This is a genomic window from Marinovum sp. PR37 (assembly GCF_028807375.1).
Taxonomy (GTDB): domain Bacteria; phylum Pseudomonadota; class Alphaproteobacteria; order Rhodobacterales; family Rhodobacteraceae; genus Marinovum; species Marinovum algicola.
On sequence record NZ_JARAML010000016.1, the window covers coordinates 1 to 55,879 of the forward strand.

The 55,879-nt window shown below is 66.4% G+C and carries 56 protein-coding genes (1 of these 56 cut by a window edge); 39 read left to right on the forward strand and 17 right to left on the reverse strand.

All coding sequences use genetic code 11. The features are described from left to right. The 29 genes from PVW49_RS13935 to PVW49_RS14075 all read left to right on the forward strand — a co-directional run. Positions 1-593: YeiH family protein (locus tag PVW49_RS13935; RefSeq protein WP_274590814.1), on the forward strand; the 593-nt coding region annotated here is incomplete at its 5' end. An 11-nt stretch (positions 594-604) separates the two neighbouring features. Continuing rightward, positions 605-1,630, forward strand: a complete 1,026-nt coding sequence (pta, locus tag PVW49_RS13940) for a phosphate acetyltransferase (RefSeq protein ID WP_274590815.1) — start codon at positions 605-607, stop codon at positions 1,628-1,630. After that, positions 1,627-1,983, forward strand: coding sequence for a cupin domain-containing protein (locus tag PVW49_RS13945; protein WP_274590816.1), 357 nt, complete (start codon positions 1,627-1,629; stop codon positions 1,981-1,983). Before pta ends, PVW49_RS13945 begins: the two co-directional genes overlap by 4 nt. Positions 1,984-2,111: 128 nt before the next feature. Continuing rightward, the gene (locus PVW49_RS13950; protein WP_274590817.1) at positions 2,112-3,194 is read left to right on the forward strand and encodes a GntR family transcriptional regulator; all 1,083 of its coding nucleotides are present in this window, start codon (positions 2,112-2,114) and stop codon (positions 3,192-3,194) included. A 70-nt stretch (positions 3,195-3,264) separates the two neighbouring features. After that, positions 3,265-4,557: a Gfo/Idh/MocA family protein gene (locus tag PVW49_RS13955; protein ID WP_074837756.1), complete on the forward strand. Its 1,293-nt coding sequence runs from the start codon at positions 3,265-3,267 to the stop codon at positions 4,555-4,557. After that, complete coding sequence (locus PVW49_RS13960; RefSeq protein ID WP_274590818.1) at positions 4,554-6,101, forward strand: hypothetical protein; 1,548 nt, start codon at positions 4,554-4,556, stop codon at positions 6,099-6,101. The genes PVW49_RS13955 and PVW49_RS13960 overlap by 4 nt, the downstream gene beginning before the upstream one ends. Positions 6,102-6,121: 20 nt before the next feature. Next, on the forward strand, positions 6,122-7,384 hold the full coding sequence (locus PVW49_RS13965) for an ABC transporter substrate-binding protein (RefSeq protein ID WP_274590819.1): 1,263 nt from the start codon (positions 6,122-6,124) through the stop codon (positions 7,382-7,384). Positions 7,385-7,459: 75 nt separating this feature from the next. Next, positions 7,460-8,401 carry a carbohydrate ABC transporter permease gene (locus PVW49_RS13970; protein WP_274590820.1) on the forward strand — a complete coding sequence of 314 codons (942 nt, stop codon included), beginning with the start codon at positions 7,460-7,462 and terminating at the stop codon, positions 8,399-8,401. Continuing rightward, positions 8,401-9,225, forward strand: coding sequence for a carbohydrate ABC transporter permease (locus PVW49_RS13975; RefSeq protein WP_148562975.1), 825 nt, complete (start codon positions 8,401-8,403; stop codon positions 9,223-9,225). The genes PVW49_RS13970 and PVW49_RS13975 overlap by 1 nt, the downstream gene beginning before the upstream one ends. Positions 9,226-9,229: 4 nt before the next feature. After that, a complete protein-coding gene (locus PVW49_RS13980) occupies positions 9,230-10,255 on the forward strand; it encodes an ABC transporter ATP-binding protein (RefSeq protein ID WP_274590821.1) in 1,026 nt (341 codons plus the stop codon). Further along, positions 10,255-10,458 (forward strand): hypothetical protein, encoded by a 204-nt coding sequence (locus PVW49_RS13985; RefSeq protein ID WP_274590822.1) that lies wholly within the window; start codon positions 10,255-10,257, stop codon positions 10,456-10,458. The genes PVW49_RS13980 and PVW49_RS13985 overlap by 1 nt, the downstream gene beginning before the upstream one ends. Next, positions 10,455-11,381: a carbohydrate kinase family protein gene (locus tag PVW49_RS13990; protein WP_274590823.1), complete on the forward strand. Its 927-nt coding sequence runs from the start codon at positions 10,455-10,457 to the stop codon at positions 11,379-11,381. Before PVW49_RS13985 ends, PVW49_RS13990 begins: the two co-directional genes overlap by 4 nt. After that, entirely contained in the window at positions 11,378-12,745 is a 1,368-nt protein-coding gene (locus PVW49_RS13995; RefSeq protein ID WP_274590824.1) for a sulfatase family protein, read from the forward strand. Before PVW49_RS13990 ends, PVW49_RS13995 begins: the two co-directional genes overlap by 4 nt. A 148-nt stretch (positions 12,746-12,893) precedes the next feature. Next, a complete protein-coding gene (locus PVW49_RS14000; protein WP_274590825.1) occupies positions 12,894-14,084 on the forward strand; it encodes an MFS transporter in 1,191 nt (396 codons plus the stop codon). Then, entirely contained in the window at positions 14,081-15,241 is a 1,161-nt protein-coding gene (locus PVW49_RS14005) for a thiolase family protein (RefSeq protein ID WP_274590826.1), read from the forward strand. Before PVW49_RS14000 ends, PVW49_RS14005 begins: the two co-directional genes overlap by 4 nt. Further along, on the forward strand, positions 15,238-15,633 hold the full coding sequence (locus PVW49_RS14010; protein WP_274590827.1) for a Zn-ribbon domain-containing OB-fold protein: 396 nt from the start codon (positions 15,238-15,240) through the stop codon (positions 15,631-15,633). The genes PVW49_RS14005 and PVW49_RS14010 overlap by 4 nt, the downstream gene beginning before the upstream one ends. After that, positions 15,602-17,278 carry an acyl-CoA synthetase gene (locus PVW49_RS14015; RefSeq protein WP_274590828.1) on the forward strand — a complete coding sequence of 559 codons (1,677 nt, stop codon included), beginning with the start codon at positions 15,602-15,604 and terminating at the stop codon, positions 17,276-17,278. The genes PVW49_RS14010 and PVW49_RS14015 overlap by 32 nt, the downstream gene beginning before the upstream one ends. A 42-nt stretch (positions 17,279-17,320) precedes the next feature. Then, complete coding sequence (locus PVW49_RS14020) at positions 17,321-18,166, forward strand: sugar phosphate isomerase/epimerase family protein (protein ID WP_274590829.1); 846 nt, start codon at positions 17,321-17,323, stop codon at positions 18,164-18,166. After that, a complete protein-coding gene (locus tag PVW49_RS14025; protein ID WP_074837769.1) occupies positions 18,156-18,701 on the forward strand; it encodes a DAK2 domain-containing protein in 546 nt (181 codons plus the stop codon). The genes PVW49_RS14020 and PVW49_RS14025 overlap by 11 nt, the downstream gene beginning before the upstream one ends. Then, a complete protein-coding gene (locus PVW49_RS14030) occupies positions 18,698-19,729 on the forward strand; it encodes a dihydroxyacetone kinase subunit DhaK (RefSeq protein WP_074837771.1) in 1,032 nt (343 codons plus the stop codon). The genes PVW49_RS14025 and PVW49_RS14030 overlap by 4 nt, the downstream gene beginning before the upstream one ends. Next, complete coding sequence (locus tag PVW49_RS14035) at positions 19,726-20,646, forward strand: tagatose 1,6-diphosphate aldolase (protein WP_274590830.1); 921 nt, start codon at positions 19,726-19,728, stop codon at positions 20,644-20,646. The genes PVW49_RS14030 and PVW49_RS14035 overlap by 4 nt, the downstream gene beginning before the upstream one ends. Then, on the forward strand, positions 20,643-22,112 hold the full coding sequence (locus PVW49_RS14040; RefSeq protein ID WP_274590831.1) for an aldehyde dehydrogenase family protein: 1,470 nt from the start codon (positions 20,643-20,645) through the stop codon (positions 22,110-22,112). Before PVW49_RS14035 ends, PVW49_RS14040 begins: the two co-directional genes overlap by 4 nt. A 50-nt stretch (positions 22,113-22,162) precedes the next feature. Next, positions 22,163-22,900 carry a GntR family transcriptional regulator gene (locus tag PVW49_RS14045; protein WP_048535781.1) on the forward strand — a complete coding sequence of 246 codons (738 nt, stop codon included), beginning with the start codon at positions 22,163-22,165 and terminating at the stop codon, positions 22,898-22,900. Positions 22,901-22,915: 15 nt separating this feature from the next. Continuing rightward, positions 22,916-24,337, forward strand: a complete 1,422-nt coding sequence (locus PVW49_RS14050; protein ID WP_274590832.1) for an L-fucose/L-arabinose isomerase family protein — start codon at positions 22,916-22,918, stop codon at positions 24,335-24,337. A gap of 70 nt (positions 24,338-24,407) precedes the next feature. Further along, positions 24,408-25,451, forward strand: coding sequence for an ABC transporter ATP-binding protein (locus tag PVW49_RS14055; RefSeq protein ID WP_274590833.1), 1,044 nt, complete (start codon positions 24,408-24,410; stop codon positions 25,449-25,451). A gap of 38 nt (positions 25,452-25,489) precedes the next feature. Next, entirely contained in the window at positions 25,490-26,839 is a 1,350-nt protein-coding gene (locus PVW49_RS14060) for an ABC transporter substrate-binding protein (RefSeq protein ID WP_274590834.1), read from the forward strand. 69 nt (positions 26,840-26,908) lie between these two features. Then, positions 26,909-27,844: an ABC transporter permease gene (locus PVW49_RS14065; RefSeq protein WP_274590835.1), complete on the forward strand. Its 936-nt coding sequence runs from the start codon at positions 26,909-26,911 to the stop codon at positions 27,842-27,844. A 1-nt stretch (position 27,845) separates the two neighbouring features. Continuing rightward, on the forward strand, positions 27,846-28,706 hold the full coding sequence (locus PVW49_RS14070; RefSeq protein WP_048535788.1) for an ABC transporter permease: 861 nt from the start codon (positions 27,846-27,848) through the stop codon (positions 28,704-28,706). A gap of 12 nt (positions 28,707-28,718) precedes the next feature. After that, positions 28,719-29,828 (forward strand): nucleoside hydrolase, encoded by a 1,110-nt coding sequence (locus tag PVW49_RS14075; RefSeq protein ID WP_274590836.1) that lies wholly within the window; start codon positions 28,719-28,721, stop codon positions 29,826-29,828. Between the two features lie 71 nt (positions 29,829-29,899). On the opposite strand, the gene PVW49_RS14080 is transcribed toward PVW49_RS14075, so the two are convergent. From PVW49_RS14080 to PVW49_RS14100, 5 genes are all read right to left on the reverse strand, one after another. Next, positions 29,900-30,940, reverse strand: coding sequence for an ABC transporter ATP-binding protein (locus PVW49_RS14080; protein ID WP_048535792.1), 1,041 nt, complete (start codon positions 30,938-30,940; stop codon positions 29,900-29,902). Then, positions 30,933-31,949, reverse strand: coding sequence for an ABC transporter ATP-binding protein (locus tag PVW49_RS14085; protein ID WP_048535793.1), 1,017 nt, complete (start codon positions 31,947-31,949; stop codon positions 30,933-30,935). The genes PVW49_RS14080 and PVW49_RS14085 overlap by 8 nt, the downstream gene beginning before the upstream one ends. 13 nt (positions 31,950-31,962) lie before the next feature. Then, positions 31,963-32,928 (reverse strand): ABC transporter permease, encoded by a 966-nt coding sequence (locus PVW49_RS14090; RefSeq protein WP_274590837.1) that lies wholly within the window; start codon positions 32,926-32,928, stop codon positions 31,963-31,965. Next, on the reverse strand, positions 32,925-33,896 hold the full coding sequence (locus tag PVW49_RS14095) for an ABC transporter permease (protein WP_274590838.1): 972 nt from the start codon (positions 33,894-33,896) through the stop codon (positions 32,925-32,927). Before PVW49_RS14095 ends, PVW49_RS14090 begins: the two co-directional genes overlap by 4 nt. Positions 33,897-33,959: 63 nt before the next feature. Next, positions 33,960-35,555 carry an ABC transporter substrate-binding protein gene (locus PVW49_RS14100; RefSeq protein WP_074837790.1) on the reverse strand — a complete coding sequence of 532 codons (1,596 nt, stop codon included), beginning with the start codon at positions 35,553-35,555 and terminating at the stop codon, positions 33,960-33,962. 187 nt (positions 35,556-35,742) lie between these two features. Here PVW49_RS14100 and PVW49_RS14105 point away from each other — a divergent pair, with 187 nt between their 5' ends. The 5 genes from PVW49_RS14105 (at position 35,743) to PVW49_RS14125 (ending at position 40,165) form a co-directional block, all read left to right on the forward strand. Beyond that, a complete protein-coding gene (locus tag PVW49_RS14105) occupies positions 35,743-36,345 on the forward strand; it encodes an AAA family ATPase (RefSeq protein ID WP_274590839.1) in 603 nt (200 codons plus the stop codon). Continuing rightward, a complete protein-coding gene (locus PVW49_RS14110) occupies positions 36,342-37,133 on the forward strand; it encodes an inositol monophosphatase family protein (protein WP_274590840.1) in 792 nt (263 codons plus the stop codon). The genes PVW49_RS14105 and PVW49_RS14110 overlap by 4 nt, the downstream gene beginning before the upstream one ends. 39 nt (positions 37,134-37,172) lie before the next feature. Continuing rightward, complete coding sequence (locus tag PVW49_RS14115; RefSeq protein ID WP_048535803.1) at positions 37,173-38,231, forward strand: LacI family DNA-binding transcriptional regulator; 1,059 nt, start codon at positions 37,173-37,175, stop codon at positions 38,229-38,231. A gap of 60 nt (positions 38,232-38,291) precedes the next feature. Beyond that, positions 38,292-39,035 carry a sulfite exporter TauE/SafE family protein gene (locus tag PVW49_RS14120; protein ID WP_274590841.1) on the forward strand — a complete coding sequence of 248 codons (744 nt, stop codon included), beginning with the start codon at positions 38,292-38,294 and terminating at the stop codon, positions 39,033-39,035. Positions 39,036-39,166: 131 nt separating this feature from the next. Continuing rightward, the gene (locus PVW49_RS14125; RefSeq protein WP_274590842.1) at positions 39,167-40,165 is read left to right on the forward strand and encodes a LacI family DNA-binding transcriptional regulator; all 999 of its coding nucleotides are present in this window, start codon (positions 39,167-39,169) and stop codon (positions 40,163-40,165) included. A gap of 3 nt (positions 40,166-40,168) precedes the next feature. Here the strand turns inward: PVW49_RS14125 and PVW49_RS14130 are convergent, their stop codons facing one another. From PVW49_RS14130 to PVW49_RS14140, 3 genes are read right to left on the reverse strand one after another with little or no spacing between them, the layout of a single operon-like run. Further along, positions 40,169-41,302 (reverse strand): Gfo/Idh/MocA family protein, encoded by a 1,134-nt coding sequence (locus PVW49_RS14130; RefSeq protein WP_274590843.1) that lies wholly within the window; start codon positions 41,300-41,302, stop codon positions 40,169-40,171. A 12-nt stretch (positions 41,303-41,314) separates the two neighbouring features. Further along, the gene (locus PVW49_RS14135) at positions 41,315-42,208 is read right to left on the reverse strand and encodes a TIM barrel protein (RefSeq protein ID WP_274590844.1); all 894 of its coding nucleotides are present in this window, start codon (positions 42,206-42,208) and stop codon (positions 41,315-41,317) included. 19 nt (positions 42,209-42,227) lie between these two features. After that, positions 42,228-43,331, reverse strand: a complete 1,104-nt coding sequence (locus tag PVW49_RS14140; RefSeq protein WP_274590845.1) for a Gfo/Idh/MocA family protein — start codon at positions 43,329-43,331, stop codon at positions 42,228-42,230. A 123-nt stretch (positions 43,332-43,454) separates the two neighbouring features. Between PVW49_RS14140 and iolD the strand changes: the two genes are divergently transcribed. From iolD to PVW49_RS14160, 4 genes are read left to right on the forward strand one after another with little or no spacing between them, the layout of a single operon-like run. Then, entirely contained in the window at positions 43,455-45,323 is a 1,869-nt protein-coding gene (gene iolD, locus PVW49_RS14145; RefSeq protein ID WP_074837803.1) for a 3D-(3,5/4)-trihydroxycyclohexane-1,2-dione acylhydrolase (decyclizing), read from the forward strand. Continuing rightward, a complete protein-coding gene (gene iolC, locus PVW49_RS14150) occupies positions 45,323-46,303 on the forward strand; it encodes a 5-dehydro-2-deoxygluconokinase (protein WP_274590846.1) in 981 nt (326 codons plus the stop codon). The genes iolD and iolC overlap by 1 nt, the downstream gene beginning before the upstream one ends. An 11-nt stretch (positions 46,304-46,314) precedes the next feature. Next, complete coding sequence (locus PVW49_RS14155; protein WP_074837807.1) at positions 46,315-47,157, forward strand: 5-deoxy-glucuronate isomerase; 843 nt, start codon at positions 46,315-46,317, stop codon at positions 47,155-47,157. Continuing rightward, entirely contained in the window at positions 47,154-47,993 is an 840-nt protein-coding gene (locus PVW49_RS14160; protein ID WP_274590847.1) for a class II fructose-bisphosphate aldolase, read from the forward strand. Before PVW49_RS14155 ends, PVW49_RS14160 begins: the two co-directional genes overlap by 4 nt. A 56-nt stretch (positions 47,994-48,049) precedes the next feature. Here PVW49_RS14160 and PVW49_RS14165 read toward each other — a convergent pair whose 3' ends face one another. Then, a complete protein-coding gene (locus PVW49_RS14165) occupies positions 48,050-49,237 on the reverse strand; it encodes a phytanoyl-CoA dioxygenase family protein (protein WP_274590848.1) in 1,188 nt (395 codons plus the stop codon). Positions 49,238-49,331: 94 nt separating this feature from the next. Here PVW49_RS14165 and PVW49_RS14170 point away from each other — a divergent pair, with 94 nt between their 5' ends. Beyond that, a complete protein-coding gene (locus tag PVW49_RS14170) occupies positions 49,332-50,366 on the forward strand; it encodes a LacI family DNA-binding transcriptional regulator (RefSeq protein WP_274590849.1) in 1,035 nt (344 codons plus the stop codon). A gap of 6 nt (positions 50,367-50,372) precedes the next feature. Here PVW49_RS14170 and PVW49_RS14175 read toward each other — a convergent pair whose 3' ends face one another. The 8 genes from PVW49_RS14175 to PVW49_RS14210 form a co-directional block, all read right to left on the reverse strand. After that, positions 50,373-50,663 (reverse strand): CcdB family protein, encoded by a 291-nt coding sequence (locus PVW49_RS14175; RefSeq protein ID WP_074837815.1) that lies wholly within the window; start codon positions 50,661-50,663, stop codon positions 50,373-50,375. Then, positions 50,651-50,905 carry a type II toxin-antitoxin system CcdA family antitoxin gene (locus tag PVW49_RS14180; protein WP_074837817.1) on the reverse strand — a complete coding sequence of 85 codons (255 nt, stop codon included), beginning with the start codon at positions 50,903-50,905 and terminating at the stop codon, positions 50,651-50,653. Before PVW49_RS14180 ends, PVW49_RS14175 begins: the two co-directional genes overlap by 13 nt. A 75-nt stretch (positions 50,906-50,980) precedes the next feature. Beyond that, entirely contained in the window at positions 50,981-51,679 is a 699-nt protein-coding gene (locus tag PVW49_RS14185; RefSeq protein ID WP_074837819.1) for an aspartate/glutamate racemase family protein, read from the reverse strand. Between the two features lies 1 nt (position 51,680). Next, positions 51,681-52,982: a TRAP transporter large permease gene (locus PVW49_RS14190; RefSeq protein ID WP_274590850.1), complete on the reverse strand. Its 1,302-nt coding sequence runs from the start codon at positions 52,980-52,982 to the stop codon at positions 51,681-51,683. Next, positions 52,979-53,536 (reverse strand): TRAP transporter small permease subunit, encoded by a 558-nt coding sequence (locus PVW49_RS14195; RefSeq protein ID WP_048535828.1) that lies wholly within the window; start codon positions 53,534-53,536, stop codon positions 52,979-52,981. Before PVW49_RS14195 ends, PVW49_RS14190 begins: the two co-directional genes overlap by 4 nt. Before the next feature lie 27 nt (positions 53,537-53,563). Continuing rightward, on the reverse strand, positions 53,564-54,592 hold the full coding sequence (locus PVW49_RS14200) for a TRAP transporter substrate-binding protein (protein ID WP_074837823.1): 1,029 nt from the start codon (positions 54,590-54,592) through the stop codon (positions 53,564-53,566). A 182-nt stretch (positions 54,593-54,774) separates the two neighbouring features. After that, positions 54,775-55,608 (reverse strand): MurR/RpiR family transcriptional regulator, encoded by an 834-nt coding sequence (locus PVW49_RS14205; RefSeq protein WP_211568940.1) that lies wholly within the window; start codon positions 55,606-55,608, stop codon positions 54,775-54,777. Positions 55,609-55,674: 66 nt separating this feature from the next. Beyond that, positions 55,675-55,879: the 3' portion of a DUF1190 domain-containing protein gene (locus tag PVW49_RS14210; protein ID WP_274590851.1), read on the reverse strand. 377 nt of this gene lie beyond the right edge of the window; only the last 205 of its 582 coding nucleotides appear in the window; its start codon lies beyond the right edge, outside the window — the gene reads right to left on this strand; the stop codon is at positions 55,675-55,677.

Below are 55,879 nucleotides of genomic sequence, written 5' to 3' on the forward strand. Positions count from 1 at the left end.
CGATCTCGGCCGTGCTGCCCAAGAACGAACATTCCGAACGCAATCTGATCTTCACCGTGCTCTCGGTCACCGTGCTGTCGACCGTGGCGATGATCCTCTATCCGATCCTGGCGCGGACCTTCGAATTCTCTGACGAGGTGGCCGGCGTCTTCCTGGGCGGGACCATCCACGACGTGGCCCAGGTGGTTGGCGCGGGCTTCTCGGTCTCGAACGAGACTGGCGAGGTCGCCACCCTGGTCAAGCTGATCCGGGTCGCGATGCTGGCGCCGGTGGTGCTGGTGATCTCGATCCTGGTGCGCCGCCATGCCAACGGCGCCGACGCCGGCAAGCGCCCGCCGCTGCTGCCGGTCTTTGTGGTCGGCTTCCTGTTCTTTGCCACGCTCAATTCCTTCGGGCTGATCCCGTCCCAGATCTCCGACGCGATGTCGGATCTGTCCCGCTGGGCGCTGCTGATCTCGATCGCCGCCGTCGGCATGAAGACCTCGCTGAAACGCATCCTCGATGTCGGCGGTCAGGCGATCTTCATGATCGTGGCGGAAACTCTCTTTATCGCCGCGCTGGTCATTGCCGGCGTGATGTTGCTGGGCCACTGAGGAGCCATGTCATGAAACCGCTCGAAATGTTGCTGGCCAATGCCGCCCGCTCGAACCGCCGCATCGTGCTCAGCGAGGGTGCCGATCCCCGCGTCATCCAGGCGGCCTGCGCCGCCCGCGACAGGCAGATCGCCAGGCCCATTCTGGTGGGCCCCGAAGCCGCGATACGCGCCGGATTTGCCGCGGCGGGCCTTTCCGCCGAGGGCATTGTGCTGCACGATCCCGAAACCTCTCCGCTGTCCGACGATCTGGCGGCGCTGTTCCACGCCCGCCGCAAGCACAAGGGCGTCACGCCCGAGGCGGCCCGCGCGGCGGTGAACAATGCCCATGTCTTTGCCGCCGCGCTGGTGGCCTCGGGGCAGGCCGACGGCACCATCGGCGGCGCCGTCGCCACCACCGCCGAGATCGTGCGCACCGCGATCCAGGTGATCAGGCCGAAACCCGGCACGCCGCTGGTGTCGAGCTTTTTCCTGATGCTGTTCTGCGCCGAACAACACGCCAAGAAAGGCGCTCATATCTTTGCCGACAGCGGCCTGGTGATCGATCCCGACGCCGAGGAAATGGCGATCATCGCGCGCTCTGCCGCCGAAAGCTTCCGCACGCTGACCGCCGAGGTGCCGCGTGTCGCCATGCTGTCGTTCTCGACCCGGGGCAGCGCCGCGCATGACGCGGTCTCCAAGGTGGTGCAGGCCACGGCGCTGGCACGAGCCGCCGATCCGACGCTGCTGATCGATGGCGAATTGCAGTTCGACGCCGCCTTCGTGCCCGATGTCGCCGCCGCCAAGGCCAAGGATTCGCCGCTGGGCGGCAATGCCAACGTCTTTGTCTTTCCCAACCTCGAAAGCGGCAACATCGCCTACAAGATCGCCCAGCGTCTGGGCGGTGCGGTGGCCATCGGCCCGGTGCTTCAGGGTCTGGCCAAACCGGCCAACGATCTGTCGCGCGGCTGTTCCTCCGAAGACATCCTGCACATGATCGCCGTCACCGCCGCCCAGGCCGATGCCGCCTGCCTTGCCGAACCGGAGCCTGCCTTATGAGCCATGTCATCAACCTGTCGACCGCCGCCGCCGACACCTCCGAACGCCGCCTCGCCGACGAGCCCGGCCGCGTCACCGATGGCGATCCGCACCAGCGGATCGGATTGCACTATGACGGGGCAGGGGGGCGGCTGAAGGCCGGAAGCTGGGTCTCGACTCCGGGGCGCTGGCAGGCTTTCACCGGCCGCGACGAATATTGCTACATCCTGCGCGGCCGCTGCGCGCTGATCCACGAGGACGGCCACAGGCAGGAGTTCGGCCCCGGCGACAGCTTCCTGATCCCCAACGGCTTTCGCGGTCACTGGGAAGTGCTGGAGACCTGCGAGAAACATTTCGTCATCTTCCAGGAGTGATCCGCCCCGGCTTGGAGCCCGGCGGCCTTGCCTGTAGCCTGTCCTGACACGATCACCATCACTCAGGGCGCCGAATACCCCGTGGTTCCGACCTCATACACAGTTTCCATCCGCCCGGTCCGCCTGTCGTGACCGAGGCGACGCAGGATCGGCTCGCCAGCTGGATCACGGCCGAGATCGACCGGTGCGGTCCCGGCGCGCGGCTGCCGACAATGCGCGAGCTCATGCGCCGGTTCCGCACCTCGCAGCGGGTGGTCGAACGTGCGCTGGCGCCTTTCATCGCGACCGGTCGGCTCGAGGTGCGGCGCGGGCTGGGGATCGTCATCCGCGACCCGGTTCCTTCCACACCGGCGCATGAGGCCGACATCCTGCTGCTCTACAAGGTCTCGGACAGCCGGCTGGCCCGGACCCTGATCCTCGAGATCGAAAAGCGGATGAAGGCGGCCGGCATCTCGATCCTGCTTCTGGGGTTCACCGACGAGGCGCAGGCGCTTTCGATTCTGTCGCGGATCGGGCGGTTCCGGGTGTGCCTGCTACAGACCCATTTCGAGACGCTGCCTCTGCCATTTCTGTCGCGGATCACCGAGATCGCGGATTCGGTGGTGTTCGACGGCATCTCGGCCACCGGGCTTCGGATGGATGCGATCGGTACAAACTGGCGCGAGGCCTTCGCGCTGGCCTGGCGCAACCTGCGCGCTGCGGGGCATGAGCGTATCGGCTTTCTCACCTCGGCGCATTCGGCCCGGCCGATCGCCATGGCGCGGCGGGAATACCAGCGCCTGAGCGACGCCGCGGGGCAGGGGGCAGGCTGGCTGATCGAGCTCGATGCGCTGCCGGGCTCCTTCCCGGGCGCCGACATCTCGACCTCGATCGCAGGGTTGCGCGGCGATGACGGCGCGCTGTGCGTGACCGGGCTGATCACCTGGGGCGTGGTCGAGGGCTATCTGCTCGATCGCGCGCTTTGGGAAAACGGCATCGTGCCGGGGCGCGATCTTTCGGTGATGATGTTGGGCAGCGTGGATTTCCCGTCGGAGCACTTGAACCGGTTCGACACCGTCGGCAATGCCGACGCCGAAAAGATCGACACCTTCGAGCGGGTGCTGCGCGACCGGCTCACGCCCGACGGGCCGCCGCCCGAGGTGCATTACCTGCCGATCCACACGGCCAGGTTCGGCAGCGTCGACGACCTGACAGTTGATGTCACCGGGTGAGTATAACCCTGGATGTGGCATGAGTTATACTCATTTAACCTGATCCCGAATCGAGCATTCGGGAGCGCCCATGCCACAGAGTTCCGCACATCCGACGGCCAGCTATACGCCCGGATCGGGCCAACGCAGCATCGGCGTCGCGGTGATCGGCGCGGGCGAACGCGGCATCTATTACGTCGGCAGCCGGATGGCGGAACTGGCGCGCGAGACCGGGTTTCGCATCGTCGCGGTGCATGACCGGCTGCCCGAGCGGGCACAGATGGCGGCCCGGCATCTCAATGCGATCTATGCCAGCCAGGGCCTCGGCCCTCTGGCCCGCCCCGCCGTCAGCCTGGCCGAAGCGGTGTCCGATCCGCAGGTCGACCTTGTCATCGTCACCACCCATACAAACGCCCATCTCGAACCGGTGCGCGTGGCGGCGGCGGCGGGCAAGCGCATCTATCTCGACAAGCCGATTTCCGTCAGTCTCGCGGATGCCCGCGGGATCGTCGCGATCGAGGCCGAGAGCGGCCAACCGATCATGATGGGCTTTACCCGCCGCTACGAGCGGCCCTGGATCGAAGCCATCGGCCTGGCCCGCACCGAGGCGATCGCCGAACCCCGCATGGTGCTGTTGCGTTCGGTCATTCCCTACAGCCGTTATCTGCAACTCTGGCACCGCGAGGATGCAGCCTCGGGCGGGGCGATCAATGACAAGGGCTCGCATCATTTCGACGTGCTGAACTGGATCGCGGGCTGCGAGCCGGTTTCGGTCACCGCGACCGGCGGGCGCACGACGATCTTTGCCCCAGATCCGACGGCACCGGCGCGTTGTTCCGAATGCGACCGCGACTGCCCTTACCGCCGCCACGAGACGTTGATCGACAAGGCCGAGGGCGTCGGCCGGGTTCCCAACGACAGCTGGCTGACCGCCGAGGCCGCGCAGGACCGCAACGACAATTGTGTCTATCTCCCCGGCGCCGACATCGACGACCACGCCGTCGTCACCGTGCGCTTTACGAGCGGGCTGGTGGCCACGCTGTTCTTCACCATCTTCGGCCCCTATTCCGAAGACCAGGAAACGCTTGAGATCATCGGCGCCAACGGCCGGTTGCGGATGGAGCGGCATTCCGGCCAGATCGACCTGGTGAGTGCCCATGGCAAGAACCGCGAGATCATCGAGGCCGGAGCGGCGGACAGGTCGAGCTCGCATTTTGGTGCCGATCTGGAACTGGTTCGCGCCATGCGCCGGTTCATGGACGGAGAGCTGCCACCGGCCGGCGTGCGCGACGGGCTCGTCTCGCTCGAGCTGGTCGCCGCGGCCAAACGGAGCTTGGCCGCGCAGGGCCGCCCGGTCGATCCCAGAACCCAGGAGTTCCTATGAGCCGCGCCTATCTGCCCCCGGCCGACCTGCCACTTGCCCGCCGTCTGGGCGTGGCGCCGCGTTTCGGCGACATCCACAACCATTGCGACCTGTCCTATGGTCATGGCCGCTTTGCCGATGCGCTGGCGCGGGCGGCGTTGCAGCTTGATTTCGTGTCGATAACCGGCCATGCCCATTGGCCGGACATGCCGGTCGATGACCCGGCGGTCGCGCATATCGTCAATTTCCACGTCGAGGGCTTTGCCCGGCTGCGCGACGGCTGGCGCGCCCATTTCGAGGTGTTGGCGGCGGCAGAGACCGAGGCGTTCACGGTTTTTCCGGGATATGAAATCCATGGATCCGAGCACGGCGATTATACCATCGTGTACCGCGATCTCGCGCCCGCGCCGCTCTGGTTCGCCGACAGCCCGCCCGAGCTGCATGCCCTGCTGGACCGCGAGATGCCGGGGCGCGCGTTTGCCTTCCCGCATCACATCGGCTATCGCCGGGGCGCGCGGGGGATCAACTGGGACAGCTTCGAAGAGCGGCTGTCGCCGGTGGTGGAGATGAACTCCATGCACGGCTGCGCCGAAACTTCCGAAACCCCACGCAGCTACCTGCATTCCATGGGGCCTGTGGATGGCCATTCGACGATGCAGTGGGGGCTGGCGCAGGGCCATGTCTTTGGCGTTGTCGGCAATACCGATCATCACAGCGCCTTTCCCGGGTCCTACGGCCACGGGCGCATGGCGGTGTTTGCCGATCATGCCGGTCGGGCAGGTCTCTGGGACGCGATCATGGCGCGTCGGACCGTGGCATTGACCGGCGACAATATCCACCTGCTGAGCGCGGTGGGCGATGTAATGACCGGCGGCGTGATGGCACCCGCCAAGGCGGCGCAGCTCGACATCGAGGCGGTCGCCGGCGGCGAGATCGACGTGATCGACGTGATCCGTAACGGCCGGCTGCACGCCCGCCTCTCGCCGGCGCTGGACCCGGCGCCGCTGACCGGGGTGGGCGAGACGATCCTCTATCTCGAGCTGGGCTGGGGCGCGCGCGGATCGGCGCATCGCTGGACCGGCGAGATCCGCGTCGAGGGTGGCGAGATACTCGCGCTGGAGCCGCGCTTTCGCGGCCAGGAGGTCGTGTCGCCACTGGAAGGCGAGGATGCGGGCCACGCGTTGCCCGAGGCGCAGCTGGCGGGCGGGATCGCGCGATTTGCCGTGACCGCCGAGGCCAATCCGAACAATTCCACCGCCGCCACCCAGGGTCTGGCCCTGCGGCTGCGGCTGGCGCCCGGCGCGCGGATCCTCGCCAACCTTTGCGACCAGCGCCTCAATATTGATGCCGCGCGGCTGTGCGATGGCGCGCTGGCCGGCAATCTCGGGCCGATTGACAGTCCGGCCTACCGCTTTCATCCGCTGCCGGCACCGTCACGCTGGCAATGGGCGGGCGCGGTGCCGCTCGGCCCGGTCGAAGACGGGGAAAACATTTACGTCCGGCTGCGCCAGTCGGACGGGCAGATGGCATGGGGCTCTCCCATCTTCTGCCGAAAAGGCGCGTAAACATCACCAGGGAGAACGACATGTCACTGTGGAAGACCCTCACGCTCAGCCTTGCGGCCAGCACCGCCCTTGCCGGTTTCGTCAGCGCCGATGAGCTCAATATCGTGCACGGCGCGGTTGGCCGCGATCAGGATGTGCTGCGCGCCAACCTTGACCGCTTCGAAGCGGAAACCGGGCATACCGTCAACATCGTCTCGATGCCGGAGCGCACGACCGATCAGTTCGCGCAATACAAGCTGTGGCTGGCGGCGCAGAGCGCCGACATCGATGTTTACCGGCTCGACGTCATCTGGGCGCCGCAACTCGCCGACCATTTCATCGACCTCACCGAAGCCACCGCCGATATCATCGATCAATTCGTGCCCGCCGCGGTGGAAAGTCAGACGGTCGATGGCAAGCTGGTGGCGCTGCCGATGTTTCTTGGCGCGCCGGCGCTCTATTACCGCGCCGACCTGCTGGAGAAACACGGCAAGCCGGTGCCCGGAACCTGGGAAGAGCTGACCGCCACCGCCAAGGAGATCATGGAGGCCGAACGCGCCGCCGGCAATTCCGAGCTCTGGGGCTATGTCTATCAGGGCGCGGCCTATGAAGGGCTGACCTGCAACGCAATGGAATGGATCGCGTCTTACGGTGGCGGGCAGGTGGTCGAGCCGGACGGCGTCATTTCGGTCAATAACGAGGCCGCCGTCGAAGCTCTGACGCTGGCCGCCTCCTGGGTCGGTGACATCGCCCCCGAAGGCGTGCTGAACTATGCCGAGGAAGACGCCCGCGGCGTGTTCCAGTCGGGCAATGCGGTCTTCATGCGCAACTGGAATTACGCCTATGCGCTGGTCACCGGCGAGGACAGTCCGATCAAGGACGACGTCGATGTCACCACCCTGCCGGCCGGGGCCTCGGGGCAGGGCGCCTCGATCCTCGGCGGCTCGCACCTGGGCGTGGCGCGCTATTCCGAGCATCAGGACGCCGCGATCGAGCTGGTGCGCTTCCTCAACGACACCGAGAGCCAGCGCAAGCGCGCGATCGAGGCGTCCAGGCCGCCCACGCTTTCGGCGCTCTACCAGGATGAAGAGATCGGCGCGCGGCAACCGTTCATTCCGCTGTGGAAACCGGTGATCGACAATGCCATCGTGCGTCCCTCGGCGCCGACCAAGGCCGATTACAACGAGGTGTCCTCGGAAATCTGGACCGCCGCGCATGACGTGATGTCCGGCGAGATGGAGGCCGGCGCCGCCGTCGCCCGGTTGAACGCCCGGCTGAGCCGGCTCAAGGGCGCGGGCTGGTAGGCCTTCGGCCGGCTGCACCCCCACCAGGCCGCGCCGCCGTCCGGCGCGGCCCTACAGATCCACGGAACCCCGACCATGCCACAGAAGACAGGACTGACCCGACAGCGCACCAGGGCGGCATGGATGTTTCTTGCCCCGATGCTGATTGTGTTGGGGGCCGTGGCGCTCTTTCCACTCGGCCAGACGATCTGGTTCGGCTTCACCGATGCCTCGCTCAACAATATCGATGCGGCGCGATTTGTCGGGCTGCGCAACTACATAGAATGGCTCGACTACGGCAATGACCAGGGTGAATGGCTGGGCCTGCTGGCCGATGACCGCTGGTGGCGCGCGGTGCGCAATACCGTATGGTTCGCGGTGGTCAGCGTCTCTTTCGAGACCCTGTTCGGCCTGATCATCGCGCTGGTGCTGAACGCGAAATTCCCGGGCCGTGCAGTGGTCCGCACGCTGGTGCTGGTACCCTGGGCGATCCCCACCGTGGTTTCGGCCAAGATGTGGGGCTGGATGCTGCATGATCAGTTCGGCATCATCAACGACATGCTGATCAAGCTGGGCCTGATCGCCACCCCGATCGCCTGGACCGCCTCGGCCGATACCGCCATGGCGGCGGTGATGATGGTCGATATCTGGAAGACGACGCCTTTCATGGCTCTGCTGATCCTCGCCGGGCTGCAAATGATCCCGGATGACATCTACGAAGCTGCGCGGCTCGACGGCATCAACCCGGTGCGGGTGTTCCGCAAGGTGACGCTGCCGCTGGTGATGCCGGCCCTGCTGGTGGGGGTGGTGTTCCGGGGGCTCGATGCGCTGCGCGTCTTCGACATCGTCTACGTGCTGACGCCCAACACCGACGCGACCCGGACCATGTCGGTCTATGCGCGCGAAAACCTCTTCGATTACGACAAGTTCGCTTATGGCTCGGCGGCCTCGACGCTGCTGTTCCTGATCGTGGCGCTGATCACCATCGGGTTCATCTACCTCACGCGGATGGATTTGGAAGGCAAGGAGACCGACTGATGCGGATCGCGAAAATCGCCGGCTTCTACGCGCTGGTGGCCATCATTCTGGCGCAGGCGCTGTTTCCCTTCTACTACGCGGTGCTCACCTCGCTCGAGAGCGGGCAGGCGATCTTTGACGTGAACTATCTTCCCAAGGTCATCGACCTGTCGAACTATCGCGCGGCCTTCGAGGATGGCGTCTTTGGCCGGCAGATCCTCAATTCGGTCTTTGTCTCGACCGTCGTGGTGATCGTGTCGCTGGGGTTCGCGGTCACCGCGTCTTATGCGCTGGCGCGGGTGCCGTTTCGCGGGCGGGGCAAGATCCTGCTGCTAATCCTGTCGGTGTCGATGTTCCCGCAGATCGCCGTCCTGTCGGGGCTGTTCGCATTGATCCGGGCGATGGGTCTGTTCAATTCGCTGTGGTCGCTGGTCTTTTCCTACATGATCTTCACCCTGCCGTTCACCGTCTGGGTGCTGACCACCTTCATGCGCAAGCTGCCCAAGGAGATCGAGGAAGCGGCGATCATGGATGGCGCCGCGCCGCTGACGATCATCCGCAGGGTGTTCCTGCCGCTGCTGTGGCCGGCGCTTGTGACGACCGGTCTGCTGGCCTTCATCCATGCGTGGAACGAATTCCTGTTCGCGCTGACCTTCATGTCGACCGACACTCAGCGCACGGTGCCGGTCGCGATCGCGCTGATCTCGGGCGCCAGCGAGTTCGAGATCCCATGGGGCAGCATCATGGCGGCCTCGGTGATCGTGACGCTGCCGCTGATCGCGCTGGTCCTCGTTTTCCAGAGAAAGATCATTTCCGGCCTGACCGCCGGCGCGGTGAAAGGATAAATCCATGGCCAAAGTCGAGCTGAACCAGATCTGCAAATCCTTCGGCAAAGCACGGGTTGTCACCGATGTCGACCTGTCACTGGAAAAGGGCGAATTCGTCGTCTTTGTCGGCCCTTCGGGCTGTGGCAAATCCACCCTGCTGCGGATGATCGCCGGGCTGGAGGACATCACGTCAGGCAAACTGCGGATCGGCGGCGAGGACATGACCGAGGCGTTGCCGGCCGCGCGCGGGGTGTCGATGGTGTTTCAATCCTACGCGCTCTACCCCCATATGACGGTGCGCGAGAACATGTCGTTCGGGCTCGAACAGGCGAAGCTGGCGAGATCCGAGATCGCCGCGCGGGTCGAAGACGCCGCGCGCATGCTCAAGATCGAGGACCTGCTGGAGCGCAAGCCCCGCGCGCTTTCGGGCGGCCAGCGGCAGCGGGTGGCCATCGGCCGGGCGATCACCCGCAAGCCGCGGGTGTTCCTGTTCGACGAGCCGTTGTCGAACCTCGACGCCGCGCTGCGCGGCGAGACCCGGGTCGAGATCGCGCGGCTGCATGCGCGGCTGGCCGGCACGACGATGATCTATGTCACCCACGATCAGGTCGAGGCAATGACGCTGGCCGACCGGATCGTCGTTCTGAATGGCGGCCATGTCGAACAGGTGGGCACGCCGCTCGATCTCTATGAGCGCCCGGCCTCGCGCTTTGTCGCCGGCTTCATTGGCAGCCCCCGGATGAACTTCATTGCCGGTGAACCGGCCGCGGCCCGGGGGGCGGCGGAATACGGCATCCGCCCCGAGCACTTGTCGCTGTCCTCGGAGGGCCGGGGCTGGCCGGGCCGCGTCCTGCTGACCGAGGACCTGGGGTCGGACACCTATGTGCATGTCGAAACCGCGCAGTCGGAGACGCCCCTGGTGGTGCGCACGCCGGGGCAGATGCGGATCGGGGCGGGTGATACGGTCTGCGTCGCGCCCGACGAAAGCCGCGCGCATCTGTTTGATGCCGAGGGTCGCCCGTTTGCCCGCGCGCCGGAGGCAGAGTGATGGCGGAGACCGGACTCGACATTCTCAATGCCGAGATGGCCCGGCAGCATCGTGACGCGCTGACGAGCTTTCGCAGCCAGGCGCCGGCGGAGGCCCGGCTGGCGGCCGCGATTTTCCGCGCACTGCCGGTGGCGCAGCGGAGCGTGCCCGACATGGGAACGCCGCTGCGCTCGACCAAGGCGACCTCGGGAGAGGCGGCATGACGCGATCGATCTGCGTCATCGGCAATCTCAACGTCGATCTGGTGATGGGCACGCTGGCGCATTGGCCTGAGCCGGGCACCGAGACCTTTCTGGACCGCTGTGACCTGCGCCCGGGCGGATCGGCCGCCAATACGGCGCTTGCCTTGCAGCGGTTGGAACATCCCGCCGGGCTGATTTCGGCCATCGGGTCCGACCCTCTGGCAGACATCCTGGCGGCGCGGTTTTCCGGTCGGCTCGACCGCATCCGCCGGCTGGACGGACAGACGGGCATCAGCTTCGGGGTGCTGCACGACGGGGCAGAACGCACCTTTCTGTCTTTCGGCGGGCATCTGGCGGCGCTTGATCTGGCAATGGTCGAGGCGCTGCTCGAGGGCTGGCCGCTGGAGGATGCGCTGGTGCTGGTGGCGGGCGGTTTCGCCACGCCGGGACTGGCGGCCGAGGGTGAGGCGCTGCTCACGTGTTTGCGCCGCGCCGGAGCCGGGATCGCCATCGATCCGGGCTGGCCCGACGGCGGCTGGACCCCTGCGACCCGCGCGCAGGTGATGGGCTGGGCCGCACTGTCCGATCACCTGCTTCTCAATGACAAGGAACTGACCGCGCTTGCCGCGCGGACGGAAGATGATCTGGCCGCCGCCGCCCGGTCCCTCTCTGACGGGCTGCCGGAGCGCTGCCACATCATCGCCAAACGCGGCCCCCGGGGCGCGAGTTGCTGGCAGGGCAGCCGGGTTTTCCACGCATCCGCACCGCCGACCGCGCCTTTCGATACGGTCGGCGCCGGCGATGCCTTCAACGCCGGTTATCTCGCGGCCATCGCCGAGGGCGCGGCGCCCGAAGCGGCGCTGGGACGCGGATGCGCCACCGCGAGCCGCCTGATCGCGGAGTTTCCGCGCGGCACCGGTCCGCTGGCGGATCGCTCGGCATGAGACGCCGCAACATCCTGCTGATGATCGCCGATGACCTCGGGATGACGGCGGGGTGTTATGGCAATGCCTCGGCGCGGACCCCCAATATCGACCGATTGGCCGCGCAGGGCACGCGCTTTACCCACGCATTCACCTCCACCGCCTCGTGCTCCGGCAGCCGCAGTGTCATCCAGACCGGCCTGCATACGCACCAGTCCGGGCAATACGGGCTGCACCACGGCCGCCACCATTTCCAGACCTTTGCCGATGTCGCCACTGCGCCCAATTTGCTGGCTGCGGCGGGCCATGCCACCGGGATCGTCGGCAAGGTGCACCTCGGCCCGGACAGCACTTATCCCTGGGCATCGCGCCAGGAAAGTGACAGCCGCGATGTCGCCTGGGTGGCAGCGCGGGCCGAGGCCTTCATCGCCGGGGCCGGCGCGCGCCCGTTCTTTCTGACCGTCGGCTTCATCGACCCGCACCGAGATGCCAGCCGGGCGGGGTTTGGCGATCCCGCCGGACCCGATCCGATCTTTGCGCCCGAAGCGGTCACCGTGCCGCCCTGGCTTGCCGACCTGCCCGAAGTGCGGCACGAGCTGGCCGCCTATCATCACGCCGTGGCCCGCATGGATCGCGGCGTCGGCCTTGTCCTTGATGCGCTTGACCGGCAGGGCGCGGCGGACGAGACCTTGGTGGTCTTCCTGTCAGACAATGGTGCGCCCTTCGTGCATTCCAAGACGACGCTGTTCGACGCCGGCGTCCATCTGCCGCTGATCCTGCGGGTGCCGGGGCAGGGGGCGGGGGTCGCCAATCCCAACCTGGTTTCCTTTGTCGATCTCTTGCCCACCTTTCTCGACTGGGCCGGGGTGGAGGCGCCGCAGGATGGCCGCCGACGCGAGGGTCGCTCGCTGCTGCCGGTCTTGCACGACCGCGCGCGCCGTTCCGGGTGGGATCGGGTGTTCGGCTCGCACACCTTTCACGAGATCACCAATTACTGGCCCACCCGCTTTTTGCGCGATACGCGCTACAAATATCATCGCAATGTCGCCTGGCAGCTGCCCTTTCCGGTCTCTACCGACATCTACGGCTCCCTGTCCTTCGCGGCGATACGCCGGGCCGGGGCCGGGGCCCGGCCGCTGGAGCGCCTGGTTCGCCGCCCTGCCGAAGAGCTTTTCGACCTCGCCGCAGATCCGCTGGAACTTCACAATCTTGCCGGCCATGCCGGCTATGGGGCGGTTCTGGCCGAGATGCGCGCGTCGCTGGAGCAATGGCAGCGCCGAACCCGCGACCCCTGGCTGCTGCGCGATGGTGTCTCTGTGCTGGCCGCGCAAGACCATGTCGCGGCCGGTTTGAAGTTGCCCGGCGCTTGGGATTTCACCCCCTGATCGCCGCGTCCGGGCCGGCCGCCATCCTGATCATTCGTCTGCGCCCGACCTGCGGTTGCCCGAAAAGGGGCCGGATTTGTCGTAGCCAAGTGGCTCGCCTTTTGGTAATACTCAATTTGTAGTAACAAATACACCGGATTCTCCCGCCGTGGCCACCCAAGCAGCAACTCCGCCAGCGCCTGCCGCCCAGGACCGTGGCTATGTTGTGCGCCATGCCCTGGCGCAATTGCTGTTCTGGTCGGCCTTCTACTACCTGCTGCCCGCGGTGCTGCCGCATATGCTGCGCGACACGGGCTGGTCGCCGGTCGCGGTCTCGGCGGCGGTGAGCGCGGGGTTTCTTGTCTGGGCGATGCTCTGCCCGCTGGCAGGCAGCGCCGTCGACCGGGGCTGGGGGCCGCGCGGGCTGCGGCTGGCCGGGGTGGGCGGCGCGGCGCTTCTTTTGATTGCGGCGCTGGGCCAGAGCCTCTGGGCGGTTGCCGCCGCGCTGGTGCTGCTGGGCGCGCCGATGGCGATGTCGCTTTATGACCCCTGTTTCAGCCTGATGATCCGCCGCTTCGGCCCGGCGGCGCGTCGGCCGATTGTTGCGGTGACGCTGCTGGCCGGGTTCGCCACGCTGCTGACCTTTCCGCTGGTCTCGGGGCTGGCGGCGGCCGGGCTGGGCTGGCAGTGGATCCTGGCCGCCTTTGCCGGGCTGGCCTTGCTCGGGGTGCTGCTGCTGCCGCCAGAGCCGGCCGACACGCCCGCGCCCGAAGCCCGGCATGTGCCCGGTGCCGCTACACCGGGGGGGCGCACGCTTGTTTTTGGCCTAGCCTTTGCCCTGCTGATGTTCGGCCATGCGGCGCTGTTGTTTCAGCTGCCGGTGCAGCTGGCCGAGACCCGCGGGCTGGCCAATGCGCTGGTGCTGCCGATGGTGCTCGGCCCGGCCCAGATCGCCGGGCGACTGGCCTGGGAGCGGATGCAGGGAGGGCTGGGCCTCGAACGGGCGGCGCTGGGGCTGTTCACGGTGATGCTGCTGCCGCCGCTGGTACTGCTGGGCGGCGCGGGGATGGGGGTGGTGCTGCTGGCGCTGGTGATCCAGGGCGGCTGCTACGGGGTGCATACCATCCTGCGGCCGCTGCTGGCGGCGCATTGGCTGCCGCAGGCGGGTTTTGCCCGGCGGCTCGGGGTGATCGCGATGATCGGTCTGTTGATGATGGCGGCCGCGCCCGCCGCCGGGGCCTGGGCGGCGGCGGTCTTTGGCCTCTTCGGCCTGCTGGCGCTGGTGTTCCTGGCCGACCTGGCCGGGCTGGCCTTGCTGGCGGGGCTGGTGCTGCGGGCCCGGCGCGAGGGCTGGGCATGAAGGATCTGCGGATCGCCGGCGGCGCGATGACGCCGTTCAACCGTCGCAAGGACGGCAGCTCCTGGCGAGACTGGTGCCTCGTGGCCTTTGACGAGGCCCTGCGCGATGCGGCGCTCGAAGTGGCGGATGTGGATGCGCTGGTGGTGGCGAGCGAGAGCGATTTCTTTTCCTTGCAGCTCAATCCGGCGGCAATGATCGCCGATGCGTTGGGGCTGCACGGCATCCGGGTGCAGCGGGTCGAAGGTGGCGGCGCCACCGGCCATCTGGCGGTACAGGCCGGCGCGGCGCTGGTGGCCTCCGGCCAGGCGCGGCGGGCGGCGGTGCTGGGCTTCGATGCTTCGGCGTCGCATCTCGACGGGGCCAGCGTCGGTGCGCTCTACAGCCTGTCCTACGACGCCTGGTCAGAGGGCGAGAGCGGCATCGGCTCGGCCGCGATCTACGCGCTCTCGGCGCGGGCTTGGATGGCCGAGACCGGCGCCACCGAGGCGGATTTCGCCCGCGTTGCCGCCCGCAACCGCCAGAACGCGCGGCACAACCGCTTTGCCCATCTGCCGCTCGATGTGACCGAGGCCGATGTGCGCGCCTCGGCCGCCGTCGCCACGCCGTATCGGCGGCTCGATTGCTCGCCGCTGAGCGATGGTGCGGCCTGCGTGATCCTCGCGGCGCCAGGGGATCTGCCTGCCGGGGCCGGCCGGGCGCGGCTGGCCGGCATGGGCGTGGCCAATGACCGGGTACGGCTGGGCGACCGGGCCGCGCCGGGGCGGTTCATCGCCAAGCGCGCCGCCTTGCGCGCGGCGCTGGGCCAGGCCGGATGTGCCCTGTCCGACGTCGGCCTGGCCGAGGTCTACGACAGCTTTTCCGGCGCGCAATTGCAGGCGCTCGATGCGCTGGGGGTGACGCAAGACGTGCTGGCGGCGGAACGCGCGGGCCATTTCACCGCCGAGGGCGCGCTGCCGGTCAACCTCTCCGGCGGGCTGCTGGGGCAGGGCGCGCCGGTGGGCGCCACCGGCGTGGCGCAGGTGCTGGCGGCGGCGCAACAGCTCGAAGGGCGCTATCACGGGTTGCGGCCGGCGGTGCCGCCAGGCTTTGCGCTGGTCGACACCCACGGCGGCATTGCCACGCTCTGCGCCGTCTCGATCCTGGAGGCGCCGCGATGAAACGCAGCCTGCGGCTTGACTATACTCTGCCCAAAGGCCTGCTTGCGCCGCATTTCGACGCGCTGGCCGAAGGCCGGGCGCTGGCGCGGCGCTGCGCTTGCGGCCATGTGGCCTTTCCGCCGGGGCTGACCTGCGTGGCCTGCGGCGCGCGGGACGGCCATTGGATCGAACTGGCCGGCACCGCCCGCGTCGAACACCGCACCGACACCCCCGAGGCCGCCTGGGCGCTGGCCCGTTTCGACGGCGCCGATACTGCCGTGATGGTACGGATCAAGACCCCCGAGCTGACCACAAGTCGCGGCCATCTGGTGCCGCCCGAAGAGGATGCCGGCCTGTGGCTGGCGTTGGAGGAGACCGAAGATGAAAACCGAAGTGTTCGCCGACTGGAGTGACGAGGCCCTGGCCGGGATCGGTCTCAGGCGCAGCGGCGGCGGCGTCGAGATCGACATTCCCGAGGACGCCAACATCTATGCGATGACGGTCGGTCGGCAGTTGGCCGCCGGACGTTCCGCGGCGCCGGCGATGGTCTTTGAGCGCCCCGACGGCAGCCTCGAACGCTGGAGCTTTGGCGAGATCGACCGAGCAGCCACGGCGCTGGCGGCGCATCTGCGGGCGCTCGGCTTCGGGCGGGGCGATCCGATCGGTCTGCACACCGGCATGCGGCCGGAAACCGCGATCGGCCATATGGCGGTCTGCAAGCTGGGCGGTGTCGCGGTCACCCTGTCGCAGCTCTATGGCCCGGATGCGCTGGCCCATGCGCTCAACCACTGCGGCGCGCGTTGTCTGCTGACAACCGAGGCCGGCTGGTCGGGGCTGCGGAGCGAGGCAGCGGGGCTGTTCCCGGCGCTGGCGCATGTGCTGGTGGCCGAGACCACCGGGGAAGAGACCGAGCTGCGCGATGTGCTGGCGGGGCCTGCGCCCGAAGGCTTTGTTCCTGAGTACACCGGCGCCGATGACGAGGCGCTGCTGATGTATACCTCCGGCTCGACCGGCATGCCCAAGGGCATTCGCCACGGCCATCGGGTGCTGGCCTCCTATGTGCCCTCGATCAGCCTGTTCTTCGATCTGACGATGGATGACGCGGATGCGGTGTTCTGGTCGCCCTCGGATTGGGCCTGGGTCGGCGGGCTGCTCGACATGTTGTTCCCGGCCTGGCTGGCAGGACGGCCGGTGGTCACCTCGGAGGCCCGGTTCAAAGCCGATTGGGCCTATGCCTTCATGGCGCGGCACCGGGTGACGCATACCTTTCTCGCCCCCACTGCGATCAAGCGGCTGGCGCAGACGCCCGACCCGCGCGCCGATCATGATCTGGCGCTGCGGGTGATCTGCACCGGCGGCGAGGCGCTGGCGGCCGATACGCTGGCCTGGGCCGAAGAGCGGCTGGGCGTCGTCTGCAACGAGTTCTACGGCATGACCGAGGTCAACCACCTGATCGGCAATTGCGCCGCGCTTTACCCGCGCAAGCCCGGCTCGATGGGCGTGGCCTATCCCGGCCACAGGGTGGCGCTGGTCGATGCCGAGGGGCGCGAGGTGGCTGACGGCGAACCTGGCGAGATCGTGACCCCGGCCACTGCGCCGACGCGCTACCTTGGCTATCTGAACAATGCCGAAAAGGAGGCCGAGCTGCGGCTGGGAGACTGGATGCGCACCCATGACCTCGCGGTGCGCGATGCCGATGGCTATTTCTGGTACAAGGGCCGATCCGACGATCTGATCAAATCCTCCGGCTTTCGCATCGGCCCGGCGGAGATCGAGGAATGCCTGCTGGCGCATCCGGCCGTGGCCGAGGCGGCGGTGATCGGCAAGCCCGACGCCGAGCGCGGCCAGATCGTCAAGGCCTTTGTCCGGCTTGCGGCATCCGCTGCCGCCGGGGCCGAGCTGAGCGAGGCGTTGAAATCCCATGTCCGCGACCGGCTCGCCGCCTACAAGGCGCCGCGTGAAATCGAATTCGTTCCCGGGTTCGAAATGACCTCTTCGGGCAAGATCAACAGAAAGGCGCTTCGGGCGCGGGAAACGGCGGATTCGGATTTGACATAACAAATCTGTACATACTAATGTGACTGCAACAGGGAGGATGCGATGAAATTCGGAATTCATGCCGGTCTGTGGATGGACCGCTGGACCCAGGATCCGGCGCCGCTGTTCGACCGGGCGGCGGCCCTCGGTTTCGACGCCGTGGAGCTGTCGCTTCTGGGTATCGGGCCGGAGCAGGCCGCCCGTCTGCGCCAGTCCGCCGCCGATGCCGGTGTGGCGCTGAGCTGTTCCACCGGGCTGGGGCCCGAGGCCGATCCTGCCTCGGCCGACCCGGAGGTGCGGCACCACGCCCGCGAGACCCTGGCGCGCGCGATCGAGACGGTCGCGGCGCTGGGTTCCTCCCGTCTCGCCGGTGTGGTCGCCGCGCCCTGGGGGCAGTTCGATCCGGCGCACAAGTCCGACCGCGCCAAGCGCTCGGGTGAAACGCTCGGGCAGATGCAGGCGCATCTGGCGCAGCATGGCGTGACCCTGGGAATCGAGGCGCTGAACCGCTTCGAGAGCGATCTGACCAGCACCGCCGCCGAAGCCTGCGCCATCGCTCGCGCGGCCGGGGCGGCGAATGTCGGTGTGCTGCTCGACAGTTTTCACATGAATATCGAGGAGAAGGATCCGCCCGCCGCCCTGCGCGCTGCCGGTGACACGCTGGTGCATTACCATGTCTCCGACAATGACCGTGGCGTGCCGGGCAGCGGCCGCTACGATTTCGCCGCCGATGCAAGGGCGCTCAAGGACATCGGCTATCAGGGCTGGATCGTGGCCGAAATGTTCGTGCGCGCCGGTCGCCCCACCAGCGCCGATCTGAATATCTGGCGTGATATCGAGCCGGATGCCGATCAGGCGGCGGCGCAGGCGCTGGCCCATATGAAGGAGGTGTTCGCCGATGTCGGCTGAGCGATATTTCACCGCCCTGCGCGATCTGGCCGAAACCGAGCGGGACCGGCTCAATGCGCTGGATGCGGCGCTGGGTGACGGCGATCACGGCAGCACCCTGCTGCGCGGGCTGACCCGCGCCGCCGGCGCCGCCGATGGCGCGCGGGCCAAGGCTTTCATGCGCGCCTCTGGCGGGGCGTCGGGCACGCTTTTTGGCCTGGTGCTGCACGAGATCGAACAGCATCTCGACAATGGCGCCGATCTGGCCGCCGGTCTGGCCCGGGCCGAGGCGCGGATCCGCGATCTGGGGCAGGTGAAGCCCGGCGACAAGAGCATGGTGGACGCGCTTTCGCCGGCGGTGGCGGCGCTGCGCGGTGGCGCTCTGGCCGCGGCGGTGACAGCGGCGGAACAGGGCCGCGATGCGACGGTGGAGATGGTCGCGCGGCGCGGCCGGGCGCAATATGTCGAAGGTGGTGGCAAGGGAGAGATCGACCCCGGCGCCGTGTCGCTGACGATGATACTGGCGCTGCTGGCCAAAACCGGGGGGGCGACATGAAAAAGCTGTTCAATTCCGCCGAGACGATGGTCGACGACATGATCGACGGCTTTGTCACTGCCTGTCCGCAGGTCAAACGCGGCACGCTTGATCCGCGCGTGGTGGTCCGCCGGCGCGGCGCCAAGAACCCAGACGAAAAGGTGACGCTCTTGATCGGCAATGGCGCCGGGCACGAGCCGATCGCCATGGGGTTTGTCGGCGAGGGGCTGCTTGACGCCAACGTAGTGGGAGATGTCTTTGCCGCGCCCTCGGCCGACCTGATCCTCGACGGCGTGCGCGAGGTGACCGGCAAGGCGGGCTCGATCCTGCTGATCTCGCAGCATTCCGGTGATGTCATCAACGGCCGCGCCGCGACCATGCTGGCCGAGGAGGACGGCATCAACGTGCTGCCGCTGCTGATGTATGACGACATTTCCGCCGCACCGCCCGAGCGGAGGCAGGACCGGCGTGGCGCCCCCGGCACGATGTTCATCTACAAGATCCTCGGGGCCGCCGCCGAGGAGGGGATGGATCAGGCCGCGCTGATGCGCTTGGGCGAGGCGGTGCGTGACCGTACCGTGACGCTCGCGGCGGCCGTCTCTCCGGGCATATCGCCGCTCACCGGTCAGCCGATGTTTTCGCTGCCCGAGGACGAGATTTACCTCGGCATGGGGGTGCATGGCGAACCGGGCGTCGGCCGGGTCAAGACCGGGCCGGTCGCGGGGCTGGTCAAGGAAATGCTGGCCCGGCTGCTCGAGGACCGGCCGATTGCCGAAGGTGGCCGCGCGGCGGTGATCGTCAACGGCATGGGCGGCACCACGCAGATGGAACTGCTCACCGTCTGGCGCGAGACCGAGGCTGAATTGCGCCGCCGGGGCATCACGCCGCTGGCGCCGATGGTGGGCAGCTTTGTCACGACGCAGGAAATGGGCGGCGTCTCGATCTCGCTGCTCGAACCGGACGACGAGATGCTGCGCCTGTGGTGCGCGCCGCAGGACAGCCCGGCCTTTCCCGAAATTCACCTGATCCCCGAGGAGGGCCAGACATGACCGACATTTCCTTGAGCCAGCGCCGGCCGATCCACGGCGTCGCCGTCGATCAGGGCAGCGGTCTGGCGGCGGCGCTCCGTACCGCGCGTGGCGACGCCGCGCGCGACGACGACCTGTTCCGCTTCAAGCAGCTGGTGGCGCGCACCATGAGCGCCGAGGCGACAACGCTGCTGGTCGATGCCTACTACGGCCGCGAGTTGCTGCCCGAGATCGCCGCGCCCTGCCTGCCGATGCTGGCCTATGAGGCCGATGTCTACCGGATTTCGAACGACGACCGGATCACCGTGCTGCCCGACAACCTGAAGGTATCGGACTATTCCGGGCTGGGTGTCGGGGTGCTGAAGTTCTTCCTCTACTACGGCCCCAACGACCCCGCCGCGATCAACGACCGCAAGCAGGCGCTGGTGCGGCAGATCGGGGCCGAGTGCCGGGAACACGGCGTCAGTTTCCTGTTCGAGCCGATTGTCTATGACCGCGGGATCGAAGACGGCGCCTCGGCGGAGTTTGCCGGGATCAAGCCGGAGCTGGTCGAACGCGCCACCCGCAGTTTCGCGGCACCGGAGTTCAACATTGATATTCTCAAGGTCGAGCTGCCGGTCAATCTCAACCATGTTGAGGGCATCGGCGAAAACCGGATGAGCCGCGCCGAGGCCGAGGCGGCCTTTCGCCGGGCGGCCGAGGCGGCGGGCGATGTGCCGCTGCTTTACCTCAGCGCCGGGGTGACGTTCGAGCAGTTCAAGGCCGGGTTGCAGCTGGCGCGCGCCGCCGGGGTCGATGTGGCGGGCTTCATGTGCGGTCGGGCGATCTGGTCGGATGCGATCGATGTCTTTGGCGCCGAGGGCCCCGAAGCCGCCGAAGCCTGGATGGCCGATGAGGGCCTGCGCCGGCTGCGCAAACTGGGCGAGGCGCTGGCATGAGCATGATTGCCCCTCTGCCCGAGGTGGCAGGCTTTCTCGACAAGGTTCAGGGGCTGCGTATCGGCGGCGACCGGGTCGACAGCGCTGCCGCCCTCACGGTTGAGAACCCCTCGACCGGCGAAAAGCTGGCCGAGGTCGCCTGTGCCATCGGAGGCCATGTCGACGATGCCGTCGCCGCCGCCCGCGCCGCGCTCGCCGGTCCCTGGGGGCAGATGACGGCGCATGACCGTGGCCAGCTTCTCTGGCGGCTGGCCGATGCCATCGAGGACCGCAAGGCGATCTTCGGCCAGCTCGACGCGCTCGACAACGGCAAGCCCTTCGCGGTGGCGCGCGATGTCGATGCGGTCTGGTCGGCGCGGCATTTCCGCTATTTCGCCGGCTGGCCGAGCAAGATCGAAGGCGCGACGATCCCGGTTTCGACCCCCGGGCGCTTCAACTACACGCGGATCGAGCCGGTCGGTGTCTGCGGGCTGATCACGCCGTGGAACTATCCGACGCTGATGGTGGCCTGGAAACTGGCGCCGGCGCTGGCGGCGGGCAATACCGTGGTGCTGAAACCGGCGGAACAGACGCCGCTGTCTGCCCTCTACCTCGCCGATCTGGCGCTCGAGCTGGGCTTTCCGCCCGGCGTTCTCAACGTCATTCCCGGCTATGGCCGCGAGGCCGGCGCGGCGCTGGCGGCGCACCCCGGTGTCGACAAGGTGGGCTTTACCGGCTCGACCGAGACCGGGCGGCGGATTGTCGAGGCTTCGGCCGGCAACCTCAAGAAGGTCTCGCTCGAACTTGGCGGCAAGGCGGCCAACGTCATCTTTGACGATGCCGAGCTGGACCGCGCAATTTCCGGCGCCTTCTGGGCGCTTTTCGGCAACAATGGCCAGTCCTGCACCGCCGGCGCGCGGCTGTTTGTCCAGCGGCCCCTGCTGGAGCGCGTGACCGAGGCGCTGGCCGAAATGGCGCGCGGGCTGAGCATCGGGCCGGGGATGGCTTCGACGGGGCATGACCTGGGGCCGGTGATCTCTTCGCCGCAGATGGAAAAGGTGCTGGGCTATATCGACAGCGGGCGCGCCGAGGGCGCCGAGGCGGTGGCCGGTGGCGCGCGGCAGGGTGAGGCCGGATATTTCGTGCAGCCGACGGTGCTGGCCGGAGTGCGCGACGCGATGACCATCGCGCGGGAAGAGATCTTCGGCCCGGTGCTCTGCGTGCTGCCCTTCGACGAGGAGGAGGAGGTGCTGGCGCGGGCCAATGACTCCGTCTACGGCCTCGCCGCCGGTTGCTGGACGCAGAACCTTGGCCGCGCCAATCGCATGGCGGCGGGGCTGCGCGCCGGGACGATCTGGACCAATTGCTGGGGCGACACCGACGCCGCCTCGCCTTTCGGCGGCATGGGGCAGAGCGGATATGGCCGCGAGATGGGCCGCGAGGCGCTGTCGCTCTACTCGCAAACCAAGTCTGTCTGGCAGGGCTGACGGATGCGTGATTTGATGCAATCAATTGGACGCATCAGAAAGGTATCAGGATGAACACGCGCGCGGCCCCGAAATATCAGGTTGTCCATGACGAGTTGCTGCGGCGGCTCAAGGCCGGGATGTATTCGGTCGGCACCCGGCTGCCTTCGGAGGAGACGCTGGCGCAATCCTTTGCGGTCAGCCGGGTCACCGCGCGCCGGGCGCTGGAACTGCTGGTCGACGCCGGCTATCTGGTCTCGCGTCAGGGCAGCGGCTATCTGGTCAACACGCTGTCGCCGCCGGAAACCACCTGCCTCACCTCCTTTACAGACATGGTGCTGCGCGAAGGGCGGATGCCCGGCGCCCGGCTGATCGAAATCCGCGAAGAGGATCCGACCCCGCCCGCCGAGGTCACGGCGCTGTTTGACGAGCCGGTGGCGCTGATCCGCCGGCTGCGCACCATCGACGACGAACCCAAGCTCCTGGTCAGCACCTGGCTGCCGCGCCGGCTGGTGCCGGGGCTGAGCAAGGCGGATTTCCCGGAGCAGGGGCAGGATCAGTCGATCCTGCGCATCCTCGCCGACCGCTTCAAGATCGACTGGGGCCGCGCCTGCGAGACCGTGGGCTCCTGTGCCGCGCCGGCCGATGCCGCCGAATGGCTGGGCATCAAACCCGATACGCCGATCCTGTCACAGGCCTGCACCGCCTTCGACGATGACCAGCGGCCGGTGTTTTTCGACCAAGTCTACCGGGTCGGTCCCATCACCTACACCCTTGTCGGGGCGCGGCGCGAAGCCGACCCGGCCTGAACCCAAGGAATGCCCATGCCCCTCGTGATCGGCCTGATCAAGGCCTCCCTGCCCAGCTACTTTCCCGAGCGCCACGGCGTGTTCGACGCCGCGCTGGCCGCGCTTGAAGAGATCGCCGGGGCCTGTGGCGCGCGGATCGTCGAGGCCGAGGGCGTGCCGATGACCGGCGCGGAGGCGCAGAAGGCGCTGGATCAGTGCCGTGGGCAGGGGGCGGAGTTCATCCTGTTGCTGCATGGCGGATTTACCATGGGCGACGTGGCGCGGCAGATCGCGCTGTCGGACCTGCCGATGGGGGTCTGGGCCACGCCCGAGCCCGGCCACGAGGGTGATATCCAGCTCAACAACTTTGTGTCGCTCAACATGAGCCTGTCGATTGCGCGGGGCGTGCGTGACCTGCGTCGCAATCCGGTGCAATGGTATTTCGGTGCGTCGGAAGACACGGCCCTGCGCGCCCGGTTGGGCCGCAGCTTCCGCGCCCTTTCGGCGCGGGCGGCGCTGCGCGATGCGCGGGTCGGGGTGATCGGCGGGCTGGCGCCGACCTTCTACAACATGGCGGTCTCGCCCGATACGCTGAAGCGTGCGACCGGGGTGGAGCCGGTGCATGTGGACATGCATCGGCTGACCGCCACGATGGCCGCTTGCGGCGCCGAGCCGGTGGCGCAGGAGGTGGCGGCCATGGCGGCGCGGGCCGAGGTGCGTGGCGTTTCGGACGCGCAGATGGCGCTGACCGCACGGGCGGCGCTGGCCTTGCGGCAGATCGTGGCCGAGGACGGCTTTGCCGGACTGGCGGTGTCGGATTGGCCGGCCTTGCAGGACGACCCGGGCATGCATCCCGGCGCCGCCTTCACCTGGCTCGAAGAGGTCGACAACCTGCCGCTGGCCTCGGAGGGCGACGTTCTGGGCACGGTGACCCAGATCGTCACGCGGGCGCTGACCGGCCGGGTCGGCAGCCTGCTCGACATGACTTCGCCGCAGCTCGACGCCGACCGCATCCTGATGTGGCACGGCGGCGGCGGGCCGCTTTACATGGGTGGGGCCGAGGCCGCCTGGATCAACCACCCGATGATCGGACGCGGCACGCCGGACGGCCCGCGTTTCGGCGCCATCGCTGATTTCGTCTTTCCCGACGGGCCGCATACGGTGCTGCGGGTGGCCCGCAACGGCAGCGCCGCCTTTGGCTTCGAGGCCGAGGTCAGGGCGGGGGGCGAATCGGGGTTCACCGGCTGTCGCGGCTGGGTCACCGACTTTCGCTCGGCCAGGGGCGCCCACTCTGCCGGCGATATCGTGACTTCGGTGATGGAGCACGGGCTCGATCACCACTTTGTTCTGGTGCCCGGATCTTTTGCCAGTGATTTCCGCGAATTCGCCGCCTGGATGGCGATGGAGCCGCTGGAGATCATCAGCGAACATGACGGTTTGGCGAACGGTATCGGTTGACAGAACCGCTCGCGCGTGTGAACTTGTACATACTAATTAGACAATACAAATTGTCTGTAGGGAGGCCCATGTGACCAAGGTCCAGCTCAACGCCGTGCGAAAGCAGTTCGGCGGCTTCGTGGCGATCGAGAACATCGATCTGGAGATTGCATCGGGAGAGCTTGTCGCGCTGCTGGGTCCGTCGGGCTGTGGCAAGACGACGACCCTGAGGATGATCGCGGGGCTGGAACGTCCGAGCGGCGGCGCCATCCTGTTTGACGATCACGACGTCTCGGAACAGCCGGTGCAGGACCGCAATGTCGGCATGGTCTTTCAGCGCTATGCGCTGTTCCCGCATATGACGGTGGAGAAGAACGTGGCTTTCGGGCTGAGCGTGCGTGGCACGCCGCGCGCCGAGATCGCCGATCGGCTGGAAGAAATGCTCGATGTGGTGCAGCTCGGCCAGTTCCGCCACCGTTTTCCGGCACAGCTCTCGGGCGGGCAGATGCAGCGGGTGGCGATTGCCCGCACGCTGATCACCAAGCCCTCGGTGCTGATGATGGATGAGCCGTTGGCCAACCTCGACACCAAGCTGCGCGGCGAGATGCGGCGCTTTATCCGCGACCTGCAACAACGCTTCGGCATCACCACGATCTTTGTCACCCATGACCAGGTCGAGGCGATGGAGTTGGCCGACCGGGTGGCGGTGATCTTTGACGGCCATCTGGCGCAATATGATGCGCCCGACCGGCTCTATCGTCAGCCGGCCAATCTCGATGTCGCCGATTTCATGGGGGCGACCAATATCGTCCCCGCCGCGATGAAAGCCGACGATCTGGCCGAAACCGGCGTCGGCGCGATCCGGGTGGCACCGCGACCGGGCTTTGGCGCCGGAGAGAACGTGCAGGTGATGCTGCGCAGCGAGGCGATCGACCTGATGATCACCCAACCGACGCAGGGAGGCGTTCCGGGCAAGGTGGTGGCGCGCGATTTCTTTGGCGCCAGCGTCAACTACACGGTCGATTGCGGCGCTCATCGGATCACCGTCACCGAACAGGCGCGGCGGCTGGTGGAGGTCGATACCCCGGTCTGGCTCGACATCGACCCGGACAGGGTCTGGCTGCTGGCAAGCTGAGCTGCGAGCGGTTCTTGGATAACTCAGGGAGGAAGATCATGAAACATTCAGCAACAGTCGCGAGCCTGCTCGCGCTCTTTGCGGCGGGGGCCGCTCAGGCCCAGGACGCCGAGGCGGCGCAGTTCCGCGACGGATTTCTCGCCGGCGAGATCGACTGGTCTGCGGTCGAGGCACGGGCGGCCGAGGAAGGCACCGTCAATCTCTATTACTGGGGCGGCTCGGATCTGCTGAACGTCTGGATGGACAGGGTCGTCACACCGGCCCTGGCCGCGCGCGACGTCACGCTCAACCCGGTGCGCATCACCGGCACCAAGGATGCCGTCGATCTGGTGCTGGCCGAGAAGAACTCGGGCAAGGGCGTGGGCCAGGGCAGCGTCGACATGATCTGGCTCAACGGCGAGAACTTTGCCACGCTGAAGCGGCAGGACGCGCTTTTCGGCAGTTTCGCGCGGCTGTTGCCGAATGCGGAAAACCTCGAATGGAACCCCGACGACCCGCGCGCGCTGCTCAACCTGCGCGACTTCGGGGTCGAGACCGGCGGCGCCGAAGTGCCCTGGTCGGGCGAACAATATGTCTGCGCCTACAACGCGGATCGGGTTGCGGCCGAGGATGTGCCGTCGACCTTTGCCGAGCTGCGCGGCTATCTCGAGGCGAACACCGGCAAGTTCACCTATATCAAGCCGCCGCATTACATCGGCAACACCTTCGTGCAGGAGGCGATCTATGCGCATAACCCCGATGGCGACGGCGCCGAGCCGTTCCAGCGCTCGGTCGACGAGATCCCGGCCGAAGAACTGGCGCGGCTGATCGCGCCGGGGCTGGACTATCTGCGCGACCTCGAGCCGCTGCTGCTCGACGCCGCCGGCGGCACGCCGCGTTACCCGGAAGACAATGCCGCGCTCGACGGCCTGTTCCTGAACGGCGAAGTCGATTTCAATTGCAAGTTCGGTCTTTATGCCGTGGCCACGGGCCTCGCCACCGGCTCTTATCCCGAAGCCGCGACGCAGTTCGTCTTTCCCGAAGGCAACATGATCAAGAACAAGAACTATCTGGCAATCCCGGCCAATGCGCCGAACCCGGGTGCCGCGCTTGTTCTGGCCGATTGGATGACCTCGGTCGAGGCGCAGGCCTCCAAGCTGCAACAGACCGGCATGCCGGCCGGCATTGACGGCTGGACGCTGGAAAAGGCCGAGGCGCAATCCATCGTCGAGGCCAGCCCGGGGCTGGTCGGGGTGACCCAGGCCGAGCTGGACGCCAATGCCGCGCCCGACACCAATGCGACGCTGGTCGACGTGATCGAGGCCACCTGGCTCGAATACATCGAGCGTGACAGCACCGACCCGATCGAGGCGATCGTCGCGCGCGCCTACGACAACCTGTCGAAGTAACCGGCAGGGCGGCCGCCCACCGCTCCCCAGGGTGGCCGCACCTTAATCCTATCCCAATCGGAGGCACGGATGTCCGTATCATCGTCGATTGCGTCCAGATCCGGCGCCCAAGAACGGATGACGGCGCGCGAACGCCGCACCCGGTTCTGGCAGATGGTCCAGCTCGTGCCGATCATGGCCATCCTAGTGCTGCTGTTCGGCGGCGCGCTGGTTCTGGCGATCCTGCAATCGCTGGGTTTCGCGCCCTGGTTCGGGGTCAACACCTTCCCGGATTTCAGCTATTTCGGTGCGCTCTGGGGCTCGTCGACCTTTTGGGTCTCGCTCGGGCTGACGCTTTATTATGCCACCGTCTCCACCGTGATCGCGCTGATCCTCGGCATCCTGCTGGCATTGGCGCTGGTCAAGACCTTTCCCAGCAAGACCTTCTACAAGTATCTCTACAAGCTGCCGCTGATGATCCCCTATACGGTGGGCATCGCGCTGGCGGTGCTGATGCTGTCGAACGGCGGGATGCTGTCGCGACTGGCGGCGTTCTTCGGCATGATCGACGACCCGGCGCAATTCCCGCAGATTCTCAAGACCCACTACGGCTGGGGCATCATCGCGGTATATGTCTGGAAGCAGACGCCTTTCATCACCCTGGCGGTCTATGCCGTGCTGCTCGGCATCGGCCGCGAGACCGAGGAGGCGGCGGCGATCCTCGGGGCCAACCGCCGCACGATCTTCTTTCGGGTGACCCTGCCGCAGATTCTGCCGGGCGTGGTGTCGTCGACGCTGATCTGCTTTGCCTTCAACGTCGGCGCCTTCGAAGCGCCCTTCATCCTCGGCGGCGGCTTTCCCGATACGCTGCCGGTGGTGGCCTGGCGCTATTTCAACGACGCGGACTACACGCTGCAACTTCAGGGCATGGCGACGGTGGTGTCGATCGGGCTGGTCGCCGGGGTGATCCTGTTTGGCTATCTCGCCGCCTACCGCCGCTACGAACGCCGCATGGGACGCAACTGACATGGCCAGGAAATTCAACATCGCATTGTCGAGCCGGCTGTCGCCGTTCCAGAAATTCTACCTGCTGATCATCGCGGGGTTCATCCTCGGGCCGTTCATTCCGCTCATCATCCAGAGCTTTGCCTTCCGCTGGGCCTGGCCCGACCTGTTGCCCGGCACCTGGTGGCTGGAACAGCGCGACCGGGCGATGGTGCCGCTGGCCTGGGATTACGTGCTCTCGCCCTACAGCCGGGTCTGGGAGGCGACGGTCAACACCGTGCTGATCGGCTCGATCGTCACCGTGATCTGCCTGGCGATCTGCCTGCCGGCGGCGCGGGTGCTGGCGCGCGAGAAGTTCCGCGGCAAGAGCGCCTTCGAATTCTTTCTGTCGCTGCCGCTGATCGTGCCCGAAGCCGCCATCGGCATCGCGCTTCTGATGATGTTCATACGGCTCGGGCTGGCGGGGAGTTACGTGGGCATCATCATCGCCCATCTCATTCCGACCATTCCCTACATGGTGCGGATGCTGACCGCAGTCTATCAGGGGCTGGGCCGCGATTTCGAGGAACAGGCGATGATCCTCGGGGCCAGCCGCTGGCAGGTGCTGCGGCTGGTGACCCTGCCGATGCTGCTGCCCGGCGTGGTGGCAGGCGCGCTCTTCACCTTCCTCGTCTCGACCAACATCTTTCTGCTGACCTTCTTTCTCGGTCAGGGCCAGATCGTGACGCTGCCGACGCTGCTGTTCTCCAAGATCGCCGGCGGCACGCTCGACGCCTCGGCGGCGGGGATCACCCTGATTGTCACCCTGCCGGGCATCATCCTGCTGATCATTTCCGAGCGCTTCATCAAGGAAGAGGCCTTCGGCAAGGGCTTTGGAAACTAAGGAGACCATTCCATGACCACCCCGCAATCCATCCTCAACCGGTTTCCGAAGCTCGACGATGCCTTCGTCGAGGCGCGGCTCGGCCGCCCGGGCGCGAAACCGCGTGTCATCATCGACACCGACACCGCCAACGAGATCGACGATCAATATGCCGTCGCCTGGGCACTGCTCTCGCCCGAGCGGCTCGAGCTCGAAGGCGTCACCGCGGTGCCCTTCAGCTTTGCCCATCACCGCGACGAGCTGATCGCCTCGGTCGCGGCGCTCGAAGCGGCGCGGGACTCCGGCGAAAAGGGGCGCTTCATGGGCGGTCTTGGCGGCTGGGCGCAGCGGCTGGTGGATCAGGGCAAGCGGGCCGAGGATGTCAAATTCGTCGGGCCCGACGAGGGCGCGGAACTGTCCTATGAAGAGATCCTGCGGGTGTTCGACAAATGCGGCGTGCCCGCGGAGGGCAAGGTGTTTCGCGGCACGCCGGGTTACCTCGAAACCCTGGAACAGCCGGTCGACACCCCGGCGGCGCGCTTCATCATCGAACGCGCAAGGGCCGAGGACGAGCGGCCGCTGTACATCCTGGCCATGGGGGCGCTGACCAATATCGCCTCGGCCCTGCTGATGGCGCCCGACATCATCGAAAGGATCGTCGTGGTCTGGACCTCGGGCTTTCCGTCTTACGCGCCATTCTGCAACGTGCCGTCGCTGAATCTGGTGCAGGACCCGCTGGCTTCGCAACTGCTGTTCGATTGCGGTGTGCCGCATGTCTATCTTCCGGGCTATCACGTCGGCGCGCAGCTCAAGCTGTCGCTGCCGGAAATGGAAAGCTTCGTGAAGGACAAGGGGGCGATCGGCGCCTATCTGCACCATCTCTATACCCACAACCCGCTGCACGAGATGTTCGCTATCACCGAGCGGGAAACCAAGACCTGGGTGATCTGGGACGTGATCAACGTCGCCTGGCTGTTCGACGAAAGCTATGTGTCGACCCATATGACCCGGTCGCCGCTGCTCGATGACGGGCTTTACTGGCAACATCCCGAGGGGCGGCACCTGATGCTCGAGGCCTATGATCTCAACCGCGATGCGATTTTCGAAGACATGTACCGGGCCTTGGCGCGCGCGCCTTCCTGACCGGCGGTCTCTCCTGAAAGTCAAAGGGGGCGCGTGTTTCGCGCCCCCGAGCTATTTGTGGCCTGACCGGCTCAGGCCCGGTCGCCGGGCTCGGACGGGCCGGCCAGATGCCGCAGATCGGCGGCGGGCTCGAGCTCGCCGGCAAAGTGACAGCGGACCTTGGCGTCGCCCACCTCGCGCACCGGCGGCGGCGTCTGCCGGCAGAGATCGCGCGCATGGGCGCAGCGCGGATGAAACGGGCAGCCCGAGGGCGGCATGATCGGATTGGGCACCTCGCCTTCGAGCACGATGACATCGCGGTCTTTCTGTTTCGGATCGGGCACCGGCACCGCCGATAGCAGGGCCACGGTATAGGGGTGCCGGGGTGTGCGGAACACCGCGTCGGTCGGGCCTTCCTCGACCACCTGCCCCAGATACATCACGATCACCCGGTCCGAGATGTGGCGCACCACCGACAGGTCATGCGCAATGAAGAGGTAAGCCAGCCCAAGCTTGTCTTGCAGATCCTTCAACAGGTTCACCACCTGTGCCTGTACCGAGACATCGAGCGCCGAGACCGCCTCGTCACAGACGATCACCTCGGGCTCCAGCGCCAGCGCGCGGGCGATACCGATCCTCTGGCGCTGACCGCCGGAGAACTGGTGCGGATAGCGGTCGGCGTCGGAGGGGTTCAGCCCGACCAGCGTCAGCAGCTCGGCCACCCGTGCCTCGCGCCGGGCGGGCGGCACGATGTCGGGAAAGACCTGCCAGGGTTCCGATAGGATGCGGCGCACGGTAAACCGGGGATCGAGCGAGCTGTAGGGATCCTGGAACACCACCTGGATATGGCGGCGCAGCTTCTGCATCTCGGCCTTGGGCAGATCGAGAATGTTGCGCCCGTGATAACGCACCTCGCCGCCGGTCGGCTCGTTGAGACGGAGCACGGTGCGGGCGAGGCTCGACTTGCCGCAGCCGGATTCCCCGACCAGCCCGACCGTTTCGCCGCGGCGCAGGGTAAAGCTGACGTCGCGCACCGCGGCCAGCGACCGCAGCTTGCCGCCGAAGAGGCCCGGCTTGCCCAGAACGTAGTCCTTGCGGATGTCACGGACTTCGAAAACGGGGGTGTCAGTCATGGCGCGTCTCCTCGGCCAGATGGCAGGCGGCGGCCTGGCCCTTGGCCACCATCCGCAGGTTCGGCCGCTCGGTCAGGCAGCGGTCGACCCGCTGCTCGCAGCGGGGGTGAAAGGCGCAGCCCCTGGGCATGCGCCCGGCGGCAGGCGGCGTGCCGCCGATGGCGTGCAGCGCGCCCGATGCCCCGTCGAGGCGCGGCATCGAGCGGATCAGCCCGCGCGTGTAGGGATGGGTCGGGGTTTCGAAGAGCGCGTCGACCGGGCCGCTTTCGACGATCCGCCCGGCATACATCACCATCGCCCGGTCGACGGTTTCCGCCACCAGCCCGAGATCATGGGTGATCAGCACCAGCGCCATGCCGTCTTCGCGCTGCAACTCGGCCAGCAGGGTCATGATCTGGCGCTGCACGGTGACGTCGAGCGCCGTCGTCGGCTCGTCCGCGATCAGGATCTGCGGGTTCAGCGCCAGCGCGGTGGCGATCATCACCCGCTGGCACATGCCGCCGGAAAACTCGTGCGGATAACAGCCGACCCGCGTCTTGGCCGAGGGGATCTTGACCCGGTCCATCAGCTCGATGGCCTTGCGTTCGGCCTCGGCTTGGCTGCATTTGCGGCGCAGGCGGTAGACCTCGGCAATCTGGGTGCCGACGGTCAGGCTGGGGTTCAGCGCGCTCATCGCATCCTGAAAGATCATTGCGATCTTCTCGCCCCGGAGCTGCCGGCGGTCGCGCTCCGCCATGGTCAGCACGTCGCGGCCGTCAAACAGCACCTGCCCCGAAACATGACCGGGGGGTGATTTGATCAGCCCCATGATCGCCTCGAGCCCGACGCTCTTGCCCGAGCCGCTTTCGCCGATAATGCCCAGCGTCTCGCCGGGAGAGAGCGACCAGCTGACGCCGCCGACCGCCTTGACCAGCCCGTGCGGCGTGTCGAAGCTCACCCGCAGGTCGCGGATGTCGAGCAGGGGGGCCGGGACGGCATCCAGGGTTTCATAGGGTTGCATGGCTCGCATCTTGGTCTCCGGCTCAGTCTTCATCGTCGATCGGCTGGCTATTGCGGCGCGGCGGCGTCAGCCAGCGCCAGCGCTGCACCGGGTCGGTGATCGCCCGCGCCCAGGCGGCAACGAGGTTCAGCGCCAGCGCGGTGAGAAAGATCGCCGCGCCGGGCATCACCACCAGCCACCAGGCCGAGCTGATGTATTCCCGCCCGCGGGCGATCATCAGCCCCCAGGAGGATTGCGGCGCCTGCACCCCGAAGCCGAGGAAGGACAGCGAGGCCTCCGACAGGATCAGCACCGCGATTTCCAGGGTGAAGAGCACGATCAGCGGTGAGATCATGTTGGGCAGGAGATGCGTCAGGATGATCCGCCGGTCGCTGCCGCCGATGGCGCGGGCGGCGGTGATATAGGTGTGCTGCTGGTGGTTGAGCGTCAGCGAGCGCGCCATCCGGGCAAAGACCATCCAGTGCAGCAGGGTAAAGATCAGGATCAGATTGCCAAAGCCCGGCCCGATCACGAACAGGATGAACAGCGCGATCAGCAGCGAGGGCAGGGCCATCATGCCGTCTACCGCGCGCATCAGCACGTCTTCCAGCAGGCCGCGGTAAAAACCGGCCAGCACCCCAAGCGTGATGCCGACAATGCCGGAACAGAGCGCGCCCAGAAGGCCGATCGACATCGACACCCGCGCGCCATGCATCAGCCGCGAGAACAGGTCGCGGCCCAGCTCGTCGGTGCCCAGCAGGTGAAAGCCGCCGTCGCGCGCGGTGCCCAGGGGCGGCACGAAACGCGCCCGCAGGTTGGCCTGGTTCGGCTCGTAGGGCGCCAGCAGATCGGCGCCGAGGGCGGCGATCAGCAACAGCCCGAGAAAGATCGCCGAGACAAAGGCCACCCGGTCGCGCATCAAGGCGCCGAAATAGGCCCGGCTGGTGATTGCCGCCGCGCGGTCATGCGCCTCGTCTTGCGGCAGGGTCTGTGCGTCGACGGCGGTCATGCCCGGCCTCCCCGGTTGTCCATTTCGATACGCGGGTTCAACACCGTATAGGCGAAGTCGACCGCCAGGTTCACGAGGATCACCAGGGCGGCGACCACGCAGATGCCGGCCTGCACCATCGGCAGATCCCGCCGCCCGAGCGAGTCGATCAGCAAAAGGCCGATGCCCGGCCAGGCAAAGACCGTCTCGACCAGCATCGCCCCGGTCAGGAGTTGCGACAGCTCGTCACCGGTGATGGTGACGATCGGGATCGAGGCGTTCTTGAGCGCATGCACGAAGACCACGCGCCATTCCGGCACGCCCTTGGCGCGGGCGGCGGCGATATAGGGTTTCGACAGCTCGTCGAGCATGGCGCTGCGCACCACCTGGGAAATCCGCCCCAGCGGCCGCGCCGCCAGGGTCAGCGCCGGCAGGATCAGATGTTGCCAGGAGCCGTAGCCGCCGGTGGGCAACAGGCCGAGCTGCACGCTGAACACGATGATCAGGATCAGCCCGAGCCAGAACTGCACCACCGAGACCGAGGCCAGCGAGATCACATTGACCAGATTGTCGATCCAGGAGCGCGGATACATCGCCGCGAGACAGCCCAGCACCACCGCCAGCGAAAACGCCAGCACCAGCGCGGTGCCGGCCAGCAGGAAAGTGGCCGGCAGTCGGCTCAGCACGATCGGCAGCACCGGCGTGCCCTCGGCGCGCAGCGCATCCGACGGCATCATCGAAAAACCGTAGCGGAAGCTGACGCCGAAATCGCCCTGCACCAGATCTCCGAGGAAGACCTGGTATTGCTGCCAGATCGGCTGGTTCAGACCGAGGTTCTCGCGCAGTTGGTCGAGCGCGGTCTCGGAGGCGCTGGTTCCCAACATGATCAGCGCCGGATCACCGATGATCCGGCCGACGACAAAGACAAAGGAGATCAGGACGAACAGCAGCAGCAGCGACTGCATGAAACGTCTGAGCAGGTAGGGCATCAGGCTATACCTCGGCTGAAGTCAGGGGGACGCGGAGCGCCGGAACGCTCCGCGCAGCTCGGTTCAGGAGTCTTCCGCCGGTGTCACGTTCACCGCCAGGAACCGGTGATCGACCCCGAAGGTATAGTCGAATGTGTCCCGGATCAGATAGCCCTTGTCGAGCAGGGCCAGCGGGATGATCGGGTATTGCCCGTGCAGAAAGCCCACCAGCTCCTTCAGCGCCGCGTCGCGGTCGTCGCCGGCAAGGGTCAGCGCCTTGGCCAGCTTGGCATCGAATTCGGGGTTGCAATGCACCGAGGACCGCGAGGCGCCCGAGGGATCGTCGATGTCGGGGCAGGCGTAGTTGCCCAGCAGGTTGGTGCCGAATTCGCCAGAGGCGTTCTGTTTCACATGCACCTGCATCATCGCGCGCGGCGCCTCTTCGGCATAGCCCTTGATGCGGACCCGCGGGTTGAAGACATCGGGCAGTTGCACGTTGATCTCGGTGTTGATGCCGACCTGCTCGAGGAAGAAGCCGATCACCTCGGTCACGGATCCGACCCGCGGCGTGGTGTTGCGGCCGACCACTTCGACGACCAGCCCGTCGACATCCACACCATCGGCGCGGGCTTCCTCCAGAAGCTGGCGGGAAAGCGCGGGGTCGTAGTCGTATTGCGACAGATCCTCGTCAAAGCCGAGCATGTCGGGCGTGCCGAGCTGGCCCTGCGGCACCGACGCGAGGCCGATCAGATCGGCGATGCCTTCGTAATCGAGGGCGTGAAAGATCGCCTTGCGCACCCGCATGTCCTCGAGCGCGGGATGGGCGTGCAGCGACTGGTCGAGCCGGCCATAAAGATAGGCGTCCGAGGGGCCGGTGACGCAGGAATAGCCGTCATTGCCTTCGGCCGCGTCGCAATCTTCGGGCGAGGGGTTGGTGGCCAGATGCGCCTCTCCGGTGCGGACCATGGCGTTGCGGGCCGATCCCTCGGGCCGGAAGACAAAGCGCAGGGTCTCGAATTGCCGGGTTGTCTCGCCATAGGCGTCTTCGGCGCTCAGGCCCCACCAATCGGGGTTGGCGCTGGCGGTCCAGTATTGGCCGCGCACCCATTCGTCAAAGACATAGGGCCCGGTGCCGATCGGATGGCTGAAGTGCGACGCCGGGCTTTCCTCGATCTGCTTGGCCGAAGAGATGCCGGTCAGGGTCAGGCGGAATTCCAGCATCGGATCGGGCTCGGTCGAGGTGACCTCGATCTCGAGCGGGCCGATGGCCTTGGCGCTCATGACGCCGGGGCCGGCGTACTCCTGAATGGTGAAGGCGCTGTCGGGGCTCCAGATGAAGCTGATGGCCCTGGCGGCCGCTTCGGCGGTCATCTCGGTGCCATCGTGGAATTGCACGCCCTCGCGCAGGGTCAGGCGGACGGTTTTCTCGTCCACACGCTCCCATGCGGTGGCCAGGATCGGGACGTATTCGCCGCTCACCGGATCGGTGGCGATCAGGGTTTCGAGCACATTGCGCAGGCCCGGGGCATTGATTTCCTTGTATGCGCCCTGGGCCGCGAGGTCCTGCGGCTCCTGGTGCACGGCCACCACGAATTCGCCCGCGGGCGCTGCAAGCGCCGGGCCCGCAATCCCTGCGGCCTGTGCCGCGACCAAGGCCAATACCGACAAGTTGTGTCGCATGTGTCTCTCCTCCCGAGGTTCCCGGCCTGTGCCGGCTTGAAGTGATCCGAGGTTACGGTTGGTCCAGAATTTTTGCAAGGGCTTGCAAAAAGAAATTCATCCGATATGGTTCAACCCATCAAGTAAATAGCTTTCTTTTAGGGGCAGTCTGCGCCAAAATTGAAAGCCCATGCAAGGATGAGCGTGAATGAGCGACGGATTGATAATTGCGGTTTGCGGCGATTCGGGGGCCGGGAAATCGACCACGACCGGGCTGCTGCGCGACGAGGGGTTCGCGCCTTATTCGCTGTCGGCCTTTTTGCGGCAAGAGGCCGAGGCGGCAATCGACACCCCCACCCGCGAACAGGTGCAAAGCCACGGCAAGAATCAGCAGGAGCGCCACGGCAATCACTATTATGCCGAGGTGCTGATCGCGAAGACCGATCTGATGGCGCAGCGCCGCGCGGTGATCGACGGGTTGCGCAACCTCGACGAGCTGGACCACCTGCGCAGGGTCGCGAGGGACAAGGGGCTGCGGCTGGTTCTGCTGGCGCTGGTGCTGGACACCGAAAGCCGCTTTCAGCGGGTGCAGGGCCGGGCCAGGGCCGGCGATCCGGCCGAGCTCGAGCGGTTTCGCAAGGACGATGCGCGCGCCAATGGCGGCGATGGCGTCTTTCAGAACAACGCCGAACTGATCACCGCCGCCGACGTGCGGATCGAGAACACCGGCGATCTCGACACCCTGCGCGGCAATCTCCGCACGGTGCTGGAACGGGCCGGCGCCATGGGCGAAAGGCAGGGCAGCGCATGACCGCGACAACCCTGACACAGAGCTTTGAGGCGCGCTCCCGCGCCGCCTGCGAGATCGTGCGCGAGGCCGGCGCGGTGGCGCTGGCGGCGTTTCGCGACCGCGGCAGCCTGTCGGTGCAGACCAAGGGCAGGCAGGACTGGGTGACCAATGTCGATCTCGAGGTCGAGGCGCTGATCCGCGACCGGCTGGGCCGCCTTTTCCCCGGAGATGCGATTGTCGGCGAGGAAACCGCCCATGAGCCGGCAAGCGGCAATACCGCCTGGGTGATCGATCCGATAGATGGCACCACATGTTTCATGTTGGGCGTGCCGCAGTGGTGCGTGGTGCTGACCTATACCATCGACGCCCGGCCAGTGGTCTCGGCGATCTACGCGCCGGTCACCGACGAGCTGTTCCATGCCACCGCCGGCGGCGGCGCCTTTCTCAACGGCGCGCCGATCCGGGTGGCCGATGCCAAGGGCATCGGCGCCGGGCTGATCGCGGTCGGGGCGAACGAACATGGCGCGCCGCACAAATCGGCGGCCTTCATCGGCAATCTGGTGGCCGACGGCGGCATGTACATTCGCGTCGGTGCCTGCGCCCTGGCGCTGTCCTATGTCGCCTCGGGGCGGCTGCTGGCGGCTTATGAGCCCAAGGTTTCGCCCTGGGACGACCTGGCCGGCATGCTGCTGGTGCGCGAGGCCGGGGGGCGCACCAATGATTTCGCCCCGTCGCTTGCCTCTGAAACGAAACGGCCGGTGCTGGCTTCGACGCCGGGGCTCTGGGATGCGGTGCGCGGGCTTTACTGACCCGAGGAACCGTTTGCGCCGCTTGGAAAATACATCATATTGTCGCGGATCATGAAGGAAAGCACCGAAACTCCCTCTGAGCGGAATGCCAGCCGCATCACCGCGATGGATGTCGCGCGCGAGGCCGGCGTTTCGCTGTCGGCGGTCTCGCGCGTCTTCACCCCGGGCGCCAGCGTCTCGGCCAAGATGCGGGTCAGGGTGATGGAAGCGGCCGACAAGCTCGGCTACCAGCCCAATGTGCTCGCCCGCAGCCTGATGACCCAGCGGACAAACCTCGTCGGTGTGATCCTCGCCAACTTCAAGAACCCGATCTACCTTACGGTGCTCGATCATTTCACCCGGGCACTTCAGGCCCGTGGCTTGCGGGTCTTGCTGCTCAACGTCTCCGACGGCCAGGATCTCGAAGAGATGGCGCGGCTGGTGCTGCAATACAGCGTTGACGGGCTGGTGGTCTCGGCGGGGTCGATCTCGCCACATATCACCGAGCAATGTCACAAGCGCCGCATTCCGCTGGTGGCCTTTGCCCGGCGTCCGCGCCGCGCCAATCTTCATGTGGTCTGCGCCGACAATGCCGCCGGCGGCCGGGTCGCCGGGGCGCGGCTGCTGCAATCGGGGCATCGGCGGTTCGGGTTCATGGCCGGACCTTCGACGGCCTCGACCACGATCGAACGGGGCAAGGGGTTTCGCGCCGCGATCGAAGAGGCGGGGCAGGGGGTGATCGCGACGACCCATGCCCGCGAATACACCTATACCGCCGGGGTCGAGAGCGCCCGCAAGCTTCTGAGCCGGGCCGAGCGCCCCGACGCGGTGTTCTGTGCCAACGACCTGCTGGCGATGGCGCTGATGGATGTGGCGCGTGACGAATTCGGCCTGACCCTGCCGCGCGACCTCTCGGTCATGGGGTTCGACGATGTCGATCTGGCCGCCGCCGCCTCCTATCGTCTGACCACCATCCGTCAGCCGCTCGAGGCCATGGTGCAGGAGACGGTCGATATCCTCAGCCACCGCATCAACACCTGGTCCGAGGGCTGGGAAACCCGGCAGCTTGCCTGTACTGCGGTCGAGCGGGCCTCGATCGCCGAGCCGCCGCCGGACTGACCTTTCGGAAACTCCGTCTCCCATTTGTCTGCGCCTGCGGCGCCGAAGGACCGCCCCATTATGGAAACGCTTGGATTGTTCCTGCTCGCCGCGCTGATCGTCGGCGCATCGAAAGGCGGGCTGGCCTCGGCGGCGGCGCTGGCGGTGCCGATCCTGTCGCTCTGGATGGATCCGCTGATGGCCGCCGGCGTGCTGTTGCCGATCTTTCTGGTCAGCGATGTGGTGGGGGTCTGGCTCTATCGCCGCGAGTTCTCGGCCAGGAACGTGGCGCTGCTGATCCCCGCAGGGTTGGTCGGGGTGATCCTCGCGACCTTTCTGGCGCCGTACATTTCCCGCAGCGTGGCCGAGATGGCGACCGGGCTGGTCGGGCTGTTCTATTGCGGCCATGCGGTCGGCAAGAAGCTGCGCGGCCGGACCGAGGTGGTGCCGTTCCGGCCTGCCAAGGGGATGTTCTGGGGTGCACTCACCGGCGTCACCAGCTTCATCTCGCACACCGGGGCGCCGCCGTTTCAGACCTTTGTGCTGCCGCAGAAGCTGCCCAAGATGCAATACGCCGGGACCAACACGCTGGTGTTTGCGGCGATCAACCTGTTCAAGCTGCCGGCCTATTCCGCCGTCGGATTGTTTGCCAACATCCATCTGCCGACGCTGCTGGCGATGGCCGCCGTCACCTCGGTCGGGGCGGTGCTGGGGCGGCGGCTGGCGCTGTGGATGCCCGAGGCGGTCTATATGTTTGTCATCCAGGCGCTGCTGTTCGTGGTTTCGGCCTATCTGGTGATCAAGGCCTCCGGCCAATTGTTCTGATCCGCGGGGCGCACGCGCCGCCCGGGCCCCGCGATTGTGTTGTATACGCTTTTGCAAGCGGTTTATATTGGGCTCTGGCGCGGCGGAAACCGGAAAGGACATGGTCCGGACCACAGAACGGACACGGCAACATGGCAGTGACATTGAGAGAGGTGGCCCTGCGTGCCGGAGTGTCGCGATCGGCAGTGTCGCGAACCTTTACCGAAGGCGCCTCGGTCTCGGCCAAGACCCGGGCCAAGGTCGAGAAGGCGGCGCGCGAACTGGGGTACAGCCCCAATGCGCTGGCCTCCAGCCTGACAACCGGGCGGACCAAGATGGTCGGGATGGTGTCGAACAACTTTCACAACCCGATCTTTCTCGAGGTCTTCGATCTCTTCACCCGCGGGCTTCAGGACCGGGGATTGCGCCCCTTGCTGCTCAACCTCACCGACGAACAGGAGCCCGAGGATTCGGTGCGGATGCTGCGGCAGTATTCGGTTGACGGGGTTGTCGTCGCCTCTTCCACTTTGCCACAGGATTTTTCCAAGGCGTTCAAGGATGCCGGCATGCCGGTGGTACACGCTTTCGGCCGCGCTTCGACCGCGCCAGAGGTGCATGTAGTGGGCATCGACAACGTGGCCAGCGGCCGGCTCGCGGCGCGAACGCTGCTGGCTCGCGGCTACCGCGACATCGCCTTTCTCGGCGGCCCGACGACGGCGACCACGACGCAGGACCGCTACACGGGCTTCATGGCCGAACTCGCCAGCCATTCCGAGGTGACGGTCAGCCATTCCTTTGCCGGGAGCTATTCCTTCGAAGCCGGGCGCAGCGAGATGATCCGGCTGCTCGAGAGCCGCCCGGCCGAGGCCTATTTTTGCGGCGATGACGTGCTGTCGATCGGGGCGCTGTCGGCGATCCAGGACTCGGGTTACAGCTGTCCCGGCGATATCGGCATTCTCGGGCTGAACGACATGGAAATGGCGCGCTGGAACAACATCAACCTGACGACGCTGCACCAGCCGATCGGCGAGATTGTCGCCTCGTCGATCGAGCTGATGGTTGCCACGTTGGAAAACAGGGAAATGACGCCGGAAGCGCGGGTCTTTTCCTGCTCGGTGGTCGAGCGGGGCACCTTGCGCCCCGCCCCCTGATCGCTATCTGAACATCGGCGGGCGGGCATCGACCCAGGCGCCTTTGTCGCGGGCCGAGTCCACCGCCTGATGCACCGCTGCCATTGACCGGACACCGGCCTCGGCGCCGGGCAGCCCGTCGCGGGCCTCACCGGCAATCGCATCGGCCAGGTCGCAATAGATGTTGGCCACCGCCAAAGGAAAGCCCTCGGGGTGGGCAATTGACACCCGGCTGAGGCGCTGCGCGTCTTCGTGCAGCCCGGCTTCGCCCTTTTCGATGATCTGGGTGCGGCCGCCGACCGGCGTGTAGATCAGCTGGTTCGGCTGTTCCGACATCCAGCGCAGCCCGCCGGTTTCGCCAAAGATCTGGATGTCGAAACCGTGCTGCCGCCCGATCGCCACGGAAGAGGTCCAGAGCCGCCCGACGGTGCCACCCGACAGGCGGAAATTGATCATGGCGTCGTCTTCCAGCTCGCGGCTGGCAATCGTCGAGGCGAAATCGGCCGAGAGCCTTTCGACCTCGTCGTCGCAGACAAAGCTCGCCATATGCAGCGCGTGAATGCCGCAATCGGCGAATTGCCCGGAGACACCGGCCATCTTGGGATCATAGCGCCAGCGCACGCGCGGATTGTCGGCGTCGGTGGCATCGCCATGGTGGCCGTGGCTGAAGTTGGTGACCACGAGCCGCACCTTGCCGATCTCGCCGGCGCGCACCATGGCGCGGGCCTGGCGCACCATCGGATAGGCCGAATAGCAGTAGTTGACCGCGCAGATACGGCCGGTCTTTTCCGCCACGCGCACGATCTCTTCGCCTTCCTCGACCGTCATGGTCATCGGTTTTTCGCAGAGCACGTTGAAGCCGGCCTCGAGAAACGCCTTGGTGATCTCGAAATGCGTGGCGTTCGGCGTGGCGACGGTGACCAGATCGATCCGGTCGTCGCGGTCTTTCTCGCCCGCCAGCATCTCTTGCCAGTCGCCATAAGACCGGTCGGCGGCGAGGCCCAGTTTCTGCGCGTAGGCGCGGCCTGCCTCGGGCCGATGATCCAGCGCCCCTGCGGTGAACTCGAACCGGCCATCCGCCAGCGCGCCCAACCGGTGTGCCGGGCCGATCTGGCTGCCTTCGCCGCCGCCGATCATGCCCCATCTGAGTTTTGCCATGTCCCTTGCCCTTTACTTGAAGCCGATGGATTCGAGGTATTCCCGGTTCGCCCGGGCATCGCCCAGCGGATCGGGATCCAGCGTCGGATCGCAATCCTGCTCGACCGTGCACCAGCCTTCGAAGCCGGCGTCAAGCAACACCTGCCGCACCGCCGGAAAATCCACGTCGCCTTCGCCGAGATTGCAGAAGATGCCCTGGCCGCAGGCCTCATAGAAGCCGGTGCGGTTCTCGATCACCCGGGCTTTGACCTCGGGGTCGATGTCCTTGAAATGCATGTAGGAAATGCGACCGATGTGTTTCTTCATGAAGGCCACCGGATCGAAACCGGCATAGGAATGGTGGCCGGTGTCGAAACAGATCTTGAGGATCTTGTCGTCGACCTCGTCCAGCAGGCGCTCCAGCTCGGGTTCGAAATCCATGAAGCCGGCGGCGTGGGCGTGGATGCCCACCGTCAGGCCGTATTCCTCGCTGCCGATCCGGGCGCTTTCCGCGATCCGGTCACGAAAGGCCTGCCATTCGGCCTTGTCCATCTGTTCGGCCTCGCCGGCGCGGCCGGCGGTGGGGGCCCGGCGCGACGAGATCGAATCGATCAGCACCATATGCCGCGCGCCATGCGCCTGGAGCGCGCGGGCGGTGCGGTGGGTCGCGTCGAGCACGTCGTCCCAGGCGGCCGGGTCGTGATAGGGGCGGAACACCACGCCGCCGATCAGCTCCAGCCCGTGTTCGGCCAGCGCCTCGCCGAGGATTGCCGGGTCTTCCGGCATATAACCCACCGGCCCCAGCTCGATCCCCGTGTAGCCGGCCTCGGCGTTCTGCCGCAGCACCTCGCGCCACGCCGGGTTGCGCGGGTCGCCGGCGAATTCGACACCCCAGGAGCAGGGCGCATTGCCAATTCTGATTGTCATGTGATCTGACCTCTGAATCTCAGTAATCGTTGATGTCTGTCCAGGCCTCGGCATCGGCCGAGGCCAGCGTGGCGGCGATCACCCGGTTGACCTCATGCCCGTCGCGGAACGTCGGCCAGAGTGCCTTGCCGGCGTGGATCGCGGTCAGGAAATCCTTGGCCTCGATGATGATCTGATCCTGGTAGCCAGTGCCATGGCCAGGGCCCTGGCAGAACGGCTGGTAGTCGGGATGCGCCGGGCCGATGAGGATCTTGGTGAACCCTCGCGTCGCCTCCGGCCCCTCCATGCGATAGAGCCAGAGCGCATTCTGATCCTCCTGGTCAAAGCGGATCGCGCCCTTGGTGCCCGAAATCTCGTAGGCATAGCCCATCTTGCGGCCGGTGGAGACCCGGCTGAAATACATCTGCCCCATGGCGCCGTTCTCGAAGCGGCACATCAACTGGGCATGGTCATCGTTGGTCACTTCGCCGCCGGGGCGAGCGCGGTGGACCGTCTCATGCGTGCCGATCAGGCGCGCGATCGGCCCGATCAGCGCCAGCGCGCCATTGATCATATGCGGCGCGAGATCGCCCATCGTGCCATTGGCCATGCCGGTCGTGCGCCAGGTGGCCGGGGCCTCGGGATCGGCATAGAAATCCTCGGTATGTTCCCCGCGAAACCAGGTGATCTCTCCGATCACACCATCGGCGATCAATTGCCGCGCGAATTGGCTGGCCGGGGTACGGATGTAGTTGAACCCGACCATGTTGACCACGCCCGCGGCCTCGGCGGCGGCAACCATTGCGGCGCTTTCGTCGAGCGAGGCCCCCAGCGGCTTTTCGCAGAACACCGGCTTGCCCAGCTTGAACGCCGCTTCGGCAATTTCGCGGTGGGTTTCCTGCGGGGTGGCGATGACCACGGCCTCGACCGCGGGGTCATTGACCAGCACGCGCCAGTCATCGGTGCCGCGGGCGAAACCATAGGCGGCACGATAACGTTCCGCACTTTGCGGGGTGGTGGCGCAGACCATTTCCAGGCGCGGCTTGAGCGCGGTGTCGAAGATCGCCCCGACAGAAGACATGGCGACCGCATGCGCCTTGCCCATGTAACCGCCCCCCAGAATGCCGATGCCGATCTCAGCCATCGTTTTTCCTCCCTCTGTCCATTTTCGTTTTGCAACCGGTTGCAAAACAGGTATCGTGACTCTAGACATCTCGCAAGTCCGATTTCGCCAGAGATCGAAATTTCCCAGGGAGGGTTCGCGCAAATGAAAACGACAGACGGCACCGTTCGGCTGACCACGGCCCAGGCGATCATTCGCTGGCTGACCAATCAGTATATCGAGATCGACGGCCGGGAGCAGCGGCTCTGCGGCGGCGGATTCGGCATCTTCGGCCATGGCAATGTGACCTGTCTCGGCGAGGCGCTGAACCGGGTGCATGACGAACTGCCGCTCTATCGCGGTCAGAACGAGACCAGCATGGGCTTTGCCGCGGCCGGCTATGCCAAAGCCTGGCTGCGCCAGCGCTTCATGTTCTGCACCGCGTCCGCCGGGCCAGGCACCGCCAACCTGCTGACGGCCGCCGGGCTGGCCCATGCCAACCGCCTGCCGATGCTGATGCTCTGCGGCGATACCTTCATCACCCGGCTGCCCGATCCGGTGTTGCAGCAGATGGAGAACTACAACGACCCGACATTCGGCGTGAACGATGCCTTCAAGCCGGTCAGCCGCTACTGGGACAGAATCAGCCACCCGGCGCAGGTGATCCAATCGCTGCCCGCCGCCATCGCGACGATGCTCGACCCGGCCGATTGTGGCCCGGCCTTCCTCGGGCTGCCGCAGGACGTGCAGGGCTGGACCTATGACTATCCGGAAGCCTTCTTTGCCAGGAAGGTGCACCGCATCCGCCGCCAGTCACCGGATCAGGCCGAGATTGCCGATGCGGTGGCGGCGCTGAAAGCGGCCGAACGGCCGATGATCATCGCTGGCGGCGGGGTGCAATATTCCCGCGCGGTGCAGGAGCTGACCGGCTTTGCCGAGGCGCATCAGATCCCGGTGGTCGAAACCATTGCCGGCCGCGCCAACATGCTGGCAACGCATCCGCTCAACATCGGGCCCATCGGCGTGACCGGCTCGGAAAGCGCCAATGCGGTGGCGGAACGGGCCGATGTGATCCTGGCTGTCGGCACCAGGTTGCAGGATTTCACCACCGGCTCGTGGACCGCTTTCGACAAGGAGGCGAAAATCGTCGCCATCAACGCCGCGCGCCACGACGCCGGCAAACATATGTCGCTGCCGGTGGTGGGGGATGCGAAACTGTCGCTGACCGCGCTGAGCGACGCGCTGGACTATACGACACCCGAGGATTGGCAGGGCTTTGCCCGGGAAGAGCGTGCCAAATGGGATGACTACGTCGCCGAGAACGTCAGACCCGGCAACCGGCCGAATTCCTATGCCCAGGCGATCGGCGTGGTGAACGAGCTTTGCGATCCGCGCGACCGTGTGGTCGCCGCCGCGGGCGGGCTGCCTGCCGAAGTCGCCGCCAACTGGCGCACGCTCGAGACCGGCACGGTGGATGTCGAGTTCGGCTTTTCCTGCATGGGTTACGAGATCGCCGGCGCCTGGGGCGCGCGCATCGCCCAGATGCAGCAGGCGCCCGAGCAGGACACCATCACCTTTTGCGGCGACGGCTCTTACATGATGCTGAATTCCGATCTCTATTCTTCGGTGCTCAGCCGCAAGAAACTGATCGTCCTGCTGCTGGACAACGGCGGTTTCGCCGTCATCAACAAGTTGCAGAACAACACTGGCAACGAAAGCTTCAACAACCTGCTGTCGGATTGCCCGACAATTCCCGAGCCGTTTGGCGTGGATTTCGTGGCCCACGCGGCCTCGATGGGGGCGATGGCGGAAAAGGTCGCCAATCCGGCCGAGCTTGGCGCGGCCTTCCAGCGCGCCAAGGCCTCCGACAAGAGCTATGTGATCGTGATGGATGTCGACGCCTACGACGGCTGGACCACCGAAGGCCATGCCTGGTGGGAGGTCGGCACGCCGCATGTCTCCGAGGACGCGAAGGTGCGCCAGGCGCATGAAGATTGGGAAGCCACCCGCGAACGCCAGCGGAGGGGGGTGTGATGACCGGCCTGATCGACGGCATCTGCAAGGGTAATTTCGCGGTCTTCGGCCGGGCGGGCATGGACATGTTCGCCGATCCGCCGGGCACCCGCGCCGACGAGGCCGAAACCTTCCGCGCCGATCTGGGCGGATCTTCGGCCAATATCTGCGCCGGGTTGTGCAAGCTCGGCATGCAATCGGCGCTGATCACCTCGGTTTCTGACGATGCGGCCGGGCGGTTCTGTACCAAGCGGTTGCAGCATTACGGCGTCGATACGCAATACCTCAAGGTGCTGGGTGACGAATACCGGATATCTCTGGCCGTCTACGAAAGCTGCATCGAGGATTTCCAACTGGTGATCTATCGCAACAACGCGGTGGACTTCCAGGTGACGGAAGCGGACGTCGACCGGGTCGACTACAGCCGTTTCGGCGCGCTGATCACCGCCGGCACGGTCTTTGCCGCCGAGCCATCGCGCGGCTCGACCTTCCGCGCCTTCGAAAATGCCCGAAAGGCTGGGCTGCCGGTGATCTTCGACATCGATTACCGCCCCTACAGCTGGCCCTCGGCCGAGGTTGCCTCGGAGGTGCTGACCCGCGCCGGCGAGGAAAGCGACCTGATCGTCGGCAATGACGAGGAATTCGGCTTCATGGCCGGCGGCCTCGACAAGGGGCTGGCCAAGGCCCGCGAACTGGCCGCCAAGGGCAAGCTGGTGATCTACAAGATGGGCCAGGCGGGCGCGATCACCTTTGCCGGTGGTGAGGAAATCCGCACCGGCATCTATCCGGTCACCGCCGTCAAACCCAATGGCGCCGGCGACAGCTTCATGGCCGGCCTGCTGGCCGCCATCGCCGAGGGCCGCCCGCTGAAAGAGGCGGTGCTGCGCGGCTCGGCCTGCGCCTCCATCGTGGTCAGCCAGCCCGGCTGCGCCCCCGCCATGCCCACAACCGCCGCGCTCGATGCCTTTCTGGCAGAGCGCAATGGCCCCACTGACGTCTGAAAGGAATCGCCATGCATATCGCGCCGCATGACAACCAGAACAAACCCATCGTCGATGTCGATCACGACCTCGTGCCACTGAACTATTTTAACATCGTCAAGCTGAGGCGTGGCGAGACCTTCGAATATTCGGTGCCCGGCTACGAGACCTGTATCGTCCCCGCCACCGGCACCGTGGACGTCGATATCGATGGCGCGGGTTTTTCCGAGCTGGGCCATCGCGGCGAAGACGTCTGGGATGGCGATCCCGAAGGCGTCTATGTGCCGGTCGGGGCCAAGGTGCGCATGACCTGCATTTCCGATGCCACCGAAACCTTCATCGCCGGCGCCAAATACGACCGCGTGCTCGAGCCGTTCGACGTGCGGGTGCCCGATCTCGACCTTGTGCAATACGGCTCGGACGACACCAAGACCCACCGCAAGATCAAGCATATCCTCGGCGCCAACCAACATGACAAGGTCGGCCGCCTGCTGGTGTCGGAGCTCTTTACCGTGGGCGCGGGCGGCTGGTCGGGCTTTCCCTCGCACAAGCATGACACCGACCGTCTGCCCGAGGAATCGCGGCATGACGAAACCTATAATTTCCGCTTCAAGCCGAACTACGGCTCGGGGCTTCAGATGCTGCAACGCGACGACAACGAGCCGGGCGACGCCTATCACATCATGGACCGCTCGACGATCCTGATCGACAATGGATATCATCCTTGCTGCGCGCTGCCGGGGTATCAGATGTATTATTTCACCATCCTCGGCGGGCTCTCGCAGCGTTCGCTCAAGCAGTATTTCCAGCCGACCCATGCCGAGCAGCTGCACACCATTCCGGGCATCATGGACATGGTGGCCAAGTTCAAATGACGCTGGTCACGCTTTCGGAGGTGCTGCAACCGGCGCTCCGGCAGGGCCATGCGGTGGCGGGCCTCGTCTGTCTCGGCTGGGAGGACATGCGCGCCTTTGTCGCCGCCGCCGAGGCCGAGCAATGCCCGGTGATCCTGCAAGCCGGGCCGGGCTGTCGCGCGCATACGCCGCTGCCGGTGCTGGGCGCGATGTTCCGGCAACTGGCCGAGGCCGCCACAGTGCCAGTGGTGGCGCATCTCGATCATGGCTACACCGCCGAAGACTGCCGGATGGCGATCGACTGCGGCTTTACCTCGGTGATGTTCGACGGTTCGCGCAAGCCGCTGGCCCAGAACATCGCCGAAACCGCGGCCATTGCCGAAATGGCGCATGCGGCGGGCGTATCCTGCGAAGGCGAGATCGGCTTTGTCGGCTATGACGGCGGCGAGACCTCGGCCGGGACCGACCCGGCGGAGGCGGCCAAATTTGCCCGCGAGACCTCCGTCGATGCGATGGCGATCTCGGTCGGCAATGTGCATCTGCAACAGGACGCCGGCGCCGGGCTCGACGAGGCGCGCATCCGTGCCATCGAGGCGGTGACCGATGTGCCGCTGGTGATCCACGGCGGCTCGGGCGTGCCGATCACGCAGCGCCGGCGGTTGGCGCGGGGTTCGCAAATCTGCAAGTTCAACATCGGAACCGAGCTGCGCATGGCCTTTGGCGCGGCACTGCGCGCGGCGGTCGAGAAAGACCCGAACCGGTTCGACCGGGTGGAGATCCTGAAGGACACCCACGACCCGGTTGTTGCCGCCACCCGTCAGGTGCTGCGGGCGTTCAAGGCGGAATCACCGGGGTGACACGCGCCCAGGAGCAGGCGCGTGTCACCGAGCTCAGGCAGCCCGACCGCCGGGGTTCAGTGCGACCGCTTGCGGCCGTTCTGGTCCGCGATCTCGCGGCGCAGGCGCGCAACGGCCCAACCCTCGGCCAGCGCCTGGCGCAGTACGTCCTGCTGGCTCGGCGGGGCCATGCCCGACAGCGGCGAATCGATGTCGAGATTGGCCGGAAAGGGATAGCCCTCGGCAGTGGCCGCCACCACGGTGTCGGCCTCGCGCGCGGTCAAGGTGCCGGCGGCAAGCAAGGCCTTGAGGTCGTCATAGACCGCCAGGGTGATGCGGCTGCGATCGACGATCTCGATCGAACGGCCATAGGCCGAGCCCACCTGCATCAGATTGGCAAAGCGATGGATATCGGCGGTCTTGTTGTCGCCCGCAGCATGGAAGGTCGCCGGGTTGAAGAACAGCATGTCTCCCTTCGCCAGCGGCAGCTGCACATGCGCCTCCTCGAAGAACGCGCGGAACTGCGGCAGCAGCACCGCGATATAGCCGGGCAGGTAGCTCTGCGAATAGGGCAGAAGCTTGGTCGGCCCGCTCTCGATCGGCATGTCGCTGTGCGCCACAGCGCCCTGCAAGGTCAGCGCCGCCGACAGCGCATGTTGCGAGGCCGGAGTGCGCTTGAGCGTTTCGACGTCCTGAAACCCCATGTGATAGTCGCGGTGCGCGGTCTGCGCCTTGCCGCCGGGGCGGACGACATTGGCCTGAAAGGTGATCTGATAGCCCGTTCCGAGCCAGCTTTCGCTAACCGCGCGGGTCAGTTCGTTGGCATTGTAGCGGGCATAGAGCGCCGGCGCCTTCATGCAGAGCTTTTCATGCGCGTTCCAGACCCGGCTGTTGGCGCCAGCGGTTGCGAAATGGTCGCCTTTTCCGGTACTTCCGGCCTCTTCCTCAGCGATGATCGCATTCAGCTCTTCGGTAACGGCGTCGACGAGCCCGGTGTCGGCATACCCCTTGCGAATGGCGATGATGCCGGGACCGGAGAGGAAAGCCCGGTTCCATTCCGCCATCACCAGCCGCGCCTGCGCCGGATCGGCCATCGCCTGCCGCATGGCATCGCCGTCATAAACCGGGATGTTGCTCGCGATTTCGGTGGCATGGGGGTAGTCTTCAGCCGGGGTCTGATGCGCCGTGTGGCGCTTGAAGGCCTCGAGGTCGCAATCGCGGTCATCGAGCCATACCGTGGGCCGGCCGGTCTGTTGGTCGAGCATCTGTTGTCCTCCCGTGGTTGCACGTCCGACATCGAGACTAGGCAGCCAGTCGCACCCGGTCGCCGGGCAAATCCATCAAAAATACATCAGGCCCATGTCACACCGCTTCTCGATCAAGGAAATCGCGCATCAGGCCGGGCTCAGCACGGCCACCATCGACCGGGTGATCAACCGCCGCCCCGGGGTGCGTCGCCAGACCGCCAACCGCGTGCATGCCGCCATCCGCGAGCTCGAGGCGCAGGAGGCGCAATTGGCGATGTCGGGGCGCAAGCTGATGATCGATCTGCTGGTCGAGGCACCGCAGGCCTTTCTCGACGCCTTGCAGAGCGCGCTGCGCCAAGAGCTGCCCCTGATCCAGACCGCGATCTTTCGCGCCCGCAGCGATCTGCGCGCGCGATTCCCGACCGAGGCGCTTGTCGCCGGGCTGGAGCGGGCAGGAAGGCTGAAAAGCGATGGCGTCATCCTCATGGCCCCGGATACCGCGCCGATCCGCGCGGCGGTGGCGCGGCTGGCCGCAAGCGCAGTGCCGGTGGTGACCCTCGCCACCGACATGCCCGGCTCCGCGCGCGCCGGCTATGCCGGGCTCGACAACCGGCTGACCGGCGAAACCGCAGCCTGGCTGATGTGCCGGCTGATCGCCGGGCGAACGGCGCCGCATATCCTCGTCACCCAGCGCAACGATGCCTTTCGCGGCGAGGCCGAGCGCGCCGAGGGCTTCCGTGCCGCCATGGCCCGGCACCGGCCCGATGCGGCGATCACCCTGCTGGTGCAGGGCAAGGCGGGGGCGGATTTCGCCACGCAGGTCGCAGAGCGCTCGCACCAGAGCCCGCCCGCCGGGCTTTATTCGATCGGCGGCAGCAATCGGGCGCTGGTGCAGGCCTTTGCCCGGCACGGGCTGCCGCGACCGGCGATGATCGGCCATGATCTCGACCCGGAAAACCGCGCGCTTCTGGCGGATGAGGCGCTGGATGCGGTGCTTTATCACGAGCTGACCGACGACATCCGCCACGCCTTGCAGGTCTTTCTGTCGGTGCACAGCCAAGGTGCGGTGCCGATGCCGGAAAACGGCACGCCGCTGCGGGTCATGTTGCCGCCGATGATGGCCGGGCCGGCGCGATCCGAAGCCTGAGCCCGGTTACACGCCGCTCATCAGCACATCGATGGCCCGCGTGATGGCATCGCCCTGATCGGCGACCTGCCCCCGGCGGCGCAGATCGGCGCGGCGCACCGCAGCAATCAGCCGAGTGGCCAGCACAAGCGCGCGACCGTCAAATCGGATCTCGGGATTGAGATGCCGGACCGCAGGGTACTCGGGCAGCAGCGGGATCACCACGACGGCAGGATCGGGCGGCAGAAGATCGCTTTCCACCACCACCATCAGAACGCCGCTGTATTCTGCGATGTCGAAGCGGCTCAGCGGCTCCATGTCGCCCCGCCGGGCGCAGCGATGATCTCGGCCAGCGGATGGCCATGGCGTTCGTGCCAATCCGCCTGTGCCGCAAAGGCCTCGGCATTGTCCTTCAGCCAGTGCCGGTGCCGGGCCTCGGCCACGGCATGGCGCAGCGCCTGATCGGCCACCGCCGAGACATTGATGCCAAGCTCTCGGGCATCGGCCAGCGCCGCGGCATCAAGCGTGAGAGAGGTCTTGCGTCGGGGGGCAGGGGTCATGAATAGGGCTCCGCAAATATACCGCTAATGTATACCGCGCCGGCATCCGCTTCAAGCCCTGTGGCAAGGCGCGGCCTATTGGCCGGTCCTCAGCCGCGCCGCCACCTCGGCCATGGTCAGGGCTGCCTCGATACTGTCGATCACCGGGATGCCATGCCGGGCAGACAGGGCTCTGGCGCGGCCGGTCAGCCCGCCGGAGCCGAGGATGATTGCCCCGGCGCCGTCGAAGTTGCGGGCGTCCTGGATCGTCGCGTCGAGCTTGCGGGAAATCTCCGCCCCGCCCGCCGCCGCCGAGGCGACGCCGATCCCGGCGGCGCGCACCGTGCAGATATCGCCGGCGCCCAGGGCCGCCACCAGCGCGCGGATCCCCGGCACCATGGTGTCGACCGTGGTGACGATGGCGATGCGCGGCGCGAACAGCCGGGCCACGGAAATTGCCGCCTCGGCCGCGCAGACGATCGGCGCCTCCAGAAACCGCCGCCCGCCGCTGACCGCGATATCGTCGAAACAGGCCATGACATAGGCGTCATAGCCGGGATGCCGCGACAAGAGGTCGATGGCCAGGGGTTCGGCCACCGCCCGGTCGGCCCGGGTCTCGATCGAGCGCGGGCTGCCTTCGGGGTGCAAGACCCGGGCCGATGTGGCCCGGTCGAGCACCCCGGTGGCGGCATCGGAGACAAGGCGCGTGACCTCGGGATTGCCGTTGGGGTTGACGACGAGGATGCGGCGCAGAGCGGTCTGCTCTGTGGCGCGGGGTGAAACTGCGGTGTCCATCTCAGCGCCCCGCAGCCATATCGGGCAGGAAGAGCGCGATCTGCGGCACCGCCACCAGCAGCGCGGCAAAGACGATCATGATGATCACGAAGGGCGTCGCGCCGCGGATCACGTCGTTGAAATCGCCGCCGCCCTTGCGCACGCCCTGGACCACAAAGAGGTTCATGCCGACAGGGGGCGTGATCAGACCGATCTCGCACATCACCACCACGAAGACCCCGAACCACACCGGATCGACCCCGAGAGCGGTAACCATCGGCACCGCGATCGGCACGGTCAGCACCAGCATCGACATGGCGTCCATGAACATGCCGAGGATGACGTAGAACACCACCAAGAGCAGCAGAAGCGTGGTCTGCGACAGGCCCAGCCCGGTCACCCAGCGGGTCACCGCCTGGGTGCCGCCGGTCATCGACAGGGTCACGTTCAGCAGCAGCGCGCAGACAATCACCAGGATCACCATGCCCGAGGTGCGGGCCGACTGGATGAAACAATTCTCCAAGAGTTCCCAGCTCAGCCGGCCGCCTTTCCAGACGAAGTAGAAGGCCGCGATCACGCCGAGCGCGGCGCTTTCGGTGGGTGTCGCAAGCCCGCCGTAGATCGAGCCCATGACGATGCCAAAGATCACCGCCGGCGGCACGAGATGGCGCAGGAGGCGGCGTTTCTCCTCTTTCGAGACCTGCGGCGCGGCGGAATTGCGGCCCGCATCCGGATAGCTGAAGGCGACATAGGCCGAGAACAGCAGGGTCAGCAGCACGCCGGGCAGGATGCCGGCAATGAAAAGCTGCCCGACCGAGACATTGGCCAGCGAGCCATAGACCAGCAGGTTGACCGACGGCGGGATCAGAATGCCGAGCGTGCCGCCGGCGGCCAATGTGCCAAGCGCCGGGCGTACCGGATAATCGCGTTCGCCAAGCGCCGGCAGGGCGATGGTGCCGACCGTCGCGGCGGTGGCGACCGAAGAGCCCGAGGTCGCCGAAAACAGCGCGCAGGTGCCGATATTGGTGTGCAGCAGACCGCCGGGCAGGCGCCCGAGCCAGACCGCCAGCGTCTCGAACATGCGGTCGGCGATGCCCCCGCGCAGCAACAGCTCGCCCAACAGCATGAACAGCGGGATCGCGGTCATCACCGGGTTGTTGAGCGTGCCCCAGACAACGCCGCCCATGGTTTCGACCAGCGGCATGCCATAGGCCATATAGCCGCCGACACCGCCCACGGTCAGGATCGACACCGCCACCGGCATCGACAGGAACATCAACAGCAACATGACCATGAAGCCGGTGAAAATGACGGTAATGCTCATGCCCGTGCCTCCAGATCGGAAAGTTCGGCTTCCAGTTCGTCCTCGACGGTTTCCGGCGCGAAATCTCGGGTCAGCGCCGCGCCATTGCCGCGCCCGGCCAGCGCCAGGGCGCGCAGGGCCAGCAGGATGGTCGCGAGAGTGAAGACCCCCATGCCGATCATCCAGAACATCTGCGGCCAGATCAGCGGCGTCATCCAGGGCGTCTGCGCCACCGAGCCGAACATCTGGGTTTCCTGCACCGTGCGGACGGTAAAGACCGCCAGAAAGATCGCCAGCGCCGCAAGCGACACCGCCGACAGAAGGTTCAGAACCGCCTGCGCCCGTTCCGGCATCCGCATGTGCAGCAGGTTGATCCGGATATGGCTACGCTCGACCGCCGTTACGGCAAAGCAGAGGGGAGCCCCGATGGCGATGGCATAGCCCGAAAGCTCGTCCACCCCGGCCAGCGAATGATTGAGAAGTTTGCGCAACACGGTCTCGGCCGCGATGACGACGCAGAGCGCCGTCATCATCAGACCGAAGACAATCGCACATATTCGCGAATAGGTCTTCATCGGTAAATCCCTCCCTCTGACGTTGCCTTACAGGCCCAGCTTGGCGCCGACCGAAGCCATCCAGTCAGCCTCGCAGCTTTCGTTCACGGCATTGCATTGCTTGGTCCAGGCCGGCAGCGACGAGCCGACCAGCGCATCCGAGACGGCCTTGAGATCGGCGTCGGACACCGGCACGCTTTTCAGCGAATACTCGGTGCCATGTTCGCAGGGGGCCTGCCCGGTGTTGCAGTTCATCGCATCGACATAAAGCTCTTCGGAATAGGCCCAGACGTCGCTTACCAGCGTGTCGATGGCGCCTTGCAGCTTGTCCTGCTGTTCGCCGTCCAGCGCGTTCCAGCTGTCGAGGTTGATGGCATATCCGTTCACCGCCAGTTGCAGCGCGATCGGCAGCACGGTGGTGGTGACCTCGGGCCAGCCGGCGGAATTGGCCGAAGACGGCCCGGTGATCGCGCAATCGACAACCCCGCGCGCCAGCGACTGCTGGACCTCGCCAAAGGGCAGCGGGATGCCGGTGGCGCCGAACTGGCCGACAAAGGCGGCGGCGGATTGATCGCCGACCCGCACCTTCAGACCTTCGAGATCGGCAAGGCCGCCGATTTCCGGCTTGCAGAAGATCACCTGCGGGCCGGCCGGCCAGACACCCAGCAGCTTGGAATTGAAGCGCTGCTGAACCGCGGCGTCCACCACCGGCAGGAAGGCCTCGGTATGCGCCTTGCCGCTGGCGTAATCCGGGTTCTGGCCAACGAGATCGAGGCCCAGCATGGTGGGCTCGTCGCGGCTGACCTGCGGGCCACGGAAGGAAACGATGTCGAACAGACCGGTGCGGATCACCCGCATGCCGTCATTGTCGGGAATGCCGGCGACATCGACCGGCAGATATTCCACCGTGGCATCGATGCCCGAGGTCTCGGCGAAATTCTCGAAGAAGGGCTGTTCCTTCTGTTGCTGGATCAGGCCGGATCCGACCGGCTGGCCCAGAACGCGCAGCGAGACGGGCTCGGCTGCGGCGGCCTGGGCGAGACAGATCAGGGCGGTGGTGGCAAAGAGTGAACGCATGGCAATGTCCTTTCACGTGGGCATGAGTCGCGGTGTCGTTACACTGTCATGAAAACTCATTTTCATAGTTTCACAAAGAACTTTTCGCGAAAGAAACGTTATTTTCTTCATTCGGGGCCGCAACGCGCGGAATTCGGGCAATTTCCCGGGCCCGGGCCCAGGCGGAAAAACCGCCCTCGGGCTCAGAGTTCGCGCAACAGGTCGTTGTAGTTTTCGATCGATTGCAACCTTTGGCGGCCCGAATCAGCCGCCAGCTCGATGGTCCTGTTGGTGATCAGATTGATCAGCGCCATGACGCTCACATGGCTGAACAGCGGCCCCGACGACCGGGTTGCGCAGCGGAAATGCCAGCCTGCGCCGCGGTTGGCCGCCACCCCTTCGTCGGTGATCAGCGCGATCTCGGCCCCGGTCGCGGCAATCGCCGCCAGCAGTTCGTCGAAACCGGCGATCCGGCGGCGCAGCCCGAACAGGACCACCACATCGCGCTCGGTCATCCGCGCCACATGTTCGCCCATGGTCTGGCCACCGCCGGGCACCGGAACCGCATCGTCAATCGCCTGAAGCAACTGCCATTGCAGGTATGTCGCCAGAGAATTCGAGGCGCGATAGCCCACACACCAGACCTTGCGCGCAGCCAGCAGCGCCTCGGCCAGCCGATCGATATCATCGCGCGAGACATCGCCGATGGTGTCGCGCAGATTGCGGATATCGCTGTCCAGATAGCTCTCGGGATCGGCCATATCGGCCTGACCGGCATGTTGCAGATAAAGCCGCGATCCGCTGCTGGCCTCGTCGCGGGCGTCGCGCCGGGCATCTTCGTAGGATTTGTAGCCCAGCCGCCGGACAAAGCGCGTCACCGTCGCGTTCGACACCCCAGCCAGCGCCGCCAGTTCCGAGGCCGAGTAGCTGGCCAGTTCACCGGGGAAATCGCAGACCAGCTCGCCCAGCCGACGCTCCGCCGGGTGCAACTCGGGAAGTTTGCGGCGCACACGGGCAAGAAAGGACTGGTCGGGCATCGCGGCCTCCATGAAAACACATTTTCATGGATACGGGCTGCGGCGCCGTTTGCCAAGCCTTCTGTGTCAGCCGCCAAAGCCGGTGCGGCCGGCGCCCGCCTTGCCGAAGCCGCCGCGGGAGGTGGCGGTGGCGCGGGTCATCGGCGTCTTGCCGACGGTCGAGGCCGGGCGGGTGAACTGCGATGTGTTCAGCTTCGCCGCGCCCTTGTTGGTGGAAAAGGTGCTCGACCGGGCGGCATTGGTAAAGCGGCCATCGGAGGTCTTGTAAAGC

Coding starts and splice junctions, on each gene's coding strand:
- PVW49_RS14030 (WP_074837771.1), top strand. CDS start 18,698: ATGAAAAAGCTGTTCAATTCCGCCGAGACGATGGTCGACGACATGATC.
- PVW49_RS14200 (WP_074837823.1), bottom strand. CDS start 54,592: ATGCGTTCACTCTTTGCCACCACCGCCCTGATCTGTCTCGCCCAGGCC.
- PVW49_RS14065 (WP_274590835.1), top strand. CDS start 26,909: ATGTCCGTATCATCGTCGATTGCGTCCAGATCCGGCGCCCAAGAACGG.
- PVW49_RS14165 (WP_274590848.1), bottom strand. CDS start 49,237: ATGCTCGACCAACAGACCGGCCGGCCCACGGTATGGCTCGATGACCGC.
- PVW49_RS14080 (WP_048535792.1), bottom strand. CDS start 30,940: ATGACTGACACCCCCGTTTTCGAAGTCCGTGACATCCGCAAGGACTAC.
- PVW49_RS14195 (WP_048535828.1), bottom strand. CDS start 53,536: ATGAAGACCTATTCGCGAATATGTGCGATTGTCTTCGGTCTGATGATG.
- PVW49_RS13985 (WP_274590822.1), top strand. CDS start 10,255: ATGGCGGAGACCGGACTCGACATTCTCAATGCCGAGATGGCCCGGCAG.
- PVW49_RS14185 (WP_074837819.1), bottom strand. CDS start 51,679: ATGGACACCGCAGTTTCACCCCGCGCCACAGAGCAGACCGCTCTGCGC.
- PVW49_RS14020 (WP_274590829.1), top strand. CDS start 17,321: ATGAAATTCGGAATTCATGCCGGTCTGTGGATGGACCGCTGGACCCAG.
- PVW49_RS14010 (WP_274590827.1), top strand. CDS start 15,238: ATGAAACGCAGCCTGCGGCTTGACTATACTCTGCCCAAAGGCCTGCTT.
- PVW49_RS14085 (WP_048535793.1), bottom strand. CDS start 31,949: ATGCGAGCCATGCAACCCTATGAAACCCTGGATGCCGTCCCGGCCCCC.
- PVW49_RS14015 (WP_274590828.1), top strand. CDS start 15,602: ATGAAAACCGAAGTGTTCGCCGACTGGAGTGACGAGGCCCTGGCCGGG.
- PVW49_RS14205 (WP_211568940.1), bottom strand. CDS start 55,608: ATGCCCGACCAGTCCTTTCTTGCCCGTGTGCGCCGCAAACTTCCCGAG.
- PVW49_RS13970 (WP_274590820.1), top strand. CDS start 7,460: ATGCCACAGAAGACAGGACTGACCCGACAGCGCACCAGGGCGGCATGG.
- PVW49_RS14070 (WP_048535788.1), top strand. CDS start 27,846: ATGGCCAGGAAATTCAACATCGCATTGTCGAGCCGGCTGTCGCCGTTC.
- PVW49_RS14095 (WP_274590838.1), bottom strand. CDS start 33,896: ATGCCCTACCTGCTCAGACGTTTCATGCAGTCGCTGCTGCTGCTGTTC.
- PVW49_RS13990 (WP_274590823.1), top strand. CDS start 10,455: ATGACGCGATCGATCTGCGTCATCGGCAATCTCAACGTCGATCTGGTG.
- PVW49_RS14135 (WP_274590844.1), bottom strand. CDS start 42,208: ATGACAATCAGAATTGGCAATGCGCCCTGCTCCTGGGGTGTCGAATTC.
- PVW49_RS13995 (WP_274590824.1), top strand. CDS start 11,378: ATGAGACGCCGCAACATCCTGCTGATGATCGCCGATGACCTCGGGATG.
- PVW49_RS14100 (WP_074837790.1), bottom strand. CDS start 35,555: ATGCGACACAACTTGTCGGTATTGGCCTTGGTCGCGGCACAGGCCGCA.
- PVW49_RS14170 (WP_274590849.1), top strand. CDS start 49,332: ATGTCACACCGCTTCTCGATCAAGGAAATCGCGCATCAGGCCGGGCTC.
- iolC (WP_274590846.1), top strand. CDS start 45,323: ATGACCGGCCTGATCGACGGCATCTGCAAGGGTAATTTCGCGGTCTTC.
- PVW49_RS13960 (WP_274590818.1), top strand. CDS start 4,554: ATGAGCCGCGCCTATCTGCCCCCGGCCGACCTGCCACTTGCCCGCCGT.
- PVW49_RS14075 (WP_274590836.1), top strand. CDS start 28,719: ATGACCACCCCGCAATCCATCCTCAACCGGTTTCCGAAGCTCGACGAT.
- iolD (WP_074837803.1), top strand. CDS start 43,455: ATGAAAACGACAGACGGCACCGTTCGGCTGACCACGGCCCAGGCGATC.
- PVW49_RS14060 (WP_274590834.1), top strand. CDS start 25,490: ATGAAACATTCAGCAACAGTCGCGAGCCTGCTCGCGCTCTTTGCGGCG.
- PVW49_RS14110 (WP_274590840.1), top strand. CDS start 36,342: ATGACCGCGACAACCCTGACACAGAGCTTTGAGGCGCGCTCCCGCGCC.
- PVW49_RS14050 (WP_274590832.1), top strand. CDS start 22,916: ATGCCCCTCGTGATCGGCCTGATCAAGGCCTCCCTGCCCAGCTACTTT.
- PVW49_RS13975 (WP_148562975.1), top strand. CDS start 8,401: ATGCGGATCGCGAAAATCGCCGGCTTCTACGCGCTGGTGGCCATCATT.
- PVW49_RS14155 (WP_074837807.1), top strand. CDS start 46,315: ATGCATATCGCGCCGCATGACAACCAGAACAAACCCATCGTCGATGTC.
- PVW49_RS14140 (WP_274590845.1), bottom strand. CDS start 43,331: ATGGCTGAGATCGGCATCGGCATTCTGGGGGGCGGTTACATGGGCAAG.
- PVW49_RS14090 (WP_274590837.1), bottom strand. CDS start 32,928: ATGACCGCCGTCGACGCACAGACCCTGCCGCAAGACGAGGCGCATGAC.
- pta (WP_274590815.1), top strand. CDS start 605: ATGAAACCGCTCGAAATGTTGCTGGCCAATGCCGCCCGCTCGAACCGC.
- PVW49_RS13955 (WP_074837756.1), top strand. CDS start 3,265: ATGCCACAGAGTTCCGCACATCCGACGGCCAGCTATACGCCCGGATCG.
- PVW49_RS14125 (WP_274590842.1), top strand. CDS start 39,167: ATGGCAGTGACATTGAGAGAGGTGGCCCTGCGTGCCGGAGTGTCGCGA.
- PVW49_RS14120 (WP_274590841.1), top strand. CDS start 38,292: ATGGAAACGCTTGGATTGTTCCTGCTCGCCGCGCTGATCGTCGGCGCA.
- PVW49_RS14005 (WP_274590826.1), top strand. CDS start 14,081: ATGAAGGATCTGCGGATCGCCGGCGGCGCGATGACGCCGTTCAACCGT.
- PVW49_RS14130 (WP_274590843.1), bottom strand. CDS start 41,302: ATGGCAAAACTCAGATGGGGCATGATCGGCGGCGGCGAAGGCAGCCAG.
- PVW49_RS14190 (WP_274590850.1), bottom strand. CDS start 52,982: ATGAGCATTACCGTCATTTTCACCGGCTTCATGGTCATGTTGCTGTTG.
- PVW49_RS14175 (WP_074837815.1), bottom strand. CDS start 50,663: ATGGAGCCGCTGAGCCGCTTCGACATCGCAGAATACAGCGGCGTTCTG.
- PVW49_RS14160 (WP_274590847.1), top strand. CDS start 47,154: ATGACGCTGGTCACGCTTTCGGAGGTGCTGCAACCGGCGCTCCGGCAG.
- PVW49_RS13980 (WP_274590821.1), top strand. CDS start 9,230: ATGGCCAAAGTCGAGCTGAACCAGATCTGCAAATCCTTCGGCAAAGCA.
- PVW49_RS14040 (WP_274590831.1), top strand. CDS start 20,643: ATGAGCATGATTGCCCCTCTGCCCGAGGTGGCAGGCTTTCTCGACAAG.
- PVW49_RS14105 (WP_274590839.1), top strand. CDS start 35,743: ATGAGCGACGGATTGATAATTGCGGTTTGCGGCGATTCGGGGGCCGGG.
- PVW49_RS13965 (WP_274590819.1), top strand. CDS start 6,122: ATGTCACTGTGGAAGACCCTCACGCTCAGCCTTGCGGCCAGCACCGCC.
- PVW49_RS13945 (WP_274590816.1), top strand. CDS start 1,627: ATGAGCCATGTCATCAACCTGTCGACCGCCGCCGCCGACACCTCCGAA.
- PVW49_RS14025 (WP_074837769.1), top strand. CDS start 18,156: ATGTCGGCTGAGCGATATTTCACCGCCCTGCGCGATCTGGCCGAAACC.
- PVW49_RS14035 (WP_274590830.1), top strand. CDS start 19,726: ATGACCGACATTTCCTTGAGCCAGCGCCGGCCGATCCACGGCGTCGCC.
- PVW49_RS14180 (WP_074837817.1), bottom strand. CDS start 50,905: ATGACCCCTGCCCCCCGACGCAAGACCTCTCTCACGCTTGATGCCGCG.
- PVW49_RS14045 (WP_048535781.1), top strand. CDS start 22,163: ATGAACACGCGCGCGGCCCCGAAATATCAGGTTGTCCATGACGAGTTG.